The organism is Brevibacterium sp. FAM 24630 (assembly GCF_049804075.1).
In the GTDB taxonomy this organism is placed as follows: Bacteria; Actinomycetota; Actinomycetes; order Actinomycetales; family Brevibacteriaceae; genus Brevibacterium.
The window spans coordinates 1-57,671 of record NZ_JBNBZD010000014.1 but is presented as its reverse complement, the minus strand read 5'-3'; the positions used below and the strand labels follow the sequence as shown (position 1 = coordinate 57,671).

Annotated in this window: 47 protein-coding genes, 1 tRNA gene and 1 pseudogene (1 of these 49 running past the window's edge); 28 read left to right on the top strand and 21 right to left on the bottom strand. The window is 64.9% G+C overall.

Annotated elements, in window-relative coordinates; genetic code table 11:
- On the bottom strand, positions 1–522 hold the beginning of the coding sequence (locus ACPUD7_RS11735; protein WP_425120000.1) for an MFS transporter. The gene continues 855 nt to the left of window position 1, outside the view; the window shows 522 of its 1,377 coding nt (coding positions 1–522); it begins with the start codon at positions 520–522; the stop codon falls past the left edge of the window.
- A 313-nt stretch (positions 523–835) separates the two neighbouring features.
- Between ACPUD7_RS11735 and ACPUD7_RS11730 the strand changes: the two genes are divergently transcribed.
- From ACPUD7_RS11730 to ACPUD7_RS11715, 4 genes are read left to right on the top strand one after another with little or no spacing between them, the layout of a single operon-like run.
- Positions 836–2,296, top strand: a complete 1,461-nt coding sequence (locus ACPUD7_RS11730) for a GntP family permease (RefSeq protein WP_425119999.1) — start codon at positions 836–838, stop codon at positions 2,294–2,296.
- Positions 2,293–3,726 carry a four-carbon acid sugar kinase family protein gene (locus tag ACPUD7_RS11725; protein ID WP_425119998.1) on the top strand — a complete coding sequence of 478 codons (1,434 nt, stop codon included), beginning with the start codon at positions 2,293–2,295 and terminating at the stop codon, positions 3,724–3,726. Before ACPUD7_RS11730 ends, ACPUD7_RS11725 begins: the two co-directional genes overlap by 4 nt.
- Positions 3,727–3,771: 45 nt before the next feature.
- Positions 3,772–4,818, top strand: coding sequence for a 4-hydroxythreonine-4-phosphate dehydrogenase PdxA (gene pdxA / locus ACPUD7_RS11720; RefSeq protein ID WP_425119997.1), 1,047 nt, complete (start codon positions 3,772–3,774; stop codon positions 4,816–4,818).
- Between the two features lie 10 nt (positions 4,819–4,828).
- Entirely contained in the window at positions 4,829–5,554 is a 726-nt protein-coding gene (locus tag ACPUD7_RS11715; RefSeq protein ID WP_135537997.1) for a DeoR/GlpR family DNA-binding transcription regulator, read from the top strand.
- Positions 5,555–5,647: 93 nt separating this feature from the next.
- Here the strand turns inward: ACPUD7_RS11715 and ACPUD7_RS11710 are convergent, their stop codons facing one another.
- From ACPUD7_RS11710 to ACPUD7_RS11700, 3 genes are all read right to left on the bottom strand, one after another.
- A complete protein-coding gene (locus tag ACPUD7_RS11710) occupies positions 5,648–6,892 on the bottom strand; it encodes a CynX/NimT family MFS transporter (protein WP_135537995.1) in 1,245 nt (414 codons plus the stop codon).
- 10 nt (positions 6,893–6,902) lie between these two features.
- Positions 6,903–8,516, bottom strand: coding sequence for a BCCT family transporter (locus ACPUD7_RS11705; protein ID WP_135537993.1), 1,614 nt, complete (start codon positions 8,514–8,516; stop codon positions 6,903–6,905).
- 158 nt (positions 8,517–8,674) lie between these two features.
- Positions 8,675–9,655 (bottom strand): NADP-dependent oxidoreductase, encoded by a 981-nt coding sequence (locus tag ACPUD7_RS11700; protein WP_425119996.1) that lies wholly within the window; start codon positions 9,653–9,655, stop codon positions 8,675–8,677.
- A 424-nt stretch (positions 9,656–10,079) separates the two neighbouring features.
- Here ACPUD7_RS11700 and ACPUD7_RS11695 point away from each other — a divergent pair, with 424 nt between their 5' ends.
- The gene (locus ACPUD7_RS11695) at positions 10,080–11,453 is read left to right on the top strand and encodes an MFS transporter (protein WP_425119995.1); all 1,374 of its coding nucleotides are present in this window, start codon (positions 10,080–10,082) and stop codon (positions 11,451–11,453) included.
- Between the two features lie 173 nt (positions 11,454–11,626).
- On the opposite strand, the gene ACPUD7_RS11690 is transcribed toward ACPUD7_RS11695, so the two are convergent.
- A complete protein-coding gene (locus tag ACPUD7_RS11690; RefSeq protein WP_425119994.1) occupies positions 11,627–12,598 on the bottom strand; it encodes an NADPH:quinone oxidoreductase family protein in 972 nt (323 codons plus the stop codon).
- A gap of 176 nt (positions 12,599–12,774) precedes the next feature.
- On the opposite strand from ACPUD7_RS11690, the gene ACPUD7_RS11685 reads away from it, so the two are divergent.
- The 5 genes and pseudogenes from ACPUD7_RS11685 (at position 12,775) to ACPUD7_RS11665 (ending at position 17,642) form a co-directional block, all read left to right on the top strand.
- A complete protein-coding gene (locus tag ACPUD7_RS11685; protein WP_135537987.1) occupies positions 12,775–13,797 on the top strand; it encodes a phosphotransferase family protein in 1,023 nt (340 codons plus the stop codon).
- Positions 13,794–14,588, top strand: a complete 795-nt coding sequence (locus tag ACPUD7_RS11680) for an SDR family oxidoreductase (RefSeq protein ID WP_425119993.1) — start codon at positions 13,794–13,796, stop codon at positions 14,586–14,588. Before ACPUD7_RS11685 ends, ACPUD7_RS11680 begins: the two co-directional genes overlap by 4 nt.
- Positions 14,589–14,633: 45 nt before the next feature.
- Positions 14,634–15,839 (top strand): acyl-CoA dehydrogenase family protein, encoded by a 1,206-nt coding sequence (locus tag ACPUD7_RS11675; RefSeq protein WP_425119992.1) that lies wholly within the window; start codon positions 14,634–14,636, stop codon positions 15,837–15,839.
- Positions 15,840–15,884: 45 nt separating this feature from the next.
- A pseudogene (locus ACPUD7_RS11670) lies at positions 15,885–17,177 on the top strand (class I adenylate-forming enzyme family protein); the annotation flags it as partial.
- 78 nt (positions 17,178–17,255) lie between these two features.
- Entirely contained in the window at positions 17,256–17,642 is a 387-nt protein-coding gene (locus ACPUD7_RS11665) for an AMP-binding enzyme (RefSeq protein ID WP_425120028.1), read from the top strand.
- A gap of 112 nt (positions 17,643–17,754) precedes the next feature.
- On the opposite strand, the gene ACPUD7_RS11660 is transcribed toward ACPUD7_RS11665, so the two are convergent.
- The 3 genes from ACPUD7_RS11660 to ACPUD7_RS11650 all read right to left on the bottom strand — a co-directional run bounded on the left by ACPUD7_RS11660 (position 17,755) and on the right by ACPUD7_RS11650 (position 21,806).
- Positions 17,755–17,988 (bottom strand): hypothetical protein, encoded by a 234-nt coding sequence (locus tag ACPUD7_RS11660; protein ID WP_425119991.1) that lies wholly within the window; start codon positions 17,986–17,988, stop codon positions 17,755–17,757.
- 81 nt (positions 17,989–18,069) lie between these two features.
- The gene (locus tag ACPUD7_RS11655) at positions 18,070–20,676 is read right to left on the bottom strand and encodes an AAA family ATPase (protein ID WP_425119990.1); all 2,607 of its coding nucleotides are present in this window, start codon (positions 20,674–20,676) and stop codon (positions 18,070–18,072) included.
- Positions 20,673–21,806 (bottom strand): metallophosphoesterase family protein, encoded by a 1,134-nt coding sequence (locus ACPUD7_RS11650; protein ID WP_425119989.1) that lies wholly within the window; start codon positions 21,804–21,806, stop codon positions 20,673–20,675. The genes ACPUD7_RS11655 and ACPUD7_RS11650 overlap by 4 nt, the downstream gene beginning before the upstream one ends.
- Positions 21,807–22,035: 229 nt before the next feature.
- Between ACPUD7_RS11650 and ACPUD7_RS11645 the strand changes: the two genes are divergently transcribed.
- From ACPUD7_RS11645 to ACPUD7_RS11635, 3 genes are all read left to right on the top strand, one after another.
- Positions 22,036–22,908, top strand: a complete 873-nt coding sequence (locus tag ACPUD7_RS11645; protein ID WP_425119988.1) for an ABC transporter ATP-binding protein — start codon at positions 22,036–22,038, stop codon at positions 22,906–22,908.
- An 83-nt stretch (positions 22,909–22,991) separates the two neighbouring features.
- Positions 22,992–24,035: an ABC transporter substrate-binding protein gene (locus tag ACPUD7_RS11640; protein ID WP_425119987.1), complete on the top strand. Its 1,044-nt coding sequence runs from the start codon at positions 22,992–22,994 to the stop codon at positions 24,033–24,035.
- A gap of 3 nt (positions 24,036–24,038) precedes the next feature.
- Positions 24,039–26,171 carry an iron ABC transporter permease gene (locus tag ACPUD7_RS11635; protein WP_425119986.1) on the top strand — a complete coding sequence of 711 codons (2,133 nt, stop codon included), beginning with the start codon at positions 24,039–24,041 and terminating at the stop codon, positions 26,169–26,171.
- Between the two features lie 92 nt (positions 26,172–26,263).
- Here ACPUD7_RS11635 and ACPUD7_RS11630 read toward each other — a convergent pair whose 3' ends face one another.
- Positions 26,264–27,187 carry a LysR family transcriptional regulator gene (locus tag ACPUD7_RS11630; RefSeq protein WP_135537970.1) on the bottom strand — a complete coding sequence of 308 codons (924 nt, stop codon included), beginning with the start codon at positions 27,185–27,187 and terminating at the stop codon, positions 26,264–26,266.
- Positions 27,188–27,251: 64 nt separating this feature from the next.
- Here ACPUD7_RS11630 and mqo point away from each other — a divergent pair, with 64 nt between their 5' ends.
- From mqo to nhaC, 8 genes are all read left to right on the top strand, one after another.
- A complete protein-coding gene (mqo, locus tag ACPUD7_RS11625) occupies positions 27,252–28,739 on the top strand; it encodes a malate dehydrogenase (quinone) (RefSeq protein ID WP_425119985.1) in 1,488 nt (495 codons plus the stop codon).
- Positions 28,740–28,941: 202 nt separating this feature from the next.
- Entirely contained in the window at positions 28,942–30,510 is a 1,569-nt protein-coding gene (locus tag ACPUD7_RS11620) for an ABC transporter substrate-binding protein (protein WP_425119984.1), read from the top strand.
- A 20-nt stretch (positions 30,511–30,530) separates the two neighbouring features.
- The gene (locus ACPUD7_RS11615) at positions 30,531–31,631 is read left to right on the top strand and encodes an ABC transporter permease (RefSeq protein WP_425119983.1); all 1,101 of its coding nucleotides are present in this window, start codon (positions 30,531–30,533) and stop codon (positions 31,629–31,631) included.
- A complete protein-coding gene (locus ACPUD7_RS11610) occupies positions 31,628–32,563 on the top strand; it encodes an ABC transporter permease (protein ID WP_425119982.1) in 936 nt (311 codons plus the stop codon). Before ACPUD7_RS11615 ends, ACPUD7_RS11610 begins: the two co-directional genes overlap by 4 nt.
- Positions 32,560–33,351, top strand: coding sequence for an ABC transporter ATP-binding protein (locus ACPUD7_RS11605; protein WP_135537964.1), 792 nt, complete (start codon positions 32,560–32,562; stop codon positions 33,349–33,351). The genes ACPUD7_RS11610 and ACPUD7_RS11605 overlap by 4 nt, the downstream gene beginning before the upstream one ends.
- Positions 33,348–34,178 carry an ABC transporter ATP-binding protein gene (locus tag ACPUD7_RS11600; RefSeq protein WP_425119981.1) on the top strand — a complete coding sequence of 277 codons (831 nt, stop codon included), beginning with the start codon at positions 33,348–33,350 and terminating at the stop codon, positions 34,176–34,178. Before ACPUD7_RS11605 ends, ACPUD7_RS11600 begins: the two co-directional genes overlap by 4 nt.
- A 23-nt stretch (positions 34,179–34,201) precedes the next feature.
- On the top strand, positions 34,202–35,344 hold the full coding sequence (gene iadA, locus ACPUD7_RS11595) for a beta-aspartyl-peptidase (protein ID WP_425119980.1): 1,143 nt from the start codon (positions 34,202–34,204) through the stop codon (positions 35,342–35,344).
- A complete protein-coding gene (nhaC, locus tag ACPUD7_RS11590; RefSeq protein WP_425119979.1) occupies positions 35,341–36,801 on the top strand; it encodes a Na+/H+ antiporter NhaC in 1,461 nt (486 codons plus the stop codon). The genes iadA and nhaC overlap by 4 nt, the downstream gene beginning before the upstream one ends.
- Positions 36,802–36,908: 107 nt before the next feature.
- Here nhaC and ACPUD7_RS11585 read toward each other — a convergent pair whose 3' ends face one another.
- The 8 genes from ACPUD7_RS11585 to ACPUD7_RS11550 all read right to left on the bottom strand — a co-directional run bounded on the left by ACPUD7_RS11585 (position 36,909) and on the right by ACPUD7_RS11550 (position 45,848).
- On the bottom strand, positions 36,909–37,541 hold the full coding sequence (locus ACPUD7_RS11585; protein ID WP_425119978.1) for a hypothetical protein: 633 nt from the start codon (positions 37,539–37,541) through the stop codon (positions 36,909–36,911).
- Positions 37,534–39,072, bottom strand: coding sequence for a sodium/proline symporter (locus ACPUD7_RS11580; RefSeq protein ID WP_425119977.1), 1,539 nt, complete (start codon positions 39,070–39,072; stop codon positions 37,534–37,536). Before ACPUD7_RS11580 ends, ACPUD7_RS11585 begins: the two co-directional genes overlap by 8 nt.
- Entirely contained in the window at positions 39,069–39,284 is a 216-nt protein-coding gene (locus tag ACPUD7_RS11575; RefSeq protein ID WP_135537953.1) for a hypothetical protein, read from the bottom strand. The genes ACPUD7_RS11580 and ACPUD7_RS11575 overlap by 4 nt, the downstream gene beginning before the upstream one ends.
- A 410-nt stretch (positions 39,285–39,694) precedes the next feature.
- Positions 39,695–40,021 (bottom strand): hypothetical protein, encoded by a 327-nt coding sequence (locus tag ACPUD7_RS11570; protein ID WP_425119976.1) that lies wholly within the window; start codon positions 40,019–40,021, stop codon positions 39,695–39,697.
- A 122-nt stretch (positions 40,022–40,143) separates the two neighbouring features.
- Positions 40,144–40,938, bottom strand: coding sequence for a Bax inhibitor-1/YccA family protein (locus tag ACPUD7_RS11565; RefSeq protein WP_425120027.1), 795 nt, complete (start codon positions 40,936–40,938; stop codon positions 40,144–40,146).
- Between the two features lie 218 nt (positions 40,939–41,156).
- Positions 41,157–42,731 carry an AbgT family transporter gene (locus ACPUD7_RS11560; protein ID WP_425119975.1) on the bottom strand — a complete coding sequence of 525 codons (1,575 nt, stop codon included), beginning with the start codon at positions 42,729–42,731 and terminating at the stop codon, positions 41,157–41,159.
- A gap of 283 nt (positions 42,732–43,014) precedes the next feature.
- The gene (locus ACPUD7_RS11555) at positions 43,015–44,100 is read right to left on the bottom strand and encodes an inositol-3-phosphate synthase (RefSeq protein WP_135537947.1); all 1,086 of its coding nucleotides are present in this window, start codon (positions 44,098–44,100) and stop codon (positions 43,015–43,017) included.
- Positions 44,101–44,255: 155 nt separating this feature from the next.
- On the bottom strand, positions 44,256–45,848 hold the full coding sequence (locus ACPUD7_RS11550; protein WP_135537945.1) for a peptide chain release factor 3: 1,593 nt from the start codon (positions 45,846–45,848) through the stop codon (positions 44,256–44,258).
- A 125-nt stretch (positions 45,849–45,973) separates the two neighbouring features.
- On the opposite strand from ACPUD7_RS11550, the gene ACPUD7_RS11545 reads away from it, so the two are divergent.
- Complete coding sequence (locus ACPUD7_RS11545; protein ID WP_135537943.1) at positions 45,974–46,345, top strand: hypothetical protein; 372 nt, start codon at positions 45,974–45,976, stop codon at positions 46,343–46,345.
- Between the two features lie 331 nt (positions 46,346–46,676).
- On the opposite strand, the gene hrpA is transcribed toward ACPUD7_RS11545, so the two are convergent.
- Entirely contained in the window at positions 46,677–50,861 is a 4,185-nt protein-coding gene (gene hrpA / locus ACPUD7_RS11540; protein ID WP_425119974.1) for an ATP-dependent RNA helicase HrpA, read from the bottom strand.
- A gap of 207 nt (positions 50,862–51,068) precedes the next feature.
- On the opposite strand from hrpA, the gene ACPUD7_RS11535 reads away from it, so the two are divergent.
- The 5 genes from ACPUD7_RS11535 (at position 51,069) to ACPUD7_RS11515 (ending at position 54,585) form a co-directional block, all read left to right on the top strand.
- On the top strand, positions 51,069–51,461 hold the full coding sequence (locus ACPUD7_RS11535; RefSeq protein ID WP_425119973.1) for a YidH family protein: 393 nt from the start codon (positions 51,069–51,071) through the stop codon (positions 51,459–51,461).
- Positions 51,461–51,808 (top strand): YidH family protein, encoded by a 348-nt coding sequence (locus ACPUD7_RS11530; RefSeq protein ID WP_135537937.1) that lies wholly within the window; start codon positions 51,461–51,463, stop codon positions 51,806–51,808. The genes ACPUD7_RS11535 and ACPUD7_RS11530 overlap by 1 nt, the downstream gene beginning before the upstream one ends.
- A gap of 180 nt (positions 51,809–51,988) precedes the next feature.
- Positions 51,989–52,306 carry a hypothetical protein gene (locus ACPUD7_RS11525; protein WP_135537935.1) on the top strand — a complete coding sequence of 106 codons (318 nt, stop codon included), beginning with the start codon at positions 51,989–51,991 and terminating at the stop codon, positions 52,304–52,306.
- Between the two features lie 107 nt (positions 52,307–52,413).
- The gene (locus tag ACPUD7_RS11520; protein WP_135537933.1) at positions 52,414–53,340 is read left to right on the top strand and encodes an AEC family transporter; all 927 of its coding nucleotides are present in this window, start codon (positions 52,414–52,416) and stop codon (positions 53,338–53,340) included.
- 96 nt (positions 53,341–53,436) lie between these two features.
- Complete coding sequence (locus ACPUD7_RS11515) at positions 53,437–54,585, top strand: TIGR01906 family membrane protein (protein WP_425119972.1); 1,149 nt, start codon at positions 53,437–53,439, stop codon at positions 54,583–54,585.
- A gap of 196 nt (positions 54,586–54,781) precedes the next feature.
- On the opposite strand, the gene ppk2 is transcribed toward ACPUD7_RS11515, so the two are convergent.
- The gene (gene ppk2 / locus ACPUD7_RS11510; RefSeq protein WP_135537929.1) at positions 54,782–55,684 is read right to left on the bottom strand and encodes a polyphosphate kinase 2; all 903 of its coding nucleotides are present in this window, start codon (positions 55,682–55,684) and stop codon (positions 54,782–54,784) included.
- 67 nt (positions 55,685–55,751) lie between these two features.
- Entirely contained in the window at positions 55,752–57,062 is a 1,311-nt protein-coding gene (locus ACPUD7_RS11505; protein WP_425119971.1) for an MFS transporter, read from the bottom strand.
- Positions 57,063–57,153: 91 nt separating this feature from the next.
- On the opposite strand from ACPUD7_RS11505, the gene ACPUD7_RS11500 reads away from it, so the two are divergent.
- Positions 57,154–57,227, top strand: a tRNA-Leu gene (locus ACPUD7_RS11500).
- Between the two features lie 80 nt (positions 57,228–57,307).
- On the opposite strand, the gene ACPUD7_RS11495 is transcribed toward ACPUD7_RS11500, so the two are convergent.
- Positions 57,308–57,478, bottom strand: a complete 171-nt coding sequence (locus ACPUD7_RS11495) for a hypothetical protein (protein ID WP_425119970.1) — start codon at positions 57,476–57,478, stop codon at positions 57,308–57,310.
- Positions 57,479–57,671: the final 193 nt, after the last annotated feature.

The following is a 57,671-nucleotide window of genomic DNA, read 5'->3' as shown; positions in this document are numbered from 1 at the left end:
GAGCAATGCGCCCAATGGGGTTCCGAGCAAACCTACGGCGGACATGAAGCCGCGCTCCTTCACAGTCGCCCAATTGGCGACCGTTCTATTCACCGTGGCATAGGTTGGACCTTCAGCCAGTCCGAAAGTAATACGGAAGACTGCGAAACCCACCAAAGCAGAACCGGTCAGGGCAATACCCAAATCCCCGGCGAAGATGACGCCGACCACGAGAACCGACCAGCTCAGCGTCGCTACGGTCCACATCCACTTCGGACCCATCTTGTCGGCGAGGAAACCACCGATTAGTGCTCCGAACATATAGCCATATCCGAAGAAGCCGAGTACATTGCCCCACTCGGCGGGGTCGAGCGAGTACTCGCCCATGATGCCTTCAGCAGCATAAGAGATCGCTCCCCTGTCGACGTAGTTGATGACGGTGATGATGACGATCCCTGTGAGGATTACCCACCGAAACTTGTCGGCGAAGATCCTCGGGCGGGGTGTTTCGACTGCTCGCCTTCGAGCATTGTTATTAGACATGATGAGAACGTTATAGCGTCAGTCACATTTTTGTAATCGATTGCATCCCAAATGTCGGCACTGCCCGGACAGCCACAGCACCCGTCGCCGGCCGCGCTTCGAAACGAAAAGCCGCCGCAGTACATTGCATAAATGTTCATGTATGCGCAATACTTGCTCATACTGCTCAACTTGGCATCCGATGATCTGGTTCGACAGGCGAACGTCGGCACCATGTCGACGCTCAGACTCTCGGACAGCGGGAACGCTGCGAGAGTCACCCCGGATCGACCCCGGCCCTGAAACGGGACCGGCCTCACCGCGGAGGACACACATGGACCTGCAACTCATCCTGGCACTCGTCGCCGGCATCGTGACGATCGTCGTCATCGTCCTGGCCACCCGACTCGATGCCTTCATCGCCCTACTCGTCGCATCGATCGTCACCGGCATCGTCGCCGGCCAGGATCTGCTCTCACTCGTCGACGCCATCACCACCGGCTTCGGCAACACCCTCGCCAGCATCGGCATCGTCATCGGCCTCGGTGTGGGAATCGGCAAGATCCTCGAGGTCTCCGGCGCCGCCGACTCCCTCGCACGAGCATTCCTCCGCGCCTTCGGCAAGGGACGGGAACCATGGGCCATGGGCACTGTGGGCTCCCTCGTGTCGATTCCGGTCTTCTGCGACTCCGGCTACGTCATCATGAACCCGCTGGCCCGGTCGATCGCCCGAGTCAAGAGGGGCGGGTACATCACCCTCGCACTGGCGCTGGGCTGCGGAATGACGCTGACGCACCATATGGTGCCGCCGACACCGGGGCCGCTGGCGGCGACGGGCATCCTCGGTGCCGATATCGGTGCCGTCATCCTCACCGGACTGATCTTCACCGTCGTCCTCCTGCCCGTCGTCGTCATCTACGCCCGCTGGATCGGTCCGAAGCTCGAACCCTTCCTCAATTCCCAGGTCAGGCACGATGTCTACGGACGCGTCGCAGCGGGATCGGCCGGGCCGCACCCGACCGGTGGCAGCGGAGTCGACACCGTCACCGGAGACGATCCCGAGACCACCCCCACCGATGAGACCGCTGCGACTTCGCGGAAGAGCCCCGGAGCCTTCCTCGGTTTCCTCCCTCTCATCGTGCCGCTGCTGCTCATCGTCGCCAACACCGTGTCGACAGCGATCGACAAGAATGCCCAGGGAGAACTCGCCGGAGACGCCTACGAACCCTCAGCGTGGGTCGCACCCCTGGCCTTCCTCGGCAACCCCGTCGTCGCCCTCATCATCGGGCTCGTCCTCGCCGTGTACACGCTGCTGCCCCGGGTGACGCCGAAGAACGATGTGCAGAACTGGCTCGCCGAAGGCGCAGCTTCAGCCGGCCTCATCCTGCTCATCACCGGTGCCGGCGGCAGCTTCGGCATGGTGCTCACCGAATCCGGTGTCGGCGACGCCCTGGCCGAGGCGATCGCGTCGATCAGCCTGCCGGCGCTCCTCGTGCCGTTCCTCATCGCCTCGCTCGTCCGAGTGGCGCAGGGCTCGGGCACGGTCGCCATGATCACCGCCGCCTCTGTGTCCGCCCCTCTCGTCGCCCCTCTGGGACTCAGTCCCCTGGTGGCGGTGATGGCGTGCACCGCCGGTTCGATGGTCTTCTCCTACTTCAACGACTCATACTTCTGGGTCGTGACCCGCTTTTCAGGTCTCGACGGAATCAACGCCATCAAGGGCTGGTCGGGCATCACCACCGCCGTCTGGGCAGGTTCCATTCCGCTCCTCTTCGTGCTCGATCTGGTCGTATGAATCAGCAGAACGGGAACAGCGGCCCCGGCCACGCCCAGTCGGGCTCCCGGATCCTCATCATCGCCGACGACCTCACCGGAGGAAACGCCTGCGGTGCGCTCTTCGCCGAGGCGGGTCTGCGCACGATGACCATCACGGACACCGGCCGGGCCGTCTCCATCACTGCGGCTCTGGATGAGTACGATGCCATCGTCGTCAACGCCAACAGCCGGCATCTGCCGCCGGCCGAAGCGCAGGCGATCACCGAGGAGATCATCCGCGCCGCCGGTGAGGTCGACATTCTCTCGTGTCGAATCGACACGACGCTGCGCGGCAATGTCGGCGCCACCGCCGAGGCGGCCCTGCGCACACAATCGGACCTGCAGACCGCACGTCGGTCCTTCGAGTCCGAGGCGACGAGCACCGGTGGTCGGGCTGCCGATCGGGTCGTCGGCATGTGCATTCCGGCCTTCCCCTCCTCGGGACGCGTCACCGTCGGCGGCCGGCAGCTCATGCATGGTCGGCTGCTCGAAGACACGGAGCTGCGCCACGACGTCCGCTCCCCCGTGACGACCTCGCTTGTCGCCGACGTCCTCGCGACCGGAACCGACCTCGAATGCCGCACAATCGACCTGGCGACCGTGCTCTCCGGCCGGACCGCTATCCGATCCGCGCTCCTTGGCGCAATCGCTGCCGGAACCGAGGTGATCATCGTCGATGCTCTCACCACCGAGCACGTCGATCTCATCGGGGACGTCGTCGCCGAACTCACGCGCGAGATCGCGAACAGTCCGGCCGAAGCGACGGCAGGCAGCGCACGGGCGGCGGCCGGGCTGAATGCCGGCGAAGGGCTCCGGTGGGTCGCCATCGACCCGGGTCCGGGCACCCTGGCCCTGGCGCAAGCGCTCCTGCCCGACCGCACCGGCAGCATCCTCTTCGGCGTCTCAGGATCGGCCACCGAAGTCACCCGCAACCAGCTGGCCGAACTCTCCGAAGACCCTTCCGTCACCGTCATGCGAGCAGTCCTCGACTCCGAGGGTCTGCCCGACGTCGAGGCCACCTGTGCCGCCGTCGGCTCCGTCACCTCGGCGCGTGCGATCATCGTCGCCACCGTCGTCGATGCCACGGACCTGCGCGAACTCAGCGACGAGCAGTCTGAGCTCATTCCGCTGCGGCTGGCCCGCATCGCCTCTGAGGTCATCGACTCGCACGCCGTTGCCGGCCTGTACACCACGGGCGGAGACGTCACCGCTGCGGTGCTGAGCGAACTCGGCGCTGTCGGGATGGAGATCGATGCGGAGATCATCCCCCTGGCCGTCGGCGGGCGCATCGCCGGTGGCTCAGCCACGGGGCTGCCGATCGTGACGAAGGGCGGGCTCATCGGCGACTCCTCGACTGCTGCGATGTGTCTTGACCACCTGAGCACCGCATCCCGAGCCACACGTCCCTGACCATTGATAACCCGATCCGTCCACAACAACACTGAGGAGTACGACATGACCCCACCAGCACTCGCCGTCACGGTAGGCGACCCGGTCGGAATCGGACCGGAGATCACCGCCCAGGTCCTCGCCGAATTCGCCGGCCGCGACGATCAGCATGGAATCGCCGTCGCCGATCTGTCGGTGATGAAGCGCGCCGTCGAGGTGCTCGGCCTCGATGTGGAGCTGCGCGCCATCTCCGACTGGTCCACTCCATCCGCCGGAGAAGGAGTCATCGACGTCTTCGACATCGGAGTCCTCGGCGATGACCTGCCCGATTGGGGCGTCGTCGATGCCCGTGCCGGTCGGGCCGCGGTCACCGCCATCGAGCTCGCGACCGAAGCGGCGATGGCCCAGCAGATCGCCGGCATCGTCACCGGCCCCATCAACAAGGAGGCCGTGTGGGAGTCCGGGTCGAAGCACCTCGGGCACACGGAGATGCTCGGCGAGCTCACGGGAGTGACGAAGCAGGACACGATGTTCGTCGTCGAGAACACGAAGGTTCCCGACCACAAGCTGCAGATCTTCTTCGCCACCCGTCACATGTCGCTGCGCAAGGCCCTCGACGCGCTCACCGTCGACACCCAGGTCGATTCGATCGAACGCGCCCACCGGGCCCTCCAGCTCTACGGAGTCCCTTCGCCGAGGCTGGCCGTCGCCGCTCTCAACCCGCACGGTGGTGAGAACGGGGCCTTCGGGGATGAAGAGATCGAGATCCTGCGCCCCGCCGTCGAGAAGGTCAACAGCGCCGGAGCCTTCGAAGTCGCCGGACCGGTTCCTGCCGATTCCGTCTTCCACCAAGGACTGACCGGACGGTACGACGGCATCCTCTCCCAATACCACGATCAGGGCCATATCCCGTCGAAGACCTGGGACTTCGACGGGACGATCTCGGTCACCGTGGGGCTGCCGATCCTGCGCACCTCGGTCGATCACGGCACCGCCTTCGACATCGCCGGGCAGGGGCTCGCCGATGCGGGAACCATGCGCTCGGCCTACCGGGCTGCCATCGGCTACGCGCCCTTCGTCGACGGCATCCGAGCGGAGTACCTGCCGAGCTGAGGAGTGCATCATGGCGATTCGCACAGGCACGCAGAAGAGGCGCGAGGAGATCCTCGCTCTGCTCAAGACCGGCTCGTGGACGATCTCCCGTCTGGCGCGAGAGCTCGACACCTCTGAGTCGACGATCCGCAGGGACCTGCGCGACATGGACGACGCCGGGGATGTCATCCGCACCATCGGCGGTGCCACCGCCGCCGGTTACGTCGAGCCACCGCTGGGCCAGCGCATGGAGCTCCAGGCCGAGGCCAAAGACGCGATCGCCACATGGGCTCTGGCCCGGTTGAGCGATCCGAGTGTGCGCACCATCTTCCTCGACGCCGGGTCGACCACGGTGCGTCTGGCCGAGCGCATCCGCAGTCGGGGCGATCTCACCGTGGTCACCCGCGGTTTGGAGATCGCTCTGGCGCTGGCCGTGCCGATGGGCCCGAAGGTGATCATGGTCGGCGGCGAGGTCTCGACCAAGTCGCATGGAACGACGGGGGCGCTGAGCGATCATGCCCTCGGCAGGATCCACGTCGATATCGCCTTCCTCGGCGCTGATGCCGTCGATCCTGCCAAGGGGCTCGGCGAACCCACGCTCGACGAAGCTCATACCAAAGAGCTCATCGCCGAACACGCCCGCAGCGTCATCGTGCTTGCCGACAGCTCCAAGGCCGACCGCGATGTGCCGGCCTGGGCACCCATGCCCGAAGGCTGGGTCTGGATCGATGAGGACGGACCGCGCACTGTGCCATGACGGCTGTCAGCCGAGCTCGAACGCGGTGCCACCCAAAAGGAATGGTGCGGCTGAGCTCCTCGGCGGCAGTCGAGAGGCAGCCGCGCAGCCGCGTCAACCTGTGAAGGACATGGTCAGTCGCCGCGAATTGAGGAAGAAAGCACCAAGACCGGCGCCGATGAGCGAAGCACCGATCGTGACGACCCAGGACAGGTGCCAGCCCCCGGCCGCCGCGGCGATCGAGGTGAGCACGACCGGTCCGATGAAGTTCGCCGCGTTGTAGACCTGGATCATCAGCCCCATCACCGCAGAGGCGGATCCGTCTGCCGGCGCCGCATCCACGGCGATCCGGGTGACGGTCGCCGGGATCAGCGCGGCGACTCCGGAGAACACCACGGCCGCCGCCAGCTGGATCCAGACTCCCCCGGACACAGCTGACCAGTCCGGAGCGAAGATGACCACAGTGGTGATGACCATGCTGGTCATACCCGTCATCACCATCGCGCGAGGTCTCACGCCGCGATTGAGCATCTGTCCGGCGATCACATTGCCCACACCATTCACTCCGCCGACGACGGCCGTGGCCAGGCCGACGACGAGGCCGCTGTGCCCACCGACGATGTCCGGCAGGAATCCGATGATCGCACCCCACTGCAGCGTGTAGCAGGCGAAGATCAGGGACATGATCCACGGCATCAGCGTCTTCAGGGTGTGTCCGATCTTCGACAGCGCCGGCCCGAGATCAACCGAATGCGTCGAATCGCCGGGCACCGTCCGCAGACTGATGGGGATCATCGCCGCGGTGAGCACCCCCATGACCATCCACCAGAACTGCCAGTTCACCCAGCCCATGCCATCGAGGAGAACTGTGGAGACGAGCACGGCGAGGAACACGGCGATGCCCTGGAACGCCGACCACCATCCCATCGCCACCGAGGCCCGGTCCTGACTCGTGTTCTGACGGATCAGTGGTGGTGCGACGAGGGTGACGAGCAGGAATCCGATGCCTTCGAAGCCGCGAGTGGTCATCAGCTGCCAGGTCTGCTGCGAGAGGGCACCGACGAGTGAGCCGAGCGAGAGCATGGACAGCCCCACGAGCATCGTCGTGCGCAGACCGATGCGTTCGGAGAGGATGGAGCCGCTCAGTCCCAAGACCATCGCTCCGACCTGGACGATCCCCAGCAAGGTCCCGGATTGGACCAGGCTCATCCCGAGATCCTGGCGGATGAAAGTCAACGCGCCGGGCAGCTTCCACACATGCATCGCCGCGACGACGCCGCATGCCACGATCGCGATCCAGGTCCGGTCGTTGCCAGGCACCGGCGAAACGGCATCGGTCCGGTGAGGAAGAGTGGGCATGGGGAATACCCTACTCGGCTCGGTTCTGCTCCTTGGCGTGGTCCTGCTCTTTGGCCATCTGCCTGACATAGATCGGCGCGGCGAGCAGCGACGGCAGCATGACGAAGGCCACCGGGACGGCCGTGATGACGATCGCCGACTGCAGGGCGTCGACCCCGCCGTCGCCGAGGCTGATGAGCACTGCGGCGGTGATGCCGATGAGCAGCGCCCAGGTCGCCCGCAGCTTCGGAGACGGCTCACCAGTCCGCATGCACGACTGCGACATGGCAAACGACATGGAGTCCGTGGTCGTCGCCACGAACGTCATCGTCAGAAGGAGGAATCCGAGGCTGATGAGCAACGACAGCGGCAGGTTGTCGCTGATGGCCATCACTGCGGCGGGCAGTCCTCCGTCCGTCAACGGTCCGGAGATCGACCCGGCGGACTGCTGCTCGAGGAAGATGCCGGTTCCTCCGAGGACTGTGAACCAGAAGGTCGTCGCGATCGGAGGCAGAACAGTGGTGCTGATGAGCAGGTCCCTCACGGTGCGCCCCTTGGAGATGCGGGCGACGAAGATCGACATCAGCGGCGCATAGCCGAGGAACCAGCCGAAGAAGAACACCGTCCAGCCCGAAAGCCACTCGGTGTCACCGCGATAGAGCGTCATGCTGAAGAAGTCGGTCATGTACAGAGCGAAACCGCCGAAGAAGCTCTTGATGACGAACCAGGCCGAGCCGAGCACAAGGACTGCGGCCATGAGACCCAGAGCCATCCAGACGTTGGCGCTTGACAGGAATCTGATTCCTCGGCTGACACCGGAGAAGACGCTGACCCCGGCAACGGCCGTGAGCACAGCGATGACGACCAGCTGCACCGGGTAGATATCGGGAATGCCGAACAGGGAGTTCAGTCCGTAGGAGACCTGCAGGCCGAGGAAGCCCACGGGACCGATCGTTCCGGCAGCCACGGAGATGATGCAGACGACGTCGACGACGGCGGCGATGGGTCCGGTGGCGGCACGCTTGCCGAGGACGGGGTAGAGCAGGCTGCGCGGGCGCAGCGGCATGCCCTTCTCTGCGGCACGCATCATCACGATCGTTCCCAGTGAGCCGAGGATCGCCCAGGCGAGGAACCCCCAGTCGATGAAGCTCGTGGCCAGTGCGGCGGCCACGGCGTCGAAACCGCTGCTGCCGCTGTCGGTGAAGTACGGCGGGGTCGTCGCGTAATGGTACATCGGTTCGGCCGCCGCCCAGAAGACTCCTCCGGCAGCGAGCAGGGTCGTCATGATCATGGCGATCCAGCTGAAGCGATTGAAATCCGGCCGTTCCTGACTGCCCAGCCTCGCCTTGGCCCAGGGGGTGAAGATGAGGACGAGAGCGATGAGGAATGTCGCCAGCAGAAGGAACTGCCAGTACATGCCGAAGATGTCCGCGCACGCAGCGAATGCGGTGCCGACCCACGATGACATCTGCTCGGGGAGGATGAGTGCGAAGACGACGAAGAGCCCGATGATGCCGACGCTGGCGCCAGCCACGGGAAGGTCGATGCGTCCGCGCGTCCTCACCTCGGGAGCCGCACCGTCCTCGACCGCGGCCGGCGGCGTCTCCTGCTCGACTGATCGCGGCTCTGCTTCGGTCCTGTCCATGTCTCTGCTGCCTTTCGGGCTCCACCGAACCGCTGTTCGAGGTGGGGCCGCACGTTGCCATCGATCGTTCTGCCGGGATTCGCAGCGGCCCAGTCCAGGGCCTGCGTTTCGCATTCGGGCAACGAAGGCGCCGTGATGTGTCCCTCACTCCGGCGTTTTCAGACGACTGTCAGGACGAGCTTGCCTGCCGTGCGATTGGTCTGCAGCTCCTCGTGCGCCCTGGCCGCTTCTTCCAAGGGGAACGTGCCGGCGATCGAGGCACGCAGCTGACCGGTTTCAACGAGATCGGCGATCGCCGTCATTCCTGCATGGTCGGCTTCGACGAGGATGTTCTCGATGCGCATTTCCTGCGCTGCGGCCTGCTCGGACATGCCCTCCAACGGGATCGGAATGGTCGAGACGAGGATTCCGCCTCTTCTCATCGTCTGCAGCGAACGCGGCTGGTACTCCCCACCGATCGTGTCGAGAACGATATCGATATCCTGCGCCGTCTCGGCGAAGTCGACCTCGCGATAGTCGATCACCTCATCCGCGCCCAGATCACGGACGAAGTCGTGCTTCGGTGCGCTCGCGGTTCCGATCACATAGGCGCCCCGGGCCTTCGCGATCTGCACAGCCAGATGGCCGACTCCTCCCGCAGCGGCATGGATGAGGACCCGGTCGCCTTCTGCCATCGCGGCGGTGTCGACGAGAGCCTGCCACGCAGTCAGAGCCGCAAGGGGGATCGCCCCGGCCTGCACATGGTCGATGCCCTCCGGCTTCGGGACGAAGGCACGGGTCGGGGCGAGGACGAATTCGGCATGGACCCCCACACCGAAGGGATACGGCAGCATGCCGAAGACTTCGTCGCCGGGCTTGAACAGGGTGACTCCGATGCCCACGGACTCGACGACACCGGAGACGTCCCAGCCGAGGACGAACGGCGGTGCTGGGAGGAAGGCACGGTGGCCTCGGTGCTTCCAGTCCGTGGGGTTCATACCAGCAGCGTGGACGCGGACGAGGATCTGGGATGGGCCCGGCTTCGGAACGGGCAGCTCGACCTCGTGGAGGACTTCGGGGCCTCCGAGCTCGTCCTGGCTGATGGCCCGCATCGTGGCCCTGTCAGAGATGACTGATGTATCCGCGTTCGTTTCCGTCATGGCCCCATCCTCCCGCGTCTTTCGGGCGAGCGCCAGGGGGCGTCGGCCGGTTCGAAATCGCTGCGCGGACGAAGGTTCCGTCCGAGCGCCGAGGAGATCCGATGCCGATGCGAAGCACCGAAGCGCGAAGAATACTCCGCACTTCGCTCAGCACGAAGTCAGTCATGAAAGAGACTTTGCGTCAAGAGAATTCAGATAACGATAACTGGAGAGTTTCCTGAGAAACCCCGCGAGGGCGCCGCTTCGTCGTCGACAGAACATTTCCCCAGGTCAGACGCTCACATTCCTCGGAGGTTGACGTAGACACGCCGACGGCTTGACAGACCCTGGGACGTTGAAAGGCCCTCTCGATGCTCGTAGCGTTCGTAATCGCTTCTCTCTTGAGGGCCACCTCGATGATGGCCCTGCACGATCGGAGGATCTTGTGAGTAACCCCAACACACATCCTGACGCCCAGGCCCCTGCCGAGGCAGACCTCAAGACGGTGCGCAAAGCCGTCGGCGCCTCAGCGCTGGGCAACGCCACCGAATGGTTCGACTACGGCCTCTACGCCGTATCCATCGTCTACATCACCGAGCACTTCTTTCCCGGCAGCCATGGCCAGCTCCTGGCGCTGCTGACCTTCGCCGTCTCCTTCATCTTCCGCCCCCTCGGCGGCATCGTCTGGGGACCGATGGGCGACCGACTCGGTCGCAAGCGCGTCCTGGCCCTGACGATCCTGCTCATGGCCGGATCGACATTCTGCATCGCGCTGCTGCCCAGCTTCGCGACGATCGGCGTCGCTGCACCGATCGTCCTCGTGCTGCTGCGCGTCATCCAGGGCTTCTCCTCGGGAGGCGAGTACGGCGGAGCCGCGACCTTCATGGCCGAATACGCACCTGACAAGCGCCGCGGCTTCTTCGGCAGCTTCCTCGAATTCGGCACTCTGGCGGGGATGGCCGCCGGCTCGCTCTTCGTCCTGCTCCTGCAGCTGGGCCTCAGCGAAGAATCCATGATGGCTTGGGGATGGAGGATCCCGTTCGTCTTCGCCGGCGTCCTCGGCGTCGTCGGACTCTACATGCGTTCGCAGCTCGATGAGTCCCCCGTCTACGAGGAACTCGACAACGCCGAACAGGGCAAGTCGGTCAAGGAAGTCTTCCGCATTCTGTTCACCGACCACTGGAAGCAGCTGCTCATCCTCGGCGGAATGGTCATCGCGGTCAACGTCGTGAACTACACGCTGCTGTCCTATATGCCTGCCTACCTCCAGGGGCCCGTCGGCATGGGATCGAATGCCTCGCTGACCGTGATGTTCTTGGCTCAGGCGTTCATGATGATTCTCATTCCCTTCGGCGGAATGCTCTCCGACAAGGTCGGGCGCAAACCCGTCTGGTACTTCTCCCTCATCGGACTCTTCGTCGCAGCGATCCCGATGTTCATGCTCATGGCCAACGGCTTCGTCTGGGCCCTCGTCGGCCTGGCGGTTCTCGGGCTCCTCTACATTCCGCAGATCTCAACGATCTCGGCGACGTTCCCGGCGATGTTCCCCGGTCCGGTGCGCTTCGCGGGCTTCGCGATCTCCTATAACGTCTCGACCGCACTGTTCGGCGGCACCGCGCCGTCGGCGGCCGAGGCGCTCATCGGTGCCACGGGCAACACACTCATACCGGCCTACTTCGTCATGGGCGCCTGCCTCATCGGCTTCATCGCGGCGCTGTTCATGAAGGAGACCAAGGGCGCTTCACTCCGCGGATGCGGTCTGCCCGAAGCAGGAGCCGACATCGTCTTCGATGAGCCTGTGCTCTCCGGAGCGAAGTGATCGACGCGTCGACCTGACGAATCGTCTTCGCCCGAACCGCCCGACGGCGCTACAGCGGACATCTTCGCTTGCAGCGCCGTCGGTCATCTGAGTCCAGGGGCTGGACTGGTCTCGGTCCGCCGACTATCGCGACCAGTTCTTCGCCGGCAAAGCCGCGGTCAGACGCCCACAGCTCAATCCCCGGCGACTTCGAGGATGACCTTGCCGCGGACAGAGCGTTCGTCAAGCTCCTTGAGCGCAGAGGCGGCGTCCGTCAGCGGGTAGGTCGCATGCCTGAGCGGGTTGAGGCGTCCGGCCGCCAGGTGCTCCCCCACGGCCTCCCACTGCTCGTGGATATAGGTCGGGCTGCCCCAGGTCGCCGCACCCCAGGCGACGCCGTCGACGGAGATGTTCTTGAGCAGCAGTCGGTTGACCTTGATCGAGGGGATCTCCCCAGCCGTGAAGCCGAGGACGAGCAGGCGTCCGAACGGAGCGAGCACGCGCGTGGAGTCAGTGAAACGATCTCCCCCGACCGGGTCGAAGACGAAGTCGACGCCTTTCGGGCAGATCTCCTTCGCCGCATCCTTGAAGCCCTCGGCAAAGACCACATGGCTCACACCGAGTTCACGCACCGCCTCGGCCTTCGCCTCGGTCGAGACAACCGCGATGACGTCGAGCCCCATGGCCAGCCCTAGCTGCACTGCGGCCGAGCCGAGACCGCCGGCGGCGCCATGGACGAGCAGGCTCTGACCTGGCTGCGCATTCGCTCGCACCCGCAGCGCGAAGTCGGCGGTGAGCACGTTCATCGGCATGCCGGCCGCATCGGCGAGCGTGACAGCGTCGGGGACCTTCACCGTGGCTTCGTCACCGGCGACGAGGTATTCGGCGAACGTGCCCGACCCCGTGATCGCCGCAACCCGGTCGCCCACGGAATAGCGGGAGTCCGGCCCCACCTCGACGACGACTCCGGAGGCCTCGGATCCGAGCGTGAAGGGCAGGTCGTGCTTGACCTGGTACATGCCGCGAGTCTGCAGCAGCTCAGGGAAGGTCACCCCGGCATACGCAACCTCGATGAGCACCTGTCCCGGTCCCGGGACCGGACGCTCCACCTCGGCGAATTCGACATCGTCGGGACCGGTCAGAGCGGTGACGCGAATGGCTTTCATAGTGTCCTCACTGTTGCTTGGTCACACACGGGGCCACCCCGGCCTCGGTGTCGGTGATCACTTCACCTCTATCACATCGGAGGCAGTGACCGTGATCACTTTCACCGCTTGACTCCCTCGCGTGGTTTGAATACTGTGAACTCAACTGAACGATTGTTCACTCGGGAAGGTCAAGGATGACGCAGGAACCGGCAGGATTCGATGCGCAGCGCATCGGCAGATGGATCGAACGCAGGTTCGGCATCAGCGACTACGACGTCGAAGTGATGTCCGTCGGGCGTTCGAACCTCACGTTCACCATCACCGTCGACGGTCGACCCCGCTGGGTGCTGCGCCGCCCGCCCTTGGGCCACGAGGGCGGCAGCGCACACAACGTCGCCCGCGAGGGCCGGATCATGGCGGCCCTGTCCGACAGTGCCGTCCCAGTGCCGAATGTCCTCGACATCGTCGACGATCCCGAGGTCCTCGACGTGCCGTTCGTCTTCATGGACCACTGCCCCGGTTCCCCGCTCAACACTCCCGCTGACTGGGCGGAGCTGCCGGAGACGAACCGACGCGACTGTGCCTTCGCAATGGTCGACGCACTGGCGGCCATCCACGCTGTCGACATCGACGCGGTCGGCCTGTCCGATCTGCGACGACCCGGCGGACTCATCGAACGACAGCTGCGACGCTGGCTGGGACAGGTCGAGGCGATCGCCATGCGCGAGACCCCAGCCATCCACGAGGTCCACGATGCGCTGCTCGAGGCCATGCCCGATCCGGCCGGGTCCCCGGTGGGAATCGCGCACGGAGACTTCAAACCCAACAACATGATCTTCTCCCCGACCGGCGCGGTCAATGCCGTCGTCGACTGGGAACTCACCGCCATCGGTGAAGTGCTCACCGACCTCGGCTATTTCGTCGCAATGCTCACCGTCCCCGAGGAGTACACGAGCATCTGGGTTCCGCGGGCCTCAGACGGGTTCCCCACCACGGCCGAACTCATCGACCGCTATCAGGAGGTCAGCGGCCACGAAGTCCACGACGTCGGCTACTACTCCGCGTTCGCGATGTGGAAGCTCGCCTGCATCCGCGAAGGCGTCTACACCCGCCTGGCAACGGGGAAGATGGGCGACCTTGACCTCGATCCCGAAGTCGCCGGCGAAGGCGTCGAAGACCTTGCCCGCCAAGCCCTCGAACTCCTGGAGAGATCATGACCTCGCATGTGTCCGGCAAGTCAGTCATCGTCACCGGCGCCGCCGGTGGGATCGGTGCCGCCCTGGCCGCCGAACTCATCGACCGCGGTGCCGCGGTCGTCCTCGCCGATCTCTCCCCCAGCGTCGCTGACACCGCGGCCGCGCTCGGCAGCAGCGCTCACGCGTGGACCGGGGACGTGTCTTCGGTGGCCGGGATCAGCGAGCTCATCGCCTTCGCCGATGACCGCCTCGGCGGGGTCGACGCGTACTTCGCCAATGCCGGGACCATCGGTCCGGGGATGCTCGGGGACTCCGATGAGAACTGGGACACGATCATCGATGTGAACTTACGTGCTCACGTCCGTGCCGCCCAGGCCCTGGTTCCGCGCTGGCAGGATGCCGGTTCGGGGTATTTCGTTGCGACTGCCTCCGCGGCCGGTCTGCTCACACAGATCGGGTCGGCCGCCTATTCGGTGACCAAGCACGCCTCGGTCGGGTTCGCCGAATGGTTGGCCATGACGTACCGCGAGGACGGAATCCGCGCCTCGGTGATCTGCCCGATGGGCGTGAACACGAACCTCCTCGATGCCGCAGGAACCGACGGGGGTGCAGCACAGAAGGCAGTGACCTCAGCGGGGACTGTGCTCGAAGCCGACGAGGTGGCGACCATCGTCGTCGACGCGGTCGAAGACGAGCAGTTCCTCATCCTCCCCCACCCCGAAGTGCTCGAGATGTACCGGATGAAAAGCAGCGATTACGACCGGTGGCTGCGCGGCATGTCGCGATACCAAGCACGTCTCAACGACCTCTGATCCTCACCGAACCCGACGAACCACAACGAAGCAGAAGGAGCCCACGTGTTGGAAACGACCGAACGGGGACGCGAATATCAGGAACGCCTCACGGCGTTCATGGACGAATTCGTCTACGCAGCCGAACCGATCTACCACGAGCAGATGGCCGCCGCGGCCAGTCCGCACACGCAGCCGCAGGTCCTCGAGGACCTCAAAGCCGAAGCGAAGAGGCAGGGACTGTGGAACCTGTTCCACCCGCACCCCGAATGGGGCCCGGGCCTGACGAACCTCGAATACGCGCCCCTGGCCGAGATCACCGGTCGCAGCATCGAGATCGCGCCGGAGGCCATCAACTGCAACGCCCCGGATACCGGAAATATGGAGGTCTTCACCCTCTTCGGCACCGATGAGCACAAGGAGAAGTACCTGCGCCCTCTGCTCGAGGGCACGATGGCCTCGGCCTTCGCGATGACCGAACCGGCCGTGGCCAGTTCCGATGCCACGAACGTCGAGATGCGCATGGACCGCACCGACGAGGGCTTCGTGCTCAACGGCCGGAAGTGGTTCGCCTCCAACGGCATGCACCCGAACTGCCGTGTGCTCATCGTCATGGGCAAGACCGATCCCACCGCCGAGGTGCACCGCCAGCAGTCCATGCTCGTCGTGCCCATCGACGCTCCCGGGGTGAATGTGGTCCGCAACCTTCCCGTCTTCGGCTATGCGGACCGGGAAGGGCATGCCGAGATCGTGTTCGAGGATGTGCTCGTGCCGTTCAAGGACATCCTCAAGGGTGAGGGCGAAGGCTTCGCCATCAGCCAGGCCCGTCTGGGGCCCGGACGCATCCACCACTGCATGCGCGCCATCGGGGCCGCCGAACGCGCACTCGAGCTCATGGTCAAGCGTGCCGAGGAGCGGGTGACCTTCGGTGAGAAGCTCTCGAGCCGGGCGAACATCCAGGACTGGGTCGCCGAGTCCCGGATCGAGATCGATCAGGCCCGACTGCTCACCCTGCATGCCGCGGACATGATGGACAAGTACGGCAACAAGGTCGCGAAGAACGAGATCGCCGAGATCAAGGTCGTCGCCCCCAGCATGGCGCTCAAGGTCATCGACCGGGCCATCCAGGTCCACGGCGGAGGCGGCGTCACCGACGACTTCCCGCTGGCGAGGCTGTGGGCGCACATGCGCACACTGCGTCTGGCCGATGGCCCCGACGAGGTGCACAAGCGGTCGATCGCCCGCAATGAATTCAAGAAGTACCGCGGCTGATTCCACGTCGGCCGCGATACAGTGAAACACCACCGGGCCCGCCTGATGATGTGCGGGCCCGGTTACGCCGAGAAAGGATGTTCAATGACGAACAGTTGGTTCGACTCCCGCCCCTGGTTGACCACCTTGGGAGATGTCGCTCAGGAACCGTATGTGCTCCCGGACTCCACCCCGCTGGCCGACCTGGCAGCGACCGTGGCGGCCCACGGGGATGCCGAGGGCATCAACTACTACGGATTCAGCCTCACCTGGGCCGAATTCGACCAGTGGTCGACCGCCTTCGCCGCTTTCCTCACCGCACACGGCATCGGGCCCGGTGATCGCGTGGGCATCTACGATCAGAATTCTCCCGCCTTCGTGGTCTCGACCTACGGGATCTGGAAGGCCGGCGGCACGGTGGTTCCTCTCAACCCGATGTATCGCGGGGAACTGACACACATCTTCGCCGATTCCGAGATCAAAGGGCTCGTCGTCTCTCAGGCGGCTTACCTCGACCGGGTCAAGGACTACGCAGCGGATCTCCCCCTCGTCGTGCTCAACGACGACCGGAATTTCCAGACCGAAGGGCCGGAAGCGATCTTTGGGATGTTCGCTCAGATGCCGCGTTTCGCAGATCTTCCCGCCGAAGACGGCCGGTTCGAGTTCTCCGCGGTCGTGTCCGACAACCTCAGCACCGACTTCACCCCGCACTCCCCCGAACCGTCCGACCTCGGGCTCATCGCCTACACGTCGGGAACGTCCGGAAGGCCGAAGGGCGCTGCGGCAACGCATGCGAACATTTCGAGCAACTCCCGGTACTGCCTGCGCAATACCGACCATGAAGTCGGCGACGGTTTCGTCTCCCTCGCACCGCTGTTCCACATCACCGGCTTCATCTGCCAGTTCCTCGCGGCCGTGGCCGGCGCTGCCCGGTTCAGCCTCAACTACCGGTTCGATCCCGGTTCGCTCATCGACCTGTGTGCTTGAGAGAAGCCGTCGTATATGGCCGGTCCCGCCACGATCTACACGGCGATGCTGGCGCATCCGAACTTCGCAGCGGAGAAGTTCGCATCGTTCAAGTCGCTCATGTCCGGAGGCGCACCGCTGCCGGAGGGGCTGGTGAACAAGTTCGAGGAACGCGCGAAGATCTATGTCGGACAGGGCTACGGTCTGTCCGAGACCTGCGCCCAGGTCGCTACCGTCCCCCGCGGCTTCAAGGCGCCGGTCGACCCTGACAGCGGCAACCTCGCCTGTGGCCTCCCCCAGCCCGACGCGATGATCCGCATCCTCGACGACAATGGTGAACCAGTCGGCCCGGATGAGGTCGGTGAAGTCGCGATCTCCGGTCCGCAGGTGGTCTCGAGCTACCTCAACAATCCGCAGGCCACTGCCGAGCAGATCCCGAACGGCGAGCTGCACACCGGTGATGTCGGTTTCATGAACGAGGACGGCTGGCTGTTCATCGTCGACCGGAAGAAGGACATGATCAATGCCTCGGGTTTCAAGGTCTGGCCGCGTGAGGTCGAGGACGTCCTCTACATGCACCCGGCTGTCCAGGAGGCCGCCGTCGTCGGTATTCCCGACGACTACCGCGGAGAGGACGTCGCGGCCTTCGTCACCCTGCAGCCCGGCGCCGAGGCGACCGCGGAGGAGATCATGACGTTCTGCCGCACGAAGCTCGCCTCATACAAGGCTCCGCACCAGGTGAGCTTCATCGATCAGTTGCCGAAGACGAGTTCGGGCAAGATCCTGCGCCGAACCATTCGGGCCGATGCCGTCGAAGCCGCCGAGGCGGCGCGCAGGGCGGCGACGAACTCGAAGTGAGGCTGCGCGGCTGAGTAACCGACGCTTCGGAGGAGAGAGGAAGGGCCGCTCGCCGGATCCCGCTCCAGGAATTCAAGACAACCGGTGCCGGTCACAGGACTACCGGTGCCGGTCAGGGGATGCGGGAAGCGGGGTATCGGTCGGCTTCGCTGATGATCTCCGGGCTCAGGTCCTCGTCGTCGGCGATCCCCACCGTTTCCCACCGTCCGTGGACCGGGCACTTCTGGTATCGGTAAGCGCCGAGACGGATTGACTTGAACGACACCAAGGGGATCCAACGTGTCCGGTAGTACCCGCCGCCTGAGCAGCGGACGATGACTTCGTCTATGTATGTCTTCTCAACCATGGCCTCAGATTAACGCATGGCAGCTGTACAGCTGAGGGGGAAAGCAGGCTGTTTGCCGACGTCAGACGGGAGTGGCCGACCTCAGGTCAGGCTGACGGTCTCCGCACCGCCGATGGCGCCGAAACGGTCGGGCTGGCAGGTGAGCAGGATGACCTGCGCGTTGCGGCCGACATTGCCGAGGATGACGTTGAGCGCGGCCAACCGCTTCTCATCGGAGAAGCCGAACGCGTCGTCGAGGATGACCGGAGCACCCGAGCTTTCGTCGACAAGCGTGGCCACGGCGAGTCGGCCGATGAGAGCCAGCTGCTCCTTCGTCCCGCCCGACAGCGAGTCGAAGGCGACCGTGCGGCCGTTGAGTGTGCGAGAGACGATCTCGAGGTCCTCGGAGATCTCCACCGACAGTCCTTGACCGAAGATCACCCGGCCGAGGCGTTCGATCTGCTCCTTGAACGGGGCCACGTACTTCCGCTGCGCTTCTTCCTTGTGCGCAAGCACGGTCTCCTTGAGCACCCGGATCGCTTCGGCTTGACGACGTACTCGGTTGAGGTCCGATCGCAGCGATTCGAGCTTCTCCTCCGCCGCTTTGAGCTGATCGTAGATGCCCTCCCCGGCCCGGTCATCGATGAGTGCCGAGAGACGGTCGACTTCCTGCCGGTCGGAGTCCTGCTGCTTCTGTTTGCTCTCGAGCAGCTGAACGGCATTCTGCAGCCGCATCTCCAGGGTCTCCGGATCTGCCGCCTCGTATCGTGCACGAGCCGACGCCGCAGCAGTCGCAAGTTCCTCCGAATGCTCTGCTGCGCTCGTGACCGCGGCCTCGAGTGCCTCGTCGGATTTCGCTTCTCGCTCAGACGCGAGTCGGGTGGTGAGGGTCTTCAGGGTCGTCGACGCCTGCTCGAAGTGGGCCTGGGCGCGAACCGCCGCGACTCGCGCCTCGTCTCGATCGACGCGAGTGCGATCGAGCGCCGCCCGCGCGGACTCGACGGCTTCCTGTGCACTCTCACCGCGTGCTGTTGCCGTTTCAACGGCCTTTTCGAGGTCTTCGACGGAATCTTCGTCGCCGTTGTTCTCGTCTGCCGAGTCACCGGCCAGCAGTTCGGCCCGAGACAGCGCCGCGTCGAGTCCGGCTCGGTCGTCATCGCCGATGAGCACACGCAGGGTGGAGTTCGCTTCGGCCAGAACCGCTTCGGCTGCGGTGCGCACATCGGCGCGCTCACGCGCCTCGGCGAGGGTGTCGACCCCGAGCCGGTCGAGTTCGGCGTCGAGCGCGGTCTGCGCGGAATCGACCGCCCGGTCGAGCTCGGCCGGTGACTGGCCGGGGCGCACAGTGATGTCGGCGGCCCCATCGATGATGATCCGCATGTCTTTGACGACGGCGAATTCTTCGGTCGAGTCTGCTGATAGTGCTGTGCCGTCGATGCTGACGCTCCTCGCGCCGAGACGGGTGGCGACGATCTGCGCGGCAGCGGCAGTCTTCGTCTTCTCCGCGATCCGCACCTCGGTGACGAGACTGCTGAGACGGTCGACATCGGCGGCGGTGACGGAGATCGATCCGATGTTCGCCTTCGCCTCGGTCGCCTTCTGCTCCTGTTCGCGGATGTTCCTCAGACGTCGGCGCAGTTCGCTGACCTCGCGGCGGGCGCGGGCTCGAGCGAGGTTCGCCGATGCCGTCTTCGACTCTTTTCGCGCCTCGTCGAGCGTGTTCTGCTTCGCTTCCAGCTCGTTCTGTGCCTCTGCGAATTCGGTGTCGTGTTCGCTTTCGGCACTCACGGCTTTGTCACGGTCCGCTTCGGCAGCCTGGAGGGCTTTCTGCGCGGCCGTGGTCTCGGTGATGAGTTCCTGACGACGGTCCCTGGCTTCGACCGCTCGCTGCTCTTCGCGCTGCGCGGACTCTGCCGACTCGCGGGCTCTGTCGAGTTCGGCCTTGAGTCCGGACAGCGCTTGGGAGGCTTCTTCGGCTTCTGCCCTTTCGGTGACTGCCGCCTTCAGCTGCTCATTCACGCTGTTCAGCCGGTCAGTGGCGCGGGCATGCCGGTCGATGAGCGCATCCATGTCCTCACTGCGGGCGACCAGGTTCTCATACAGCTCCTCGGCTGCCGGGAATTCCTCGCCGAGCCTCTTCAATTCGCCGGTCTCTTTGCCCCTGGCGGTGAAGTGTTTGCCGTATTCGGCCTCGACCCGGTTGAGGAAGGCGTCGTGGTCGGCCGGTTCTTCTCCCGATTCGTTCAGTGCACCGTGCAGGGCTTTGATCTCGGCCAATGAGGCTTGAGCCAGGCTTCTGCCCTGCGCGACGTCGAGGGCGTCGAGCAGATCCACGTCGACGGTGTCGTCGAGGATGGCGAGGAACCGTTCGTGGGCTTCGTCGCCGCTGAGCTGTTCCGGGACGGGGCGCAGGATGTTCAGCTCGGTGAAGGACTGTTTGAGCCAGCGTTTGCTGTAGCGGACTTCGTATTCGCCGGTCGTCAGGTGCAGCTCGACTTCGGGGCCGACGTCGGAGCCGACGGGCTGGGTGTCCTTGACGCTGGCTTTGCGGGAGCTGGCTTTGTCTTCTCGCAGCTGGGTGATGGCCTGGTGGATCGAGGATTTGCCGATCTCGTTCGGACCTTCGACGATCGTCACCCCGGAACCGAATTCGACGGTGGCCTCGGCGATGCCACGATAGTTGACGAGGCGGATCGAGTGGAGTCTCATGAGTTGCTCCTGGCGAATCGGTAGAGCAGGCCGAGTGCGTCCTGGGCCGCCAGGGCTGAGTCGTCATCGGCCATGGCGCGAGCGGAGAGCTCGTCGAGCGTCTCCTGCAGGTATCCGCTCAGTCCCAGGTCGGCGAAGTCCTCGTCTGCGGCGATGACGGCGAGATCAGTGTGCCTCTCCCACCAGGAGACGAGGGCGAAGAGGTCGGTGAAATGCTCGAGGATCTCATCGAGCCTGGCTTTCGCGGCCGTCGGCAGAGTGCCGCGCAGGACGAGCCACACCGCGGTCTTGTCTTTGTCGGCCACAGCGTTGAGTCGCTGTTCGAGCGCATCGACATCGTCGGCGGAGTTGAGATCGGCTTCGACGACTGTGAATGTCCAGGTGCCGAGCGCGACCTTTTCGACCTCGGCCTCATGGGTGTCCGGGTCGATGTCGACGAGGAGGACATTGCCGGGGTCGTCTTCACGGCGCGAGGTGACTTCGGGGGCACCGGGGTACCAGATCCGTTCGGCGACCTCATAGGTGGCGTGCCGATCGCCGAGGGCGATGAACTGGGCACGGTTCTCGCGCAGCAGGGTCCGCAGATGGTCGGTGTCGATGGTCGCGACGGAATCCCGGTCAGGATTGAGAACGCTCACGGCGCCGTGACCGGCGATGATGCGGACGGAGCCGGGGGCCACCTCGGTGAGGTCTGCGGCAGCGGCGGCGACAAGATCGCCCTGGGGGTGTTTGGAGAACCACGGAGCTCCGACGATCTCGGTTCCCGGGATCACTTCGAAGGGCTCACTGTCCCGGAGCACATGAACGTGGGCGGGCACTCTCCGCGTGAAGGCCGAGGAGTCGTAGATCGACGCTGCGTCCAAGGGGTCATGGTTGCCGGGCAGCAGGACGACGGGAACCGGGCACGAGGCGAGCGCTTCGAAGGTGCGGGCGATGATGGCCCGGTCGAGCTGATTGGTTTCGAAGACATCGCCGCAGACGAGGACGAACTCCGCTCCCATCTCCGCGGCGAGCGCGCCGATGCGCGAGACGGCATCGAGTCGGGCGCGGTGGAACCGCGGGCGGGCCTCCGCGCTGAGGAAGTGTGCCGTCATGCCCAGCTGCCAGTCCCCCGTGGCGATGAATCTCATCTGCACCTCCTCATCTCATCCCCATCCTACGGGCGAGTGCCCACCATATCTTTCGCCACTGACATAAGTGACTCATAGCACGCTCGCGGTGCCGTTCCACCGCTTTCACCTCGGCAAACGCGAAATCATACCGCACCAACGGACGGCGATTGCGCCGGCCTGACGACCTCCGCAGACGCGAACCCGCGACCGCACGCAGCTAATTAGGTTAGGCTAAGCATTTGTGAACGTGACTGCATTGACTGCCTCAGGGCTGCTCCTGAAGTATGACCGGACCGAGGTCGTCCACGATGTCAGCCTGTCGATCGTCCCCGGACAGGTGACGTCCCTCCTCGGCCCCAACGGCTCGGGCAAATCGACCGTGCTGCGCTCTTTGGCTCGCCTCCACCCGATCGCCGCGGGCGATGTCGTCATCAGCGCCTCTGGCAATGCCGCCGGCGCCGAAGCAGGCGCAGCTGCCGAAGCAGGCAGCAGTGCCGCCGCCGGTTCCACCACCGACGCCGCCGCCCTGACAGCCAAGGAATTCGCCCGGACCGTCACTCTGCTCTCGCAGTCGCGCCCGCATCCGAGGGGAGTCAGCGTCCGTGAAGTCGTCACCTTCGGTCGGCACCCGCATCGGAAGCGCTTCGCCGGGCTCACGGATGCAGATCGCAGCGCCATCGACCGGGCACTGACCCTCACCGGCACCACGGACATGGCCGATCGGCCCGTCGATCAGCTCTCCGGCGGCGAACTCCAGCGCGTGTGGCTGGCCACCTGCCTGGCTCAGGACACCGGCGTGCTCCTACTCGACGAACCGACCAACCATCTCGACCTGCGCTACCAGGCGGAGATCCTCGACCTCATGCGCGAACTCGCCGACGACCACGGCATCGCCGTCGGCGTCGTCCTCCACGACCTCGGGCATGCCGCCACGGTGGCCGATCACGTGGTCCTGCTCGATCGGGGACGCATTCGCGCGGCCGGCACCTGCGAGGGCGTGTTCACCGCCGAAGTCCTCAGCGAGGTCTACGGGCTGCCCATCTCCACTTCCATCGACGACGACACAGGGCTGGTCAGGGTCGAAGCCCTCCACCGGCGACGCCGCCGCGCCGGCGTCTGAACCCAGGCGCCCCCAGCCGAATCACCTCACCGACCGAAAAACGAGACCGTCCGATCATTCATCGGCTCACCAGAGAGAAGACCATGACGACAACACCCCTGCCCCGTTCCGCATTCGCTGCGTTCGCCTCGGCGACGGCAATCTGCGCCCTCGCTCTGACCGGGTGCGGGACCACACAGACCGACGCCCCCGCAGACGCGCAGTCGCAGTCCTCGGCCTCGTGCCAGGACGACTCGACCACCACCTCGACGGATCCGGTCACGGTCACCGATGACACCGGCCACGAGGTCTCCCTCGACAAGCCGGCGACGAAGGTCGTCTCGCTCGAGTGGCAGTACACCGAGGATCTGCTCACCCTGTGCGTCGACCCTGTCGCAGCGGCCGACGTCAAGGGATTCACCACGTGGGACACTGCAGAAGCGCTGCCCGAATCCACCACCGACGTGGGTACTCGTCAGGAACCCAATGTCGAGTCGATCCTCTCGGCCGACCCGGATCTCGTCATCATCGAGACGGCGAACCGCAAGGACAAGATCGTCGGGCAGCTCGAGGACCAGGGAATCCCCGTCATGGCAATGGCCGGTGCGAACGGAGACGACCCGGTCAAATACATGAAGGACACGTTCACCACCGTTGCCGAGGCGACCGGCCGCACCGAACGCGCCGAAGCCGTGCTCAGCGACTTCGACGCCGAGCTCCAGGACGCGAAGAAGACCATCGCCGAGGCGAAGCCGGAGACCACGGAATTCGTCTACTTCGACGGCTGGGTCAACGGCTCGAACGTTGCGCTACGTCCCTTCGGGCAGGGTTCGCTCATCGGTGAGCTCGGCGAGGAACTGGGTCTGAAGAACGCGTGGACCGGCGAAGTCGACCCCGCGTACGGGCTGGGACAGACCGACATCGAGGGCATCGCGAAGGTCGGTGAGGCGAACTTCTTCTACACCGGCACCGAGGACCCCGAGTCCGAGGATTACGTCGACTTGCTGAAGAAGAACGACATCTGGGCGAACATCCCTGCCGTCAAGGAGGACCGCGTCACCGCTTTCCCGGCCGGAATCTGGACCTTCGGCGGACCGAAGTCCTCCGAACAGGTCCTCAACGCCTACGTCGACGCGCTGACGAAGTAGTCCATGACCGCGACCGCACCCACGATGACCCCGCACGCAGGCCAGGAACCGGCGGCGCCGACCGTTGCCAGTCGGCGCGGCGGGGTCGTCGGTGCGTTGTCAGCCGCCGGGGTTCTGCTCGGGCTCATCATCGTCCTCGCCCTCCTCTCGATCTGGCACATCACCCAGGGCACCTCGGGAATCGGCGTCCGGGATCTGCTGGCCTCCCTCATCGGGTCGGATTCTCCCCTCGCCGAGGCGGGACCCGGTGTCCGTGACATCGTCCTCGGGTCGCGGCTGCCGCGCGTGGGGGCGGGCATCCTCGTCGGAATCGCTCTCGGCATCGCCGGGGCGCTGTTCCAATCCCTGGCGCGCAACCCCTTGGCCTCTCCGGATACCCTTGCGGTCACCGGCGGATCCTATTTCGCCGTCACCGTGGTCACCGCCTTCGGGATCAGCATCCCCATGTGGGCCTCGGGCGGGGTCGCGTTCCTCGGCGGTCTGCTCGCCGCAGCCCTCGTGCTCGGACTCGCCGGCGGTGCGGGGTCGTCGACGACGCGTCTGGTCCTGGCCGGAACGGCGACGGCGATGGCCCTGCAAGCGGGCACCTCGGCGCTGCTCATCCTCTTCTCCGAGGAGACGACGAGTCTCTTCGCGTGGGGTTCAGGAACCCTCAATCAGCTCGATGGCACCGCGGCCCTGCGCAGCATCCCGGTCATCGCGCTCATCCTCGTCGCGGCGATCGCCCTGTCCCGGCGTTTGGATCTGCTCGGACTCGGCGATGATGCGGCCTCCGCGTTGGGAGTCTCGGTCCGATCCACTCGGGCCATCGGGATCCTTCTGGCCGTCGTCCTCACCGCTACGGCGGTGACCCTGGCCGGACCGATCGGCTTCGTCGGGCTCTGCGCTCCCGTCATTGCCCGGCTGCTTGCCAAGGCCTTCCCGATCCTCGCCCGGCATGCCGTGCTCATTCCCGCGGCCGGGCTCATCGGGGCGATCATCGTCATCCTCGCCGATGCGGTGCTGCGGGCGATCATCGGCGCCACTGCCGCGATCACTCTGCCGTCCGGGGTGACGACGACGATCCTCGGCGCCATCGTGCTCGTCCTCCTCGCCCGGACGCTGCGCGCGTCGACACCCGCGCAGGCGACGTCTGCGGCACGGTCGACGGTGATCGGTCCCCGGCGGGCCGGTCTCGTCATCGGTGCCGGTGCCGTGCTGCTCCTCGTCGTCTCGATTCTCGGGCTGCTCGTCGGGGAACGGCTCTACCTCCTCGGTGATGTCCTTCTGTGGCTGCAGGATCGGGCGGCGCCGGTCATCGATTTCGCATTCGATTCGCGGTCTCCGCGGGTCGCGGCGGCGCTGGCCGCAGGTGCCGCTCTCGGGCTTTCGGGCACACTCGTCCAGGCCAGCGCCCGCAATCCTCTGGCCGAACCCGGTCTGCTCGGCATCACGGGCGGGGCCGGTCTGGGCGCGGTCATCGTCGTCACCGTGATCCCGGGTGCAGGGGTCGGGCTCGTCTCCGCCGTCGGCATCGCCGGTGCACTCGTGGCCTTCGCGATCGTCTACGGCCTGTCGTGGCGGGGCGGGATGAACACCGACCGTCTCGTGCTCGTCGGCATCGGCCTGTGGTTCGGATTCACCGCGCTGACCACGTTGTTCCTCGTCCGCGCGAACCCCTGGGACACCCCCGCCCTGTTCACCTGGCTGTCCGGTTCCACGTACGGCCGGGTGTGGGCCGATGTCGCGCCCGTCGCCGTGGTTCTGCTCATCGCGATCCCGGTGGCATTCGTGTGGACTCGAGAGCTCGATCTGCTCGCCCTCGATGACGACACTCCCCGACTGGTCGGTGTTGCCCGCGAACCGGTGCGCTTGAGCGTGCTCATCATTGCCGCCGTCCTCGCGGCCGTGAGCGTCTCGGCGGTCGGGGTCGTCGGGTTCATCGGTCTCGTCGCTCCGCACGCCGCCCGTGCTCTCGTCGGCAGCCGACATCTGCGAGTCGTACCCACTGCGATGATCCTCGGCGCGGTGGGGCTCGTCGTCGCCGACGCACTGGGTCGGACCGTCATCGCTCCCGCACAGATTCCGGCCGGGCTCATCGTCGCCCTCATCGGTGCCCCCTACTTCGTGTATCTGCTCGCCCGCTCGCGCGCCTGACCCGACCCGACCGCACCCTGTGCCGCCGGTCTGCATCGGCGGCGCGCAGGTTCTCAGCCGTCAGTCAGCCCCTGGGCTTTCTCTGTCGTCGGTCAGCCTTCGGGCCCGCCCTGTCGGGCCCAGCCGGCCGATTGTTCACGGACGAAGTCACGCAGGCGGGTCACCACGCGGCCGGGCCGGCGCACCGCCGAGCACAGGGCGATCTCCCGGACGTAGCCGGGCCCCCGCAGCTCCACCTCGGTGATGGTGTCCACCGGACGTCCGGCGCGCGGAATGAGCGCCACACCCATCCCCCGGCCGACGAATTCGCGGATCGTCGAGAATTCCGTGACCTCGATCTTCACCTGCGGGACAAAACCGGCGGCTGCACACCATCGGTCGGTCAGCGTCCGCAGGTTGTAGCTCGCGGGAGTGGAGATGAATTCCTCGCCCGCCAGCTCGGCCACGGTGGTCTGCTTCCGCTCGGCCAGAGGATGGACGGCAGGCACGGCGGCGACGACCGATTGGCTGGCGAGGATCTCGTGCGGAACCTCCGGCGGGGCCGGGATGATGATCGCCAGGTCGAGGGCACCGCGTTGCAGATCGGCGACGAGTTCGGCTCCGTGGGCCTGTTTGAGGTCGAGCCGGATGCCCGGATGGGCCCGGTTGAAAGCGGCCAGCAGGTCGGGGACCTCACCGGCGCCCATCGTCAGCGGGAACCCGAATCGGATCGTCCCATGCTCGGGATCGGCCACCTCGGCGGTGTCGGCCAGTGCCGTGTGGATCTCACGCAGGGGTGTGCGCACCGCCGCAACAAGATCCCTGGCCGCGTCGGTGAGACCGATGGCTCTGCCCCGCGGGACGGTCAACGGCACGCCGAGGCGGGACTCGAGGCTGTGGATGCGCCGGCTCATCGTCGACTGCGGGATGCCGAGCGACGCGGCCGCGTCGGTCAGATGCCCGTCCTCGTCGGCCAACGCGACCAATTCCCGCAGCGCCGCCAGCGGGACACCGCGAGGTTCAGATGACTGTTCCATATTCGGATCATATAATTCCAACCGCTCATTGGACGGATGATTCCGGGAAGCGCATGGTGAAAACATGACAACGCACACCGCCTCTTCCACGTCCCTTCCCGCCGCCGATGTCGTGCTCATCGGCGGCGGCATCATGTCAGCGACCCTGGGCTCGATGCTCGCTCTGCTCGAACCACAGTGGCGCATTCTCATGCTCGAACGCGCCGAGGACATCGCCGCAGAGAGCAGCGATCCCTGGAACAACGCCGGAACCGGGCATTCGGGCTTCTGCGAACTCAATTACATGCCGGATCCCGCCGACGGGTCGAAGGCGGCCTCGATCGCCGAGCAGTTCCACCTCTGCCGGCAGTGGTGGGCGCATCTCGTGCGTCTGGGCCTGCTGGAGCCGAATGAGTTCATCCATCCGTCCACGCATATGAATCTCGTCTTCGGCGCCGAGGATGTCGCCTACCTGCGTGCGCGGGTGACGACCCTGCGCGCTGACCCCCTGTTTGCGGACATGGAGTACACCGAGGATCCCGAGGTCATCGCCGAGTGGGCGCCGCTGACCATGGACGGGCGACCGGATACCGGTGAGCCGATGGCGGCCGCTCGCCATCCTCGAGGCACGGATATCGACTTCGGCGCACTCACTCGTGCACTGACGAGGATCATCGCATCGGCCTCCGGTGAGGTGCGCACCGGTCACGAAGTCAATGGGCTCAACCGCACCGGGACTGGCTGGCAGATCACCGGTGCGTCACCGGCCGGGAGATTCCGGGTGCGGGCGAAGACCGTCTTCGTCGGAGCCGGCGGGTTCGCCCTGCGCCTTCTGCAGAAGGCGCAGGTTCCTGAAGTCCGCGGCTATGCCGTCCTTCCGGTCGGGGCCGCGTTCTACCGGTGCTCGACACCGGCCGTGGTCGCCCGGCACCAGGCGAAGGTCTACGGTCAGGCCGATGTCGGCGCCCCGCCGATGTCGGTGCCGCACCTCGATCGACGAGTCGTCGACGGGCGGGAGCATCTGCTCTTCGGCCCGTATGCGACCTTCAGCACGAAGCTGCTCAAGCACGGTCGACTCACCGATTTCTTCACCACACTGCGGTGGGACAATCTGCACGTCCTCGCCGCGGCCGGTGTGCAGAATCTTGATCTCGTCGCTTTCCTCGTCAAGGAGCTGGCGGCCGGTCCCACCCGAAAGTTCGCCCAGCTGCGACGGTATTTCCCCCAGGCGCGTCAGAACGAATGGACGCTCATTCCCGCAGGGCAGAGAGCGCAGCTGGTCAGACCGGATCCCACACGGATCGGGATCCTCCAGCAGGGCACGGAACTCGTCGTCTCCGCCGACGGGTCGATCTCGGGTCTGCTGGGCGCGTCCCCCGGAGCATCGACGGCGGTGCCGATCATGCTCGATCTGCTCAGACGCGCCTTCCCCACCCAATGGCACAACGCTTGGAAGACCGTCCTGTCCGAAGCCATCCCGGACAGGGACCGCACCGACTGGGACGCCGAGGCGGTCGCTCGTACGCTTGCCGATACCGCTGCGCCCCTCGGGTTGGACCGGGTCGGTGGGTGATCGACATGAACACGGTCGCAGGCCGACCGCGAAAGCGCGGATTCGGCGGTGGAAGAGGCAATTGCACATGACTCCGTTTCGCCCGATGCGACGTTGGCGGAAGCCCACAGCAGAAACCCCACAATGTTGTGGCAAGTTGAATTGCACAACCGGCGTTTCAACTCTAGTGTGACCTACAACACTGAACGTTTGGGAGATCACAATGAAGCGTCTGACCCGCAATTTCGTGGCAATCTGTTCGACTCTCGCGCTGACTGCGGGCCTTGCCGCCTGCAGCGGCGGTTCTGACGACTCCGGGGGCGCCGGCGACACGATCGTCGCGGAGACAGCGTTCAATCTCAAGACGATCGATCCTCATCGACAGTTCGAGTTCACCGGCTCCACCATTGACAATGCTGTCTACCAGACGACGCTCGAGTTCGAAGACGGTGACCTGACCAAACCGACCGACGGTCTCTGCTCATTCGAGATGTCCGATGACGACAAGGAGATGACACTCACCCTCAAGGACAAGGATGCGAAATTCTCCAATGGTGATCCGGTCACGGTCGATGACATCGTCTTCTCCTTCGAGCGACTCCAGGGCATCAAGGGCAACCCCTCCTTCTTCCTCGATGGAGTGAAGGTGAAGAAGGTCGATGACGAAACTGTGAAGCTGATCAGCAAGGATCCCAATCCGGCCTTACCTTACATCCTGCCGAACGCTTCGATCGGCATCGTGAATTCGAAGGTCGTCAAAGACAACGAGGGAACGACGGATGAGAACGACGGTGCCGAACAGTTCCTCAACGAGAACTCCCAAGGGTCGGGACCGTACAAAGTTGAGAAGTACGATGCCGACAGCCAGGTGGTGCTGACGGCGAACGAGCACTACAGCGGCCCGAAGCCGAAATTCAAGCGGGTGGTTCTGCGCAACGTCTCCGCCGAAACTCAACTGACCGATATCCAGTCCGGTCAGGCCCAGGTTGCCTACGATCTCAACGCCGATCAGGCGAAGCAGATCGACGAGTCGATGGGAAAGATCTCGAGCCTGCCGTCGACACGCAGCCTCTACATCTTCAACAACACCGATGAGAAGCTCGGCGGGCCCGCCGCCGATCCGAACTTCCGCAAGGCTGTGATGGCCGCGATCGACTATGACAAGCTCATCGATCTCGCGGGAGAGGGATCGCAGCGCATGGCCAGCCTCGTGCCGAACGAATTCGTCGGCGCAGTATCGAAGGACGACGCTCCTGAACGTGACCTCACCAAGGCAAAGGCCCTTCTGAAGAAGGCCGGTTACGACGGGGAGAAGATCCCCTTCCACTACTCGAGCGATCAGGCCGTCAACGGCGTTGATCTGGCTCAGCTGGCGGAGACCCTGCAGGCACAGCTGAAGGAAGCCGACATCAACCTCGATCTCAAACCTGCGCCGAGTTCGACTCAGCTCGACGGGTTCCGCTCGGCCAAACAGCCCATGGGCATCGGCACCTGGGGCGCCGACTTTCCCGACCCGACGAACTACAACGTCTTCATCCCCGGCGGAAGCGTCGCCGAACGAGTCAACTGGGGAAAGGACGCCGATCCCAAGTTGGCAGAACTTGCAGCAGAAGCGTCGAAGGCCAAGGACAGTGACCGTGACGCTGCCTACAAGAAGCTGTACAAAGCGACCACCGACACCGGAGTGTGGATTCCACTGGTCCAGCCGGTCGACACCGTCGCCGTCGGGTCGAGCATCCAGAAGTTCGTTTCCAACGCTGACACCTCATTCGACTTCGCGAAGGCCGAGTGAGGATGGCGGGAGCCTCCACTGTGCCACAGGGCACCCGCGATGCGGCTCCACCCGGCCCTGCTGAAAACGACGCGGCGCAGCGGATCGAACCGCCCAAGCTCCACCCTCTGCTGCGCTTCATCCTCATCCGGATCGGAATCTCAATCCTCCTGATCTGGGGAGTCACCGTGGTGACGTTCCTGCTCACCAACCTCGTCCCCACCGACCCGGTCGCGGCGATCCTCGGCGACCGGGCGGCGGCGGACCCGGAGATCGTCGCTCAGACACGGGAAAAGCTCGGACTCGACCAGCCGCTCATCGTCCAGTACTTCACGTATCTGAGCAATCTTCTGCACGGTGATCTGGGAGTGTCCAACCAGACACGCACGCCCGTGCTGGAGTCGATCGGCCAGGTCTTTCCTGCTTCTATCGAACTCGGCATCGGCGCCATCCTCATCTCGGTCGTTGTCGGTCTGCTCCTCGGACTCCTCAGCGCTCTCAAACAGAACACGATCGTCGACCATGCAATTCGCACACTCAGCCTCATCGGCATCTCGGCACCGACCTTCTGGATCGCGACCGTCGCCTACTTCGTGTTCTTCTTCAAACTCCGGGTAGTCCCCGGCGCCGGCCGACTCGACCCGTGGATCACTCCGCCGCCGAAGGTCACTGGGCTCTACACCGTGGATGCGCTGTTCTCCGGACAGATGGCGACCTTCACGAACGCTCTCGGACATCTCGTTCTGCCTTCGTGCGTGCTCGCACTCTTCACCATCGGACTGCTCACCCGATTCAGTCGATCCAGCGTCCTCGACATCATCAGATTCGACTACGTCACCGCGGCGAAAGCCAAAGGGCTGCCAACCCGCACGGTGGTGTTCAAGTACATCTTCCGCGGAGCGCTGGTCCCGATCATCACCGTCGTCGGACTCGCGTTCGGGTCCCTGCTCTCCGGTGCGGTCCTCACCGAAACGGTCTTCGCCTGGAACGGACTCGGCCAGTATGCGTATCGCGGAGCGACGACGCTCGATCTCCCCGTCATCATGGGAGTTGGCCTCGTCATCGGCATCGTCTACATTCTCGTCAACTTCATCGTCGACCTGATCTACGGCTTCGTCGATCCGAGAGTGAGGGTGCGATGAGTATCGGTTCTCCCAAACACCCCGCCACCGGATCGACCCGCACCGAGGCAGCCACCGGGGACCCCCTCGGCCCGGGAGTGAAACGCTGGCAGTTCCGGTTCCCGAAATCGCTGCGCACCCCGCTCGGTTTCGTCGGAGCTGCCATCCTCGTCATCTGGCTGATCCTCGCGATCTTCGCACCGCTTGTCGCACCGTTCGATCCACTGGCGCAGGACTTCCCTCGGCTCACTGGACCGGGGGCTGAGAACATCCTCGGCACAGACACCCTCGGGCGCGACGTGTTCTCACGCATCGTCGTCGCCGCCAGGACCACTCTTCCTGCTGCTGTGTTCGTCGTCATCTGCTCTGCGCTCCTCGGCTCGGTGCTCGGTGCGATCGCCGGCTACTTCGGCCGCGCCGTCGACGAGATCATCATGCGCATCGCCGACCTCGTCTTCGCCTTCCCAACAATCATCCTGGCCATGGTCATCGCCGCCGCGCTCGGACCCGGCCTGAAGAATGCGATCATCGCGATCCTGCTCGTTTCGTGGCCGTCTTACGCCCGCGTCACCCGATCCCTGGTGATGACGGCGCGCAGCAGCGAATATGTCATCGCCGGACGTCTCCTCGGATTCAGCGCAGGCAGGTCCCTTCTGCGTGAGATCGCTCCGAACGTCATCTCACCGGTGATCGTCCTCGCCACTCTCGATGTCGGTTCCGCCATCCTGACCATGGCTGGACTGTCGTTCCTGTCTCTGGGTGCGGTCCCACCGACACCGGACTGGGGTGCCATGATCAGTGAAGGCGTTTCGCAGTTCGCTGCGTGGTGGATCGCGTTCTTCCCCGGCCTGTGCATTCTCACTATCGTCATGGCTTTCAATTTCATCGGAGACAGTCTGCGTGACAGCCTCGATCCGCACACTGCCCAGGAAGTGGGTGAGACGACCTCATGAGCATGATCAGCATCAACGGCCTCAACCTTTCCGTCACCACAGGCAAGACGACCGCACACATCCTCAAAGATGTCTCATTCGATCTTGAAGCAGGCCGCATCACCGGCGTCGCCGGAGCTTCGGGATCCGGTAAGACTCAGACCGGGTTGGCCATCATGGGCCTCTCCCCCGCCGGGGCCGAACTGAGCGGAAGCATCGACTTCGACGGTGTTGAGCTCGTCGGTATGCCCGCGAAACAGCACAATCGTCTCCGCGGGGTGCAGCTGTCCATGGTGTTTCAGGATCCCGCCTCAGCGTTCCACCCCATGCTCACCGTCGGCGATCAGATCACCGATCATCTGCGACATCACCAGAAGATGCCGAAGAAGAAGGCCCTTGCGAAAGCCGTCGATATCCTCGGTCGGACGAAAGTTCCGCATCCGGACGAGGCAATCCATAAGTATCCCCACCAGTTCTCCGGCGGCCAACTCCAGCGAATCGCATTCGCCTCAGCAATCATCTGCGATCCGAAGGTCCTCATCGCCGACGAACCGACTACAGCGCTCGACGTCACGGTGCAGGCCGGCATTCTCCGACTGCTCAGGGAGCTCTGCGACGATCTCGACCTCGCGGTGCTTCTCGTCACCCACGACTTCGGGGTGCTGTCGTCGGTGGCCGACACCATCGTGGTGATGCAGAACGGCGTCGTCGTCGAAACCGGCGACCGAGAAACGGTGATCACCGCGCCTGAGCACGAATACACTCGTTCACTCATCGAATCACTGCCGGGAGCGGAGGTCGCCCGATGACATCGACCGATGACACCCCAACCGAGGCGGACGAGAAGCACGGTTCGGCTGAAACACCTCTGCTCACACTCGATTCCGTATCGTGCGAATACAAGCTCGACGGCGGGGGTCGCTTCCGCGCCGTCGACGGTGTCTCACTGCAGCTGGGCCGCTCCGAAGTCCTCGGGCTCGTCGGGGAATCGGGCTGCGGCAAGTCCACTCTGGCGAAGCTCATCTGCGGATTGGAGAAGCCGGCCGGAGGACAGATCTCCTTCGACGGCAGTCCTGTGAGGGCACTGGGGCTGAAGAAGCGCGACACGCGCCTGTTGGGCATTCAGATGGTCTTCCAGAATCCCTATGCCTCGCTCAATCCCCGTCGGCGAATTCGCGACCAGCTCGAGGATGCGCTGGCTCTGGACCCTTCCGGGCGCTGGAGTGTCGAATCACTCCTCGACGCGGTCGATCTTCCGTCCGACGCAGCACAGCGCTACTCCCATTCGTTCTCCGGCGGGCAGCGGCAGCGCATCGCGATCGCCCGAGCTCTGGCGGCGGGGCCGAAGGTGCTCGTCGGTGATGAACCGATCGCTTCCCTCGATGCCTTCCTGCAGGCCCGAATCGCACGCATGATGCGCGATCTCGCGATCAAGTCCGGGGCGTCGATGATCTTCATCAGTCATGATCTGTCAGTCGTGCGTGACATCGCTGATCGCGTCGCCGTCATGGAAGCCGGGCGCATCGTCGAAGTCGCCCCGACCGATCAGATCTGGGACAGCCCTCAGCACCCGTACACGACGAAGCTGCTGGCTGCGATTCCCCAGGTCGACGGCAAGGGAATCATCCCCGGATAACAGCTGCAAGGAGAAGGCGGAACATGGTCACATTGCTGCGCGGTGCCGATATCTGCGCCCCGGAACGACTCGGTAAGCAGGACATCCTCATCGAAGGGCAGCAGATCACCTTCATCGGTGATCTCCCCGCCGAGGCGCTCGATGGTCTTCCCAACGCCACCGTCATCGATGCCCAGGGGCTCACAGCCACTCCAGGCTTCATCGACCCTCATGTCCACATCTCCGGTGGCGGAGGCGAAGGCGGCTACGCCAACCGCACCCCCGAGATCGTGGTCAGCGACATCGTGCGCGCCGGAGTCACCACCGTCATCGGCTGTCTGGGAACCGACGGAGTCACCCGCAGCCACGCCGACCTCCTCGCCAAGGCCCGAGCTCTGGAGACCGAAGGCATCTCCACCTACATCTATACGGGCAGCTACCAGGTCCCGGCACGGACCCTGACCGGTGCCGTCGTCGATGATGTCGTCCTCATCGACAAGGTCATCGGTGTCGGCGAGGTTGCGATCTCGGACCGCCGTTCGTTCCAACCCACCGTCGAGACTCTGGCCGAGCTCGTCAGCCAGTCTCATGTCGGTGGGCTGCTGTCCGGCAAGGCCGGAATCACCCACTTCCACGTCGGCCCCTACGAGACCCGGCTGGCCCCGCTGCATCGTCTCCTCGACGACTATCCGATCGCACCGCAGGCCATCTACGCCACCCACATCACCCGGTCCCCCGAGCTGCTGGCCGACGCCGTCGATCTGGCTGCCAAGGGCGCCATGGTCGATATGACGGCCTCGTCGACGACGACGCAGTCGCTGCAACGCTACATCGACCTCGGCGGGGACCTCAGCCGTCTCACTCTCTCCTCCGATGCCAACGGCAGCCTGCCGGAGTTCGACTCCGACGGACGGCTCATCGGCATGGATGTAGCCAAGCAGACGACTCTGTATGAGCAGGTGTGGGCGTGTGCCGACCTGCCCGGTGTCGACCTGTCTCAGACCATCTCCCTCGTCACCTCCAATACGGCAGATGTCCTCGGCCTCGAGCACAAGGGGCGCCTGCGTATCGGAGCGGATGCCGACATCCTCCTCACCGATGGCAGCCACACCATTCAGCTCGCCTTTGCCCGGGGGCGAGAGGTCGTTCGCAACGGCGCCCCGCAGATCCGAGGAACCTTCGAATGAGCCACAAGCACGACACGACGACTTTCCCCGACGACATCGAGGAGAAGCGCCCGTCCTTGGGTTGGTCACTGGTGCCCCTGGTCGCGATGCTCGTGCTGCTGGCTGTGGGCTACGGCGTTCTCGGACTCGCGCCCGAACCGCTTCTGATCCTCTCTGCGATCATCACCGGCCTGGTGGCTCTGCGGATGGGGCTGGGCTGGGAAGAGATGCTCCTGGGGATCAGGGAGAAGCTCGATACTGCGATGCCGGCGCTGCTCGTGCTCATCTCCATCGGCATACTCATCGGCACCTGGATGATCGCCGGCACCATTCCGATGATGATCTATTACGGCTTGGGCCTCATCAGCGCACAGTTCATCGTGCTCATCGCCTTCGTCATCTCCGCGATCGTCTCGGTCATCACCGGCACGTCGTGGGGTTCGGCGGGAACCGTGGGCGTCGCCCTCATGGGAATCGCCGCGGGCTTGGACGCACCGCTGGCGGCGACCGCCGGAGCGATCGTCGCCGGTGCGTACTTCGGTGACAAACTCTCGCCGCTCTCGGATACGACGAACCTGGCTCCGATCGCTGCCGGCACCACCTTGTGGGAGCACATTCGGCACATGCTCTACACCACGATCCCGGCCACGGTCGTGGCGCTGGCGCTCTATCTGTTCGTCGGCATCAATCAGCAGTCCGGTGGAACCGATTCGGATCAGATCACTGCCGTCACGGGAACCTTGGACAGTCTCTTCTCCTTCAATGTCCTCCTGCTTCTGCCGATGCTCATCGTCCTCGGCGGAGCGGTTCTCAAACTGCCCACTCTTCCGACGATCATCGGTTCCTCACTGGTTGCCGGGGTCCTCGCGGCGATCTTTCAGAAGGTCAGTCTCGAATCGATCTTCGCCTCCACCGTCGACGGGTTCACCCCGGACATGCTCGAGGTCGGGTCCTCGACCCTGAAGAATCTGGACCCTCAGGTCGTCGAGTTGGTGTCCCAGGGCGGCATGGCGTCGATGACCGGTGTCATCCTCATCGCGTTCAGTGCTTTCGCCTTCGCCGGCATCATGTCCAAGTCCGGTGCTCTCGAGACCATCATCCGATCCCTGCTGAGGTTCGTGAAGCGCACAGGTGATCTCGTCCTCTCCACGGTCCTCTCATGCATCACGATGGCCGTTGTGACCGGCAATTCCTATCTGTCGATCATCGTCCCGGGGGAACTGTTCAAAAAGGCCTATGCTGATCGGGGTTTGGACGCGAAGAACCTCTCACGCACGCTCGAGGACTCCGGCACGGTCGTCGTTCCACTCATTCCCTGGTCCTCGGCAGGCGTCTACATGGCCGGTGTGCTGGGTGTCTCCGTTCTCGACTACGCCCCGTGGGCGGTGTTCTGCTACGTCGGTTTCGCCTTTGCCATCATCCTCGGGTACACCGGATTCGGCATCGCCAAACGCCGCGGGCCAGTGCTTCGCTCCTAGGCAGGCGAGACCTGGGTGGTCCTCATCGATCCCGCCGGCCATGCGCTCTGCATCTCTGACGCGAAGAACTGAGGCTGGCCCATCGGTGCGTCCCCGCGGGGAGGCACTCACCCCGAAGTCAGCTTCTCCACCCGCACGATGTAGTGGGAGGAGTCGAGGCCGTCGACAAGGATCGTCGCCGAGTATTTGTCGTTGCCCCCGGTGACCACCCAGTTGGGTTTGAGGATTCCGCTGGGTGCGGCCGCCTCCTCGATGGTCAGTCTCATGCCCAGTTTCACCGTTTTCAGGACTTTCGTGCGCACCAACGAGCGCGCTGTTCGCCTCACATCGTCGGGACCGGGTTGTGGGCCTGCCTGGTCGGAGGATTCGAAGGAATCCAACCACTCTGCCACGGCCACCGTCTCACCCCGAGGAACGAAGTCCGCGAGGTACCCCTTGCCTGAATAGGCATTGACCAGGACGTTCATTCGCTGCCTGGGACTCGTCTCTGCGAGAACAGGATCGGCAGACCACGACCGTTCGGCTCGCCGGAAGATGCTGCGCGTGCGGGCGCTGAGCACCGTCCACCAGAAGGGATGGAGGACCTTTCGGACCTCGGCGGTCGCATGGGGCAGCTTGCGCTCGAACACTGCGCGCGCCTCGGCGGCGGTGATGTTCGGCGCCAGTCTCAACGCCGATTCCGGGACGATCAGCTCAGGCTTCTCTCCCCCGCCGGGCAAACTGTCCGGGTGCTCACGCATCCTTGGGCACCTGCGCGGCGAGCGCATCGTTCTGGCCGGTGAGCATATGTGCGGGGATGGCACCGATCTTGTCGGTCTCGTTCAGTGCCGCAACGACGTGTGCCGGGACAGGATGCGATTTCTGCGTGGCCAGGGACACGAAGATGAGGGCAAGGGTCGAGCACACGATCCCGACGCCCATCGGGTCGACGCCGGTGACATCGACGAGTCCGGTCAGCTGCCATACGACGGAGGACACGGTACCGAGAATCATCGAGGAGATCGCTCCGGGCACGTTCGCCTTCTTCCACCATGCGGCGGCGATGTAGACGGGGACGAATGCGGCGCCGAGCACCGTGGTGGAGAAGATGACCACCTCGGCGACGGCCGGCGGATCGTTCACGGCCACAAGGTAGCCGATGATCGCGAGCACGAGCACGGTGAACCGGGAGACCCACACGGACTGCTGATCGGACATGTCCTTCTTGACGAAGCGCTGGAACAGGTCCTGGCTGGCGATCGTGCCCGACTGGAGCAGCAGCGCATCGGCGGTGGACATGATCGCGGCCATGATGCCGGCCATGACGATGCCCACGGCGAAGTCCGGCAGCACGGAGTCGGCGACCTGGAAGACCGCGAGCTCCGGATTGTCCAGGGTCGGCAGGAGGATGAGCGCCATGACGCCGACGATGTAGGGCGCGGGGATGAACAGGAGGTTGAAGCCCGTGGCGTACATGCTCGCCGTCCGGGCGACCGAGGGCCGCTTCATCGCCATGTGGCTGACGTTGACGTGCGGCCAGCCCATGTAGCCGATGGAGAAGACGAGGACGGCGCCGACGATGACTCCCCACTGCACGGATTCGATTCCATCGGGACCCCACATGGTCAGCAGATTCGGGTTGATCCGTCCGACCTCCTCGTTTCCTGCGGTCCATCCGCCCACCGCCTGGAGGGTGGCGATGAGGATCCAGACCATGCCGATGAGCATGATGATCGCCTGCACGAAGTCCGTATAGGCCACGGCCAGGTATCCGCCGAGGAAGGTGTAGAAGACGATGACGCCGACGGCGATGAGCAGCGCCCAGGCGTAGGGGATCCCGGTGACCATCTCGAGGCCGCGACCGCCGGCGATGAACTGGCTCATCACGTAGAAGAAGATGCAGAACAGCGCCACCGGGGCCGCGATCGCGCGGATCCACTTCGACGGGTACCGGTGTTCGAGGTATTCGATCGAGGTCAGCGAGCCCAGTATCTGGGAGAGTTTGCGCATCCGCCGGCCGAGGATCGACAGGTTGAGCACACCGCCGCCGATGTCGCCCATCGCGTACCAGAGTGAGAAGTAGCCCTTCGTGTACGCAAGCGACCCCGCACCGAGGAACATGTAGCCCGACATCGACGAGGACTGCAGACGAAGAGCGGTCACCGCTGGTCCCAGACTGCGACCGCCGAGCAGGTAGCCTTCACTGCCCTTCGACCCGATCTTGAGCGTCCACACTCCGATGCCGGCCATCGCGACGAAGTAGATGACGAGGAACCATGTTTCGATATTCATGCCAGTCCCCCGTTCTCTCCCGCCGAGGCGGCTCCGCCATCGGTCGCAGATCCGCCCTTCGCGCTCGCCCGAGTGTTGGCCAGTGCCGCGTCCTCGGCGACGTCCTCGGCTTTCCAGCCGCGGGAGAGGACAACGAAGACGAGGGTGTAGATCACCCAGATCGCGGGAATGCCGAAGATGATGACGACCGTCGCCGTCGGAAGACCGAACACATTGACCACCTCGTTGTGACGCAGGGAATCGAGAACCTGTGAGTGAGGTTACAACATTGCCCCGTCTCGACCGCACCGGGGGTCCGAGTTCACATGCTGGGAACGGGCAGGAGCTGTCATTCCACGGTGATCGTGACGACGTGTTCGACCATGCCGTGGATGCGCAGCTGCCAATCCTCTGCGTCGATCGACGGCGGGATGAGAGCGGTGTCGATGCGGTAGAAATCATCGTTCGCGGGGCGTCAGGCCGGAAACGTCGAGTTCGACTCCCGTCGGGATCGCCGGCGCGCGCCCATCCGGCCGATGAGCGCCCCGAACCCGGCACCGCCTGAGACGATGCCCACGATGAGGGCGAGTTTGTCCTGGGTACCGAAGCGTCCGATTGCAGTCTCTCCCCTGCTGCCGCGTCCTCAGGCGAGCCGGCGACGCAGACGCACGGCCGCCTCGGTGAGGGCGCGAATCCGTTCGTCGCGGACCGCTTCCGGCAGATCCGCGGACGAGTGCAGACCATGTTCGAGGAGCACGACGACCTGATCGGCGAGGTTCTGGTCGCCCAGCCGCGGGACTGGGCGTGCCTGCGATCCGAGGGCAGAGAATTCGGTGAGAGCGGAGCGGATGGCTTCGCGACGGCTCGCGGCCGGTGGGGTCGCCTCGTCGAGTTGAGTGCTCGTCAGAGAGATGATGCGGATGCGCAGTCGGCGCACCTCGGTCTCGAGCTCTGCCGCTGCCGTGGTCATGCGTTCATGATAGTCCTTCTGCCCCGGCGGGACGCCGAAGGGCGGATCCCCCATCGGGGAATCCGCCCTTCGGTCAGTCAGCTCTCAACCGCATGCGTGAGGTTCCTGCGGTCGGCGTCGACTCAGTCTCTGAAGTAGGAGATGAGGCGCAGAATCTCGATGTAGAGCCACACCAGGGTGACCATGAGGGAGAACGCGCACATCCAGGAGTACTTCTCCGGGATCTTGTGCTTGACGCCCTCTTCGATCATCTGGAAGTCCATGATCAGCGTCATCGCGGCGAGCACCGTGGCGAGGATGCCGATGATGACGCCGAGTGGGAATTCCATTCCCATGATACTGATCGGCATGCTGCGGGCACCACCGGTGCCGGTGAACAGGGAGACGCCGAGGTTGATGATCGAGAAGATCGCGTAACCGCCGACGGCGATGAGCAGGAACTTCTTCATCTTCGAGCCGTAGCGCACGCCCTTGAACTTGAACAGGGCCAGCATCACACCGAAGACGCAGAGCGTGGCGAGCACGGCCTGGATGACGATGCCGGGGTACATGTTCTCGAACAGCGAGGAGATCCCGCCGAGGAAGACACCCTCGAATGCGGCATAGCCGATGATCAGGCCCTTGTTCGGTTCCCTCTTGAAGGCATTGACGAGTCCGAGGACGAGGGCGATGAGCATCGCAGGGAACGCCAGGGCCGGCACGAACCAGCCGACGGCGGCTCCGGCGACGAGGATGGCGAAGAGCACACCGGTCTTCATCATCACGTCGTCGTAGGTCATCGCCCGGTCGGCGACCTGGGGTCCGGCGTTGCGGTTCTCGGCGGCCGGCTTGTTGAACAGGTCGTTGAGTTCCTGGTCGGACATGACCGGCTGATTGCGGCCGGCCTGGGCTCCCTGATTGATAGCCCGGTTCATCATGGGGTTACTCACGGTCGAGATCCTTTCGATCTGAGCAGAATGAGCACAGCCGAGAGGCTGCACTGACGATGTTTCACGGTCACAGTCTAACGGGACGGCCTGGACGGGAACTGTGGATTCCAGCCCGCGTCGCCCGACGTTGCATGATCGTGATGCTGTGGCGGGCAACGCTCGCAGCGGCTGCAGAATTCCCGTGTTCGGGCTCAGCCCATGTGCGCTCAGCCCATGTGATAGTGAGTGGCGGCTCCCGGACCCCAGGGAATGCCGGTCGCCCACCAGATGAAGAACAGCAGTCCCCACAGGATGAACATCGCGAACGACAGCGGGATCGTGAAGGAGAGCACTGTGCCGATGCCGGCGTCCTTCTTGTACCGCTGTACGAACCCGAGGACCACGACGAAGTAGGGGCTCATCGGGGAGATGATGTTCGTCGTCGAGTCGCCGATGCGGTAGAGCGCCTGAGTGGTCTCCGGGGCGATCGACAGGAGCATGAACATCGGCACGAGCACGGGGGCCATGAGCGTCCACAGTCCCGAACCGGAAGTGAGGAAGAGGGCGCCGACGGCCACGAGCAGCCAACCGCCGAGCAGGATGATGAATGGTCCCGTGTTGAGGGCCCCGAAGATCTCCGCACCCTTGATCGCCAGGATCTCGCCGAGGTTGGACATCTTGAACAGGGCGAGGAACTGGCTGGCGGCGAAGAACAGGACGATGACGGGCACGAAGGGCAGCAGCCCCTTGCTCATCATCTCGGGAATGTCGGCGGTGCGCTTGATCGATCCGGTCGCATAGCCGTAGACGATGCCGACGATGAAGAAGCCGAAGCCGATGATCGCGGCGATTCCGGCCATCAGACCCGATTCCGGGCCGAAGCCGCCGGCTTCGTCGCGGAGGAACGACCCGACCGGCCAGGCGAGAGCGAAGAGCACACCGGCGCAGACGATGATGCTGATGACGGCGATGACCATGCCGCGCTTCTCGTTGCCGTCGAGTTCCATCTTGACGTCGAAGCTGTCGTCTTCGGTCTCCTCGTCGAGTTCGATCTGGTCGGCTCGTTTGGACAGGAGCAGCTCGGTCACCAGTGTCACGGCCGCGGCGACGACGAACATCGAGACGAAGTTGAAGTAGAAGTTCGCGACCGGGCTGACCGTGTAGTCGGCGTCGATGATCTGCGCGGCCGAAGTCGACAGGCCGCCGAGGATCGTGTCGAGCGAGTTGACCATCGGTGCGGCCGAATATCCGCCCGAAGTCGCCGCGTAGGCGACGAGGCAGCCGAGCAGGGGGTTGCGGCCGACGGCTTTGAACGCGAGCCCGCCGAGCGGAATCATGATCATGTACGAGGCGTCGGAGGCGATCGACGAGGCGGTTCCTGCCAAGGCGACGATGAAGGTGATCCACTTCGGGGAGGCCCCGGCGATCGTTCCGCGCAGCATCGCCGGGATGAGCCCGGACTGTTCGGCCACGGCTACGCCGATGAGCACGATGAGCACGAGCCCGAGCGGTGGGAAGGTGACGAAGTTGTTCGTGGCACCTGCGACGATCTCGCGCAGCGAATCGGTGGCGAAGAGGTTCGTCACCGTCACCTTCTCGTCCGTGGCGGGGTTGACGGCGCTGAGTCCTGAGGCCGAGAAGATCGCCGAGAGGATCATGACGATGACGGCCAGGGACAGGAACAGCCAGAACGGGTGCGGCAGCTTGTTGCCGGCCTTCTCGATGATGACGAGCAGGCGCATGAGCCAGTTGAGCTCGGACTTGCCTCTCTTCTTCTCGTCGGCGGCGGGGGTACTCGACATCGGGTCTCCTCGGTCTCGGTGGCACCGGTCGGTGCTGGCCAGTGAGGCACATGTGAGTGCGATCACTTCGAGGAGACAAGTGTCCTGGACAAACGTCGTTGCGTCTCGTCGATCTCATATTCCGGATACAGGGTCGGTGCCCCGTGTCCGTACCGCGGCGGGTGAGCCCTCACCGAGGCGGGATGAATGGCGGAGGGCGCCGATCGCAGGGTCTGCGATCGGCGCCCTCATCGGCCGAATGGCGACTGAGCACCCGCGAACGGGTGGGGCCGCCTCGGCGATATCAGCGTTCGAGGTCTCCGCGGATGAACGCTTCGACCGCTTCGTGGGCGGCGTCGTCGTCCTGCTGTTCCGGGGGCGACTTCATGAAGTAGGAGGATGCGGAGATGAGAGCTCCGCCGATGCCGCGGTCGAGGCCGATCTTCGCGGCACGCACGGCATCGATGATGACGCCGGCGGAGTTCGGGGAATCCCACACCTCGAGTTTGTACTCCAGGGACACCGGCGCGTCGCCGAAGTTGCGACCCTCGAGACGGACGAAGGCCCACTTGCGGTCGTCGAGCCATTCGACGTAGTCGCTGGGTCCGATGTGGACGTCACGGTCGGACAGCTGCGCCGAGGTGTTCGAGGTCACGGCCTGGGTCTTCGAGATCTTCTTCGACTCGAGGCGCTGCCGCTCGAGCATGTTCTTGAAGTCCATGTTGCCGCCGACGTTGAGCTGGTAGGTGCGGTCGAGGACGACGCCGCGATCTTCGAACAGCTTCGCCATCACCCGGTGGGTGATGGTCGCGCCGATCTGGGATTTGATGTCGTCACCGACGATCGGGACGCCCGCGGCACGGAACTTCTCGTCCCACTCCTTGGTTCCGGCGATGAAGACGGGCAGGGCGTTGACGAAGGCGACCTTCGCGTCGATGGCGGCCTGAGCGTAGAACTCGACGGCCTGCTGGGAACCGACGGGAAGGTAGCACACGAGCACGTCCGCTTCGGCGTCCTTGAGTGCCTTGACCACGTCGGCCGGGTCACGATCGGATTCGACGATCGTGTCGCGGTAGTACTCTCCGAGCCCGTCGAGGGTCGGCCCGCGCAGCACCTCGATGCCGGTCGGTTCCACATCGGTGAGTTTGATGGTGTTGTTCTCGCTGGCGGTGATCGCCTCGGCGATGTCGACGCCGACCTTCTTACCGTCGACGTCGAAGGCGGCAACGAAATCGATGTCACCGACGTGATAGTCCCCGAACTCCACGTGCATGAGGCCGGGCACCTTCGTCCCCGGGGCCGCGTTCCGGTAGTACTCCACACCTTGGATCAGGGAGGAGGCGCAGTTGCCCAATCCGGCAATCGCGACTCGTATCGATTTCGTTGCCACATCTCTCCTTTGTCTTTTCGGGTCTCACCGGGCGGCAGGACTGGTCCCACAGACGGTTTCCCCAAGCAGGTCCTCATGATTGCGGGCCCGCCCATCCATAATAGTGACCCCGTCAAAATGCCGAGCATCGGCACCTGATCGCGGCAGCCGTCGTCTCAGCTGACGACCAGCGGTTCGAGGATCAGGTCCGGGTGATTCTTCTGCACACCCTGCAGCCGCCACCGGTCGGAGAACAGTGCGAGCAGCTCTCCGTCCGAACGGTGCAGCACCTCGACCGAGCGTTCCCGGGCCAGTGTCGGCACGCATTCTGGTGTGGTGCGACGGGCCAGCGAGAAATTGAGCCGTTCGAGGGTGCACGGGGCGTTGAACTCATTCGTCATCCGGTCTTCGGCGACTTCGAACTGCATGGGGCCGACCGCACCGAGCACCGGCGCCTGATCTCCGCGCAGCTCCGAACGCAGCACCTGGATGACGCCTTCGTGGTCGAGCTGTTCGATGCCGCGGCGGAACTGTTTGTACTTCGAGGAATCCTTGGCCCGGATGACCATGAAGTGCTCGGGAGAGAACGTCGGGATCCCTGGGAACTCGACCTTCTTGTCGAGGTAGAGGGAGTCTCCCACACGCAGGGCGGAGGCGTTGACGAGGCCGACGACGTCACCGGGGAAGGCCTCATCGACGACGTCACGGTCGCGGCCGAAGACCTGCTGCGCATACTTCGTGGCGAAGGGTTTGCCGGTGCTCGCATGGGTGAGGACGCTTCCGCGTTCGAACACTCCGGAGCAGACGCGGATATAGGCGAGCCGGTCGCGGTGGTTCGAGTCCATTCCGGCTTGGACCTTGAAGACGAACCCGGAGAACGGGGCGTCCACGGGACGGGGCTCGTCATCTCTGTCCAGGCGCGCCTCGGCGGCGGGGGCGAAGTCGACGAGCATGTCGAGGAGTTTGTGGATGCCGAAGTTGAGGACTGCGGAAGCGAACATCACCGGGGTCGTCTTGCCGGCGAGGAAGGTCTCCTGGTCGTGGTTCTGGTCCTCCATCTCCAGCAGATCCGATTCGTCGACGGCTGTGGCCCAGGCATCGCCCTCGAGCTCCGCGGCGGCGTCGGCGGGGAAGCTCTCCTCACCGGCGATGGTCGCACCGCCGTCGGTTCGGGTGTACTTCGTGTATTCGCCGGTGGTCCGGTCGAGGACACCGCGGAAGTCTCCCGACTGACCGACGGGCCAGGTGATCGGGGTGGGCAGGAGACCGGTGCGCTGCTGGACTTCGTCCATGAGCTCGAGCGCGTCGAGGCCCGGCCGGTCCCACTTGTTGACGACGGTGATGATCGGAATGTTGCGGTGAGCGCAGACCTCGAAGAGCTTCATCGTCTGCGTCTCGAGGCCCTTCGCCGCGTCGATGAGCATGACGGCGCAGTCGACGGCCGAGAGCACCCGATAGGTGTCTTCGGAGAAGTCGGCGTGACCGGGGGTGTCGACGAGGTTGAACACGGCGTCGCGGTACTCGAACTGCAGCGCTGCCGAGGAGATCGAGATGCCGCGGTCCTGCTCCATCTGCATCCAGTCGGAGACGGTGGCGCGGCGGCCGGCCTTGCCGTGGGTGGCTCCCGCCTGCCCGATGGCGCGTGCGTGCAGGGCGAGCGCCTCGGTGGTCGTCGATTTGCCCGCGTCGGGGTGGGAGATGACAGCGAACGTGCGGCGGCGGGCCGCCTCGTGTCGGATGTCCTTGTCGGAATACTGGCCAGAAGTCACCAAAATATCCTATCGTTCTTCTTCTCCGTCCGGCGTGTCCGTTCAGTCACAGTGGCCGGGGCTGAGGTTCGCGGAAGGGCGGAGCGTCCAGCGTCTTGTCGGATTCTGCCCATATGCTGGTGGCGATGTCTGAGGAATTCGTTGAATATGCCGGCCGTTCGGAACCGAAGGAACGCTGGCTCAAGGCCCTACCGCTGATCGTCGCGGGCGTGCTCGGTGCACCGCTGCTTGCGTTCGCCATCATGTTCTCGCTTCAGATCGCCCAGGTGACGAAGTACATCTTCGATATCGGCACCTCCGGGTGGGAGGCCGCCGGCCTCGTGCTGCTCAGTCTCTCCGGAGCGTTCTGCGTGGTCTTCTGGATCGGGTTCCTCTTCATCGGCACCCGTCGCCGCACCTGGAAATGGCGCACCTGGTGGGCGGTCGCCGCGTTCCTCGCCGCTGCTGTCGTTCCGATGTGGGCTGCTGTCGACTGGCTGATCCATCCGGCGGCCTGACCGCCGGCCCGCCGCCTGACCGCCGTCCCGCGGCTTGTCCGCCGGCCCGCCGCCTGACCGCCGTTCCTCACCGCTGCGGGCACTCCGCACTCCCAGCGGCACCTCCTCCAGCTGACGGCCGGTCCAACGACTCGCGGCACCTCCTACAGATCCGCAGTCCATCAGTCACCGCTGGCGCCGAAACCACCCGGTGCACCGAGGTGTTTTGCCGCGAACGGTGACGGATGGCCACATGCAGCAGCCGCAACTGCCTCAGAGACGGCCGGTGTCAGAGATGGACAACCTCGGAGATGGGCGACCTCAGAGCTGGCGGCGTCGGAGCTGGCCGGGCTCAGAGCTGGGCGAGAGCCTTCGCGATGCGCTTCTCCGACACCGGGTGTGCGGTGCCCAGCGAATTCGCGAACAGTGAGACTCGCAGCTCTTCGAGCATCGTGACGACCTCGACCCACGCAGCGGGGAGAGACACGACGAGCTGCGACCACTCGGCCTTCGCCAGCGGCGGGAAGCGGTTGCCGATCTTCTTGACCACATCATCGCCGCAGCCGGTCACGCGGTCCATGAGCTGCTTGTCACGGATCGGTGAATCCTGCATTCCGCCGATGCGCACCACTTCGGCCTGCACCCAGCGGGGCAGCTCGCGCAGCATCTGCGGAGTCATCGCCGCCACTGCCGCCGCGCTCGTCCGCGATCCTCTCCATGCCTTCACATCGGCGAGGTTGGACAGGATCGTCAACGAGGAGGCCTTCGACACGAGCTTGTCGAGCTCGGTTGCCGCGTTGAGCGCCTTCAGCAGCGACGACAGCAGCTCGACGCAGCTCAGCGGCAGCTGGGCGTGAACGTCCGTGCGCAGTCGCGCGAATTGCTCCGCCGTGGACACCCACGAGGACTCCGCCGGACCCAGCCTGTCAGCCACGAGTCCGCGGATTCCGACGCGGACGAGGCTGGTGAGCAGTTCGTCTGCGGACTTCTGGTGACCGGCGAGGATGAGCTTCTCCTCGGTCGTCAGCCCGTCCTGGAGGTATTTGAGCGTGTCACCGGTGTGCAGTGACAGCAGTGTGATGAGCGCTTCTCGGGTGGCGATCCGGGCTTCGAGTGCGGTGTCGAAGGCCACGAGGTCGACGGATTTCGACCGATCGGCCAGTCCGGGGACGGCACCGGCCGCTGCCTGGTCCGGGTCACCGAGTTCGCCGAACGACCACTCCGTCTGCCCGGTCTTCGGTGTGAACGAGGTCTGCTTCTGCCGCGCCTTGCGCACCTGCGGTTTGGCTCGAGTGCTCAGTGCGGCGAGATCTTCGCCGAGCCCGACGGTCTTCGTCCCGTCGACGACACGGAACGTCAGCCGCAGATGAGCGGGGATCCGCGAGCGGTCGAAGTCGGCGGCAGTGACCGTGATCGGCACCAGATCGTGCAGGCCTCCCCCGCCGGCACGCTCGCTCAGATGCGCGGCGAGCACTTCCGGCAGACTCCCTTGGTATGGGGTCAGCGCCGGCAGAATCTCGCGGGCCACGTCGGGCGCGGGAACGAAGTAGCGGCGTTTGTTCTTCGGCAGCGACCGGATATAGGCGGCGACGAGTTCTTCGCGCAGCCCCGGCACCTGCCAGCTGAAGTCTTCGACGTCGACGGCGGGAACCGCCTCGGCGGGGATTTCGACGGTCACCCCGTCGTCGGTGCTTCCGGGGTCGAAGGAATAGCGCAGCTTGGCCCGGGTGCCGTCGGCCAGTTCCCATTCCATCGGGAAATCCGAGGCCACCGAGGCGGTGAGCTCTTCGCTGTCATCGCTGAGCAGCACCGAGGTGGTGAGGTCGAGCAGGTGGGAGTCCCGTCGCTTCTGCTTCTTCCACCACGATCGGAAGTCCGCCGCCGAGGTGATCCCCTCCGGAATCCGTTCATCGAAGAATTCGAAGAGGGCATCGTCCTGGTCGAGCACGCGGCGGTTGCGTGTGCGCGAAGCCAGTTCTTCGGCGTCGTCGATGACTGCGGCATTGTGGTCGAGGAACCCGAAGCGTTCGTGCCAGTCGCCTTCGATGAGTCCCTTGCGGATGAACATATCGCGGGCGGCTTCCCGGTCGAACTGCCCGTATCCGACGCGGCGGTCATTGACGAGTGTGACTCCGTAGAGCGAGATCTTCTCATAGACCATCGAGGCACCGGCCTTCGTCGACCAGTGCGGATCCGAATGCTGTCGGGTCACCAGATCACCGGCGGCCTCAACAACCCAGTCCGGGTCGATCGCCGCGACCGTGCGGGCCCACAGGCGGGAGGTCTCGACGAGTTCGGCGGCCATGACGAAGTCCGGGTTGACCTTGAACAGTCCCGACCCCGGGAAGATCGCGAAGCGGGTGCCGCGAGCACCCTGATAGTCCTTGTGACGTTCGGAACGGGAGCCGATCATCGTCAGCAGCCCGGTGAGCAGGGACCGGTGGATCGCAGCGGCATGCGGGTCGAGCTTCACGGCGGCCACCTGTTTGCCGGTCGCCCCGGCAGAGCCGGTGAGCCCCTGCTTCTTGGCACTGCGTTTGGCCGCACTGAGCTCGGCGAATCCGATCTTGCCCGACCCAGAGCCCGCAGAGCCCCGGCCGGACGGGCGGCCGGCCGGGTCAGCCTGCGACTCATCGTCCGTCGGCTGCCAGACGGACTTCTCGATGCGGATCCCCGCCGAGCCGAGCAGCGAACGCAGCTGTCCCACGAGGTCCTGCCATTCGCGGATGCGCACGAAGTTGAGGAACTCGGTCTTGCACCGGCGGCGGAACTTCGACGACCCCATGTCGGCCTGCAGGCTCTGCAGGTAGTTCCACAGGTTGAGGTAGGACAGGAAGTCGCTGCCGCGATGGGTGAACCGGGCGTGTTTCTCATCGGCGGCGGCACGCACCTCCGCGGGACGTTCTCGCGGGTCCTGGATGGACAGAGCGGCGACGATGACGGTGACCTCTCCCCCACATCCGGCTTGCGCACCGGCGATGACCATCCGGGCCAGTCGGGGGTCGATCGGGAGCACGGTGAGTTTCCGACCGATCTCGGTGACGTGGATTCTGCCCGTGCTGTCGCTGGTCAGGGCCCCGAGCTCGGTGAGCATCGTTCGGCCGTCACGGACGGCTCGGGCCTCCGGAGGGGTGAGGAACGGGAAGTCGAGGATCTCCTGGTCGCTGGAGGCGAAACCGAGCGACGCCATCTGCAGGATGACGCTGGCGAGGTTCGTGCGCAGGATCTCCGGATCAGTGAACTCAGGTCGGGATTCGAAGTCCTCTTCCGAGTACAGCCGGATGCAGATGCCTTCGCTCGTCCGCCCCGACCGGCCCTTGCGCTGGTTGGCACTGGCTTGGGAGATCCGCTCGATCGGCAGCCGCTGCACCCGGGTGCGGTTGGAGTACCGGGAGATGCGGGCGGTGCCGACATCGATGACGAATTTGATGCCGGGCACCGTCAGCGAGGTCTCAGCAACGTTGGTGGCCAGCACGATGCGAGGACGCGAATGCGGTTGGAAGACCTTCTGCTGTTCCCCGGCAGAGAGACGGGCGAACAGCGGCACGACCTCCCAGCTGCTCATTTTCGGACGACTGCGCAGGTGGTCTTCGAGCGCCTCGGCGGTATCGCGGATCTCGCGCTCGCCGGAGAGGAAGACGAGGATGTCGCCGGGGGCTTCGGCGGCGAGCTCGTCGACGGCGGAGATGATGCCTTCGGTCTGCTCCTCGACTCCCGTCGCGTAGTTGCCGGAATCGCCGGGCCCCTCCAGGTCATCATCGCCAGCGGCCGGGTCATCCCCGAGCGGACGGTAGCGGACTTCCACGGGGTAGGTCCGACCCTCGACAGAGATGATCGGAGCGTCATCGAAATGGGCGGAGAACGATTCCGGGTCGATCGTCGCCGAGGTGATGATGACCTTGAGGTCGGGGCGCCGGTGGAGGACCTCCTTGAGGTAGCCGAGGAGGAAGTCGATGTTGAGGCTGCGTTCGTGCGCCTCGTCGATGATGATGACTTCGTAGTCGCGCAGCAGCCTGTCGCGGGAGAGTTCGGAGAGCAGAATGCCGTCGGTCATCACCTTCACCCGGGTGGAGTCGGCGACCTGCGCGGTGAAGCGCACCTGGTAGCCGATGGTGTTGCCGAGTTCTTCGTCGAGCTCGTCGGCGATGCGTTCCGCCACGGTCCGGGCAGCGATCCGCCGCGGCTGGGTGTGTCCGATGAGTCCGTCGACGCCGAGTCCGAGGTCGAGGCAGATCTTCGGCAGCTGCGTGGTCTTGCCCGAACCTGTCTCGCCGGCGATGATGACGACCTGGTTGTCCCGGACCGCCTCGGCGATTTCGTGTCTCGCGGCGGTGACGGGCAGGTCTTCGGGGTAGGTGACGGTGACCGGGTGTGCCGTGCGGGCGTCCCTGAGCCGAGCCCGGCGCTGCTGGTGGTGTGCGGCCGTGGACTTGCGTCGCTGCTGCGAGCGCCCACGTCCGGTGTTCCGGCGCCGAGGCGGCTGCTGAGGGTTCGTGTCCGTTGGCGTGGTCGACGGGGTCGGGTTCTCTTCTGCCATTGCGTCTCCCAGCTTAGCGTCATCCCCGCCGAGGCGGTGCGGAGCCGGGCACGGTCGTCAGCTGCTCTGCCCGTGCGGTTGGTCTGCCCCTGCCCCGGCTCGGAACCGGTCGGCGATGCTCCGCAGCACGGGCTTCATCGCAGCATCGTCGCTCATGTCGACAGCCGTCCATACCCACCGCACACGGTCTACCGCTATCCTCGAAGTGTGAGTGACCATAATTCTGTCGAGGACTCCCGCAGCCGCATCGCCCGCCGGGTCTTCCCGGACGGAGTCGACCCGGACCCCCGTTTCACCCTGGCCAACGAACGGACCTTCCTGTCCTGGATCCGCACCGCTCTGGCCTTCATCGGCGGCGGAATCGCGGTCGAGGCCTTCACCTCGGAGATCTTCTCGACCACGCTGCGCGCCACCTTGTCGATCGTGCTCATGGTCATCGGCTTCGTCCTCGCCGCCGGCGCCGCTTTCCGGTGGCACCGCATCGAATCGGCGATGCGGCGCAAGACCTCTCTGCCGCTGCCTCTCATCATCCCCATCGTCAGCCTCGCCACGGCGCTGGGTGCCGGTCTGCTCGTCCTGGTCGTCGCCGGTCTGCTGTGATGGCCTCCCGACCGCCCCGTCCGCAGCCGCACTCCGACCCGGCGCTGCAACCGGAGCGCACCACGCAGTCGTGGCTGCGCACAAGCCTGACGATGACGGTCGTGAGCCTCGTCTTCATGCGGTTCGTCAATGTCTTCCAAGGCTGGTCGGTGGCGATCTTCGTCATCTGCATGGGCCTGGCGATCGTAGCGATCGCCATGCAGGTCAGGCGCTACCGTCTGGGTTCCGTCTCGATCCGATCCGAGCGCGGTCGTCCCACCCCGTGGGCCGTGGCATTCCTCACCACCGCGGTGTGCCTCATCGCGGCGCTGAGCATCGCCTCGGTCATCAAGATCTCCCTGAGCTGAGCCGCGGGCCCGCCCTGGGGCCGACCAGCAGACTCGCTCGACTGGGCCCGTATCCTCGCGAGGCTCGCCCGACTGCATCCGCATCAGAGCGACGCAGCGTGACCGTCTCCGATCGATCCGGTGTTCCTCGTTGTGAGACCGCAGTTCGGGTCGCGGATCCACCTGCATAGACTTGAGCACATGAAGGATGCACGCGAAGTCTCCACCGCCCCACTCGTCGCCGTCGGTCTCATCGGCGGCTTCCTCACCGCCCGCGAGACCGGGATCCGTCCGCTCGGCGGCGTCGTCCTCGCTGCGGCCGGTGCCTATGCCGCCCGCTCCTGGTACGTGAAGAAGGGGTGGCCGGCAGCGACCGGGCTCGCCCTGACCTACCTCGGCGGCTTCGGTGCCTCGCATCCCTTGGCGAAGAAGATCGGCGCCTGGCCGTCAGTGCTCGCCGTCGGAGCCGTCAGTGCGGCCGCGTCCTACCTCGTGTCCGATATCGCCGAGGCGGACTGACCGACACGCCGGCCGCCGAGCACAGCTCGATCGACCGGCACACCGACTGACCGACCGACTCAACGACCGACCACCGGGTCGCAGGAAGCGAGGACCCCGAGTAGCCCATGCTGGCTGTGTTCGAAGGTTTCGCCGTCATCGCCGGAGTCATTCTCACCGGATTCGTCCTCGGACGGTCCGGCGTCCTCGGACCCCACGGCCAGCAGGTCATCGCGAAGCTCGTCTTCTACGCGGGCACCCCGACGCTGCTCTATGTCACCGTCGCCGACACCGACCTCGGGCTGATCTTCAACACGGCTCTGTTCGCCACCGGCGGTTCGGCCATCATCGTCGGTCTCCTCCTCTTCGTCCTCACCCGCTGGATTCGCCGACGCAGCACCGGTGAGGCGATGTTCTCCGCCTGGGCGACCAGCTACGTCAACATCGGCAACCTCGGCATCCCGATCGCCGCCTACGTCCTCCACGACATCGGCTACGTCGCTCCCGTCCTGCTCTTCCAACTGCTCGTGCTCGCACCGATCGGCATGGCTGTCCTCGACGGGGCGGGGAAGAAGCAGGTCGACTCCCACTGGTACACCACGGTCCTCCAAGTGCTGAGAAACCCGATCGTCCTCGGCGCCGCAGCCGGTGTGGCCGCCTCGGCGACGGGCTTCGAACTGCCGCGGTTCATCTTCGAACCCATCGACATGATCGGCGCCACTGCCGTACCCGGAGCGCTGCTGGCCTTCGGCATCTCCCTCAAGGACGGGTGGGCCCTGCCCGTCAAGGGCACGCGCTCGCAACTGACATACATCACCGTCGCCAAATTCGTCGGTCAACCGCTCATCGCTTGGGTCATCGGCGGTCCTCTGCTCGGCTACGAGGGAGTCGACCTGTTCGCGATCGTCGTGACTTCGGCCCTGCCGACCGCGCAGAACGTCTACATCTACTCGATGCAGTACCGGCAGTCCGAGGCGCTCATGCGCGACGCAGTGTTCATCACCACCGTCCTAGCGGTGCCCGCCCTCGTCATCATCGCCGCCCTGCTGGGTTGAGGTTCGTCCGCCCGGGAATACGCCCGGCTGCGGTGAAATCGGCCGCCGTGGCGTGTCCTGCCCCGCTCAGCCCCTCGGGTCGCTGACAATGGGGGTGTGTCCAGAGACGAGAAGAACGAGACCGAAGACCTCCTGAGCAGGCGGATGAGTTCAGGGTCTGCCAGTGCTGCCGAGAAGCAGTCGCAGGCCCCTCTGGAGGCGGCCAATGATCCCTCGACCGACACCGAGGCGTTCGATCCGATCACGGATCCCATCGCCGAGGATGCCCCCAAGCATTCCGCGGACGCCAAGCCCTCGACGGGCCCGGTGAGGGTGGCTCCCGCCCATTCCGCGAATCCGCACTCTCAGCCGACGACGAACACGCGGGCGACTGATCGCACCGCATCGTCGAGCACCGCCTCGGCGACATCAACCGACACCGGCGCCACACGTGAGGTTCCGGAGAACGCACGCACCGCGGTGATGAGCGAAGCGGATTGGGCCGCCGTGTCGAAGGCGGCGACGTCGACCGATGCGCGGGATCCCGAAGTGCCCGAACGCCGCCGCTCGGTCCTCGACGTCATCGGCACGATCTGGATCATGCTCGCCACCCCCTTCGTCCTCTTGGCGTTGGCGGTCCGCTTCGTCGCCTCGGGCATCTTCCTCAAGATCGAATACTTCCGCCCCGGGTTCCCGGCCGATCAGTTCGGCTTCGGTTCCGCCGACCGTGAGCACTACGGGACGTATGTCGTCGACTACCTGCACAACTTCGACTCTCGGCGCTACCTCGCCGATGTCGTCATGCCCAATGGTGAGCCGGTCTTCATCTCCGATGAGCTCAGCCATATGGCCGACGTCAAGGGCCTCATCTCTCTGCTCTACCTCGTGGCGTTGGTCGGGATCATCGGGTCCGTCCTCTTCGGCATCTACATGTGCCGTCGCAACGGGATGGGCATTCACGCCGGAGTGCGCCTGGGATCGATCTTCAGCATCATCGCCATGGCCGCCGTCGCTGTCGTCGCCGTACTCGGCTGGGACAGTTTCTTCCGCGGATTCCATAAGGTCTTCTTCGCCGACGGTACGTGGGAATTCTACGCCGATGACTCGCTGATCAGGCTGTTCCCGCCGCAGTTCTGGGTCGATGCGGGAATCGTCGGCGGCGGACTGTTCGTCCTCCTGGCGATCATCCTCTTCTTCACCAGCTTCACCGGGCACAAGAAGCGCCGTGCTCTGCGCAGGGCACGCAAGGAGGCCGCAGACGCGTGAGTCTCTGCTGGTGAGCCGGACACGGCTACGGCAGGTGACCGGCGACGGACGGGCCTCAGACTCAGATGGTCGGCTGCAGATGAGCGTCGACAAGCGACAGTGCGGGTGAGAGTCCCGCTCCACGGTTCCGGCCGGGTGGTCTTTCCCCTTCCACCCGGCCGAGTCTCTGTCCGGGACCAGTCATCGACGTCGGGGACTAGTCGTCGACGGCGTCACGTCCGCGGCGGACGAGCAGCGGGTCGGCCTCGAAGACGACCGAGGTGTCCTTGTCTTCGTAGTCGAACTGGTTGAGGAAGTAGCGCATCGCATTGAGTCGAGCGCGCTTCTTGTCGTTGCTCTTGATCGTGATCCACGGGGCATGATCGGTGTCCGTGCGGCGGAATGTCTCCTCCTTCGCTTCTGTGTAGTCGTCCCACCGGTCGAGGGATTCGAGGTCCATGGGTGAGAGCTTCCACCGCCTGACCGGGTCGATCTGTCGGATCGCGAACCGGGTCCGCTGCTCCCGCTGGGTCACGGAGAACCAGAATTTCGTGACGTGGACGCCGGAGTCGATGAGCATCTTCTCGAACACAGGGGCCTGGTCCATGAACGTCTCGTATTCGTCATCGGTGCAGAAGCCCATGACGCGTTCGACGTTGGCCCGGTTGTACCAGGAGCGGTCGAACATGACGATCTCCCCGTTCGTGGGCAGGTGGGAGATGTAGCGCTGGAAGTACCACTGTCCGGCCTCCCGGTCCGAGGGCTTGTTCAGCGCTACGACGCGGGCGGCACGCGGGTTGAGGTGTTCGGTGAAGCGTTTGATCGTCCCGCCCTTGCCAGCGGCGTCCCGGCCTTCGAAGACGATGACGTGTTTGGCGCCGGTGTCCTGGCCCCAGTACTGGAATTTCAGCAGCTCGACCTGCAGTCGGTATTTCTCGAGTTCGTACGTCTCCCGATCCATCTGCTCCCCGTACGGGTACCCTTCACGCCAGGTTTCGACGGCGCGGCCCATCGGGTCGATGAGGTGAGGATCCGTGGTCTGACTGTCCTCAACGGCGTAGCCTTCGAGGCGGAGTTTGTCGATGTACTCCCGCAGATTCTCTTGGAACAGGTTGTTCACGAGGTCCTTCCCTTCCGATGGCGCCACGGTGTCGTGCCTCGTGCACGCTAACGCGGCGAGGTGAATATCAGGTTATGCGATCGATGTCCCGTCTGGGGATGATACCGATGCCCAGCAGGGGTGCGAGCGCGATGAGCCCGAAGGACAGCGGGTAGCCGAAGACGGTGACGAGTGCGCCGAAACCGGGGCCCAGCAGCGCCGACATGACGAACTGTCCCGTGTTCTGTGCACCCATCGCCTTGCCCGACCAGCGGGGGCCGGCCGCCTCGGCGACCGAGGCGAAGGCGAGCCCGTTATCGGCCACCGACACCGCCGAGGCGAGGATGAACACGATGGCCGCGGCGACGGGCAGCTCCTTGAGCGAGAGGACGGCGATCGCCGCGACACAGACGACAGCGGCGATCGCGACGATGCGCATGAGCCCGACACGCGAGCCGACGCGGTCCGAGAGTCCGCCGACGAGCATGCGCCCCAGGGCTCCGACGATCTGCGCGGTCGCGACCACCGCGCCCGCGGTTCCCGCACCGATGTCGTGGACGGCGATGAGCCACACGAGACCGTAGGTGGAGAACGCGAACTGCGGGACGACGAGGAGGGCCGAAACCGCATGGATACGCCACAGGAAAGAATCGCTGCGGTAGGGATTGAGCATCGAGGCGGAGTCCCCGCTGCCCTCCCCCGCCGAGGCGGCCCCCGGCCGGTCGGGGTCACTCCGAGACACGACCGGTCCGGCTGGGGCGGGGCTGCCTGGTTCAGTGGCGCGGTCGAGGACGGCCACCTCGGTGCGGGTGGGTTCCTGCTGGGGCGGGTTCCGCACGAGGGCGAAGCAGATGAGCGCGAGCGCACCGGTGACGGCCGCGACGTACCAGAGGTAGGCGGGGAAGCCGCCGGCCGCGGCGATCGGTGGGATGGTCACGGCCGCGACGCTCGTGCCCAAGGGCTGGGACATCTGCCGGATCCCCATGGCCAGCCCGCGGCGGTGGCGGGGGAACCAGCCCATGACGACACGGCCGCTGGCCGAATTCACCGACGCGGCAGCAGCGCCGGAGGCGGCGATGACGAGGACCATCCAGATCGGTGAGTCGACGACGAGGACCGCGGCGGCCGAGAACACTGCGGTCAGTCCGATGCCCAGGGTCATGGCCAACCGCTCCCCGTAGCGATCGGCGAAGGCACCCCACGCGATGAGGGTGAGGATGAGACCGAAACTCGGGGCGGCGGCCACCGTCCCGGCTTGGGTGAGTGTGAACCCGAGGTCGGAGTGCATATACGGGATGAGGAATGCCGGCCCCGCAATCGCGATCGTCGCCGCCATCTGCGTGAGGACACCGATGATGAGGATCACCCAGGCCTGCCGGCTCGGTCCGTTCATCGTCATTGGTTCAGGCTAGCCGCGGCCTCGGGCCGTGCGCGGAATGTCTCAGATCGCGGTGGCATCGGTTTGCCGATAAAGTGTGTTCTGAGCATTCCCCCCTATAGCCCAATCGGCAGAGGCAGTCGACTTAAAATCGATTCAGTCTGGGTTCGAATCCCAGTGGGGGGACCCTACAAAATGCATCTGACCTGCAATGATGCTTTCCAAGCGGATGAGCTGATTCCGATAAGGAGTCGCAAACCCCACGCTTACCCATCTTTTTCGTTTCGGTTTTCGCCGAATCGATCGAGGATCTCGGACACGTCGGGAGCCGCCGTCGCCTTCTTCACATAATGCTTCGCGGTGACCGCTGTACCAGAGTGACCAAGCACAGCAGCAGCCGCCTCGAGGGTCGCCTCGGCATCGATGAGCGTGGCCACAGACTTACGGAACACATGCGGCGAGATCGTACCGTCACTTTCTATATCCTTGAGCGCGGCTCTAAGCCTTGATCCACCGATCTGCTTGATGTCCGGTGGCCCACTCGAATTTGAGCTTGGGCACGATGAGTGGGCAGGAGGTAGTGTCCCGGTCTCTCACCGGTCTCTTCCACATTGAGCCTCCCAGAGCCTC

Excerpts from the sequence above, each read along its gene's own strand:
- ACPUD7_RS11730 (WP_425119999.1), top strand. The coding sequence starts at position 836 with ATGGACCTGCAACTCATCCTGGCACTCGTCGCCGGCATCGTGACGATC.
- ACPUD7_RS11725 (WP_425119998.1), top strand. The coding sequence starts at position 2,293 with ATGAATCAGCAGAACGGGAACAGCGGCCCCGGCCACGCCCAGTCGGGC.
- pdxA (WP_425119997.1), top strand. The coding sequence starts at position 3,772 with ATGACCCCACCAGCACTCGCCGTCACGGTAGGCGACCCGGTCGGAATC.
- ACPUD7_RS11715 (WP_135537997.1), top strand. The coding sequence starts at position 4,829 with ATGGCGATTCGCACAGGCACGCAGAAGAGGCGCGAGGAGATCCTCGCT.
- ACPUD7_RS11710 (WP_135537995.1), bottom strand. The coding sequence starts at position 6,892 with ATGCCCACTCTTCCTCACCGGACCGATGCCGTTTCGCCGGTGCCTGGC.
- ACPUD7_RS11705 (WP_135537993.1), bottom strand. The coding sequence starts at position 8,516 with ATGGACAGGACCGAAGCAGAGCCGCGATCAGTCGAGCAGGAGACGCCG.
- ACPUD7_RS11700 (WP_425119996.1), bottom strand. The coding sequence starts at position 9,655 with ATGACGGAAACGAACGCGGATACATCAGTCATCTCTGACAGGGCCACG.
- ACPUD7_RS11690 (WP_425119994.1), bottom strand. The coding sequence starts at position 12,598 with ATGAAAGCCATTCGCGTCACCGCTCTGACCGGTCCCGACGATGTCGAA.
- ACPUD7_RS11685 (WP_135537987.1), top strand. The coding sequence starts at position 12,775 with ATGACGCAGGAACCGGCAGGATTCGATGCGCAGCGCATCGGCAGATGG.
- ACPUD7_RS11680 (WP_425119993.1), top strand. The coding sequence starts at position 13,794 with ATGACCTCGCATGTGTCCGGCAAGTCAGTCATCGTCACCGGCGCCGCC.
- ACPUD7_RS11665 (WP_425120028.1), top strand. The coding sequence starts at position 17,256 with ATGAACGAGGACGGCTGGCTGTTCATCGTCGACCGGAAGAAGGACATG.
- ACPUD7_RS11660 (WP_425119991.1), bottom strand. The coding sequence starts at position 17,988 with ATGGTTGAGAAGACATACATAGACGAAGTCATCGTCCGCTGCTCAGGC.
- ACPUD7_RS11655 (WP_425119990.1), bottom strand. The coding sequence starts at position 20,676 with ATGAGACTCCACTCGATCCGCCTCGTCAACTATCGTGGCATCGCCGAG.
- ACPUD7_RS11650 (WP_425119989.1), bottom strand. The coding sequence starts at position 21,806 with ATGAGATTCATCGCCACGGGGGACTGGCAGCTGGGCATGACGGCACAC.
- ACPUD7_RS11640 (WP_425119987.1), top strand. The coding sequence starts at position 22,992 with ATGACGACAACACCCCTGCCCCGTTCCGCATTCGCTGCGTTCGCCTCG.
- ACPUD7_RS11635 (WP_425119986.1), top strand. The coding sequence starts at position 24,039 with ATGACCGCGACCGCACCCACGATGACCCCGCACGCAGGCCAGGAACCG.
- ACPUD7_RS11630 (WP_135537970.1), bottom strand. The coding sequence starts at position 27,187 with ATGGAACAGTCATCTGAACCTCGCGGTGTCCCGCTGGCGGCGCTGCGG.
- mqo (WP_425119985.1), top strand. The coding sequence starts at position 27,252 with ATGACAACGCACACCGCCTCTTCCACGTCCCTTCCCGCCGCCGATGTC.
- ACPUD7_RS11620 (WP_425119984.1), top strand. The coding sequence starts at position 28,942 with ATGAAGCGTCTGACCCGCAATTTCGTGGCAATCTGTTCGACTCTCGCG.
- ACPUD7_RS11610 (WP_425119982.1), top strand. The coding sequence starts at position 31,628 with ATGAGTATCGGTTCTCCCAAACACCCCGCCACCGGATCGACCCGCACC.
- ACPUD7_RS11605 (WP_135537964.1), top strand. The coding sequence starts at position 32,560 with ATGAGCATGATCAGCATCAACGGCCTCAACCTTTCCGTCACCACAGGC.
- ACPUD7_RS11600 (WP_425119981.1), top strand. The coding sequence starts at position 33,348 with ATGACATCGACCGATGACACCCCAACCGAGGCGGACGAGAAGCACGGT.
- iadA (WP_425119980.1), top strand. The coding sequence starts at position 34,202 with ATGGTCACATTGCTGCGCGGTGCCGATATCTGCGCCCCGGAACGACTC.
- nhaC (WP_425119979.1), top strand. The coding sequence starts at position 35,341 with ATGAGCCACAAGCACGACACGACGACTTTCCCCGACGACATCGAGGAG.
- ACPUD7_RS11585 (WP_425119978.1), bottom strand. The coding sequence starts at position 37,541 with ATGCGTGAGCACCCGGACAGTTTGCCCGGCGGGGGAGAGAAGCCTGAG.
- ACPUD7_RS11580 (WP_425119977.1), bottom strand. The coding sequence starts at position 39,072 with ATGAATATCGAAACATGGTTCCTCGTCATCTACTTCGTCGCGATGGCC.
- ACPUD7_RS11570 (WP_425119976.1), bottom strand. The coding sequence starts at position 40,021 with ATGACCACGGCAGCGGCAGAGCTCGAGACCGAGGTGCGCCGACTGCGC.
- ACPUD7_RS11565 (WP_425120027.1), bottom strand. The coding sequence starts at position 40,938 with ATGATGAACCGGGCTATCAATCAGGGAGCCCAGGCCGGCCGCAATCAG.
- ACPUD7_RS11560 (WP_425119975.1), bottom strand. The coding sequence starts at position 42,731 with ATGTCGAGTACCCCCGCCGCCGACGAGAAGAAGAGAGGCAAGTCCGAG.
- ACPUD7_RS11545 (WP_135537943.1), top strand. The coding sequence starts at position 45,974 with ATGTCTGAGGAATTCGTTGAATATGCCGGCCGTTCGGAACCGAAGGAA.
- hrpA (WP_425119974.1), bottom strand. The coding sequence starts at position 50,861 with ATGGCAGAAGAGAACCCGACCCCGTCGACCACGCCAACGGACACGAAC.
- ACPUD7_RS11530 (WP_135537937.1), top strand. The coding sequence starts at position 51,461 with ATGGCCTCCCGACCGCCCCGTCCGCAGCCGCACTCCGACCCGGCGCTG.
- ACPUD7_RS11525 (WP_135537935.1), top strand. The coding sequence starts at position 51,989 with ATGAAGGATGCACGCGAAGTCTCCACCGCCCCACTCGTCGCCGTCGGT.
- ACPUD7_RS11520 (WP_135537933.1), top strand. The coding sequence starts at position 52,414 with ATGCTGGCTGTGTTCGAAGGTTTCGCCGTCATCGCCGGAGTCATTCTC.
- ACPUD7_RS11505 (WP_425119971.1), bottom strand. The coding sequence starts at position 57,062 with ATGACGATGAACGGACCGAGCCGGCAGGCCTGGGTGATCCTCATCATC.